This is a genomic window from Cupriavidus taiwanensis LMG 19424, assembly GCF_000069785.1.
Lineage (GTDB): Bacteria > Pseudomonadota > Gammaproteobacteria > Burkholderiales > Burkholderiaceae > Cupriavidus > Cupriavidus taiwanensis.
Genome location: NC_010530.1, coordinates 180,001 through 235,532, shown reverse-complemented (window position 1 = coordinate 235,532; position 55,532 = coordinate 180,001). Strand labels below are relative to the sequence as shown.

The window sequence follows — 55,532 nt, the reverse complement described above, 5'->3', positions numbered from 1 at the left end:
CGTGGAGGGTGCTGACGGGTGGGATCATGGGAAGGACGAAGGCGGGGATGCAAGGACAGGCTCGTGCCTGTGATCGCAAATTCTTATCGCTTTACCCAGGATGGTCAACCTGCAGCTATCACTGCGATGCCGTTGGCTGGCCCCGCTGCCATGCCCGCCCTATAGTGAATGGCGATGCGGCCGGTTCTCACGCCCTGCACATCGGGGCCGCATCCGTGACATCCATGGGAGGCCAGCGCCATGCATGGCGATGCCAACATCACCGAGGTGACGATCCCGGCCGCCGGCGTGATCTTGCAAGGCGTGCTCGCGCTGCCACCGGGCGCCGCGGCACTGGTGCTGTTCGCGCACGGCACCGGCAGTTCGCGCCATAGCCCGCGCAATCGCTACGTGGCAGCCGAACTCAATCGCTGCGGCATCGGAACCTTGCTGATGGATCTGCTGCTGCCCGACGAAGACCAGGTGCAGGCGATCCGCTTCGACGTTGCGTTACTGGCCGAGCGGCTTGCCCATGCCACCAGCTGGGTCACGCAGCAGGCCGGCATGCCAGCTCGGCTGGGCTACTTCGGTGCCAGCATTGGTGCCGCCGCATCGATTCGCGCCGCCAGCCTGTCGCCAATCCCGATCGGCGCCATCGTCTCGCGCGGCGGCAGGGTCGACCTGGCAGGCGCCGACGCCCTGGCCACCCTGCCGACACCGACCATGCTGATCGTGGGCGGGCTCGATGTCAGCGTGCTGGAACGGAACGAGTCGGCCTTCGCCCAGCTGGCATGTCCGAAGAAGCTGGTGATCGTCCCCGGCGCTTCCCATCTGTTCGAAGAGCCCGGCGCGCTGCAGTCGGTGGCCCGCCTGGCGGCGCAATGGTTCGAGCGCTATCTGTGCAAGGCATCGCCCTAAGCAACGTGTAAGCCCCCTGCGCCGCGGGTGTCGCCAACTGGCAAGTCAATGTCCTTGGATGACCATTTCGGGGCAGGCGGCGCGCACCCCGGCGATCAGGCCGGTGCGACTTTCCGCTTTCCCTTGCATGCCCCGGACTTTCCCCTTTGTGACAAGGGGCGAGCGACGCCGCAGGTACAATGTGCCGGTCCGCGGCATTGCCGAGCGGGCGCATCCACGCCAATTTCTCAAGGGACAGGTCACCACCCATGCGCGACACCAGCCGGGAATTCCTCCTCGGTCCGCTGCTTAAAGGCGTGTCGCGTTCGTTCTACCTGACGCTGCGCGTGCTGCCCGCGCGCATGCGGGATCCGGTGGGGCTGGCCTATCTGCTCGCACGCGCCGCGGACACCATTGCGGATACCGCGCTGATCGCACCGGAACGGCGGCTGGCATTGCTGTTGTCGCTACGCGAGCAGGTCAACGGCGTGAATGCCAGGGCGGCGTCAATGCCCGACTTCGCCGCGGAAGTGGCAAGCCGGCAGGAGCAGTCCGACGAACGCATCCTGCTCGAGTCGGTTGAACACGCGCTGGCGGCGCTGGCGCAACTGGAGCCGGCAGACCGCACCGCGGTGCGGCAGATCGTGTCGACGCTGACAGAAGGGATGGAGTTCGACCTGCGCACGTTCCCCGATGAACGCGCGGGGCACATCGTCTCTCTGCGCAAGGTGGAAGAGCTGGACCACTACACCTACCTGGTCGCAGGCTGCGTGGGCGAATTCTGGACCCGCATGGCCGCCGCCCACATGCAGGGCGCGATCGGCGACACCGAGACCATGCTGCGCCACGGGATTCGCTTTGGCAAAGCCCTGCAGATGACCAATGTGCTGCGCGACTGCGGCAAGGATTTGCGCATCGGCCGCTGTTACCTGCCGCAAACGATGCTGGAGCGGCACGGTCTGCACGCGCAGGACCTGCTGCGCCCGGACGCCTCCACGCGCGCGCGCCCGCTGATGTTCGAGCTGGTGCGCCACACGCTGGAACACTTCGACCAAGCGCTGGCCTATACGCTGGCCATCCCGGCGCGCTTCGTCAGGCTGCGGCTGGCCTGCCTGTGGCCGGTGCTGATCGGCATGGAGACGCTGAAGCGCCTGGTGCGCAATGAAGACTGGCTCGATCCCGCCAGGGCGTCGCGGCTGCCGCGCAGCGGGGTCTACCGGATCCTGGCGGGCTCGCTGCCGGCGGTGCTGTCGAACCGGCTGTTGCGCTTCTGGTTTGCACGGCTGAAGCGCGATATCGCCGCGATCACCGGCTGAGGCAGCACGGCTCGTGCCGCCTCGGCCAGACGACTTCGGACGACTTAGTCGGATTGGTATTTGGGCGAGCGCGGCCCATACAGCAGGCCGCCGGGCTGGCCCGCTGCCAGCAGACGGAAGCTGGTGCTGCCGGCAACGGTGTAGCTGGCGTCCATGGTGTGGTTCATCGCCTGCGTGATGGCCGCACTGATCAGCATGCCGATCAGCCCGCCGCCGCTGCTGGAGCTGTCGGTGGCCGCCACCGCGGTGCCGGACCACAGGACGTCGCCTTTCTTCAGGTCGACCAGCTTGGCGTTGGCCGCAACGCGCGTGACGCTGCTGAGGATCTGGTAGCGGGATCCGTACTCGGTCACGGTGATGTACAGCGCGGCGTCTGCCCCGAAGATCTCATGCAGCTTGGCCGGCGGCACGGCATGGATGTCGTCCGGCACCGTCAGGCCGTTCTGCCGGAAGGTTTCGTCGACCACGGCCACGGGGAACACGTAGTAGCCCGATTCCGCCAGCGGGAAGGTGGCTTGCGACAGCATGGCATAGGTGGCCTTGATGTCCGGCGACGTATTCTGCGGCGGCAACACCACGATCGAGCGCGGCCGGCTGGACTTGAACGCGGAGTAATCCACCTGCTTGGTCGGCACGGCGCAGCCGGCGAACAGCATGGCCATGGCCACGCCCGCGACATAGGTAAGGAGCCGGCGCATCATTGGGCGCTCCTTGCGGTGGTGGCGGTGGTGGTGGTGGCGGTGGTGGTGGCGGTACCACTATCCTTGCCGGCGGCGGCGCCGGTCTTGATCTCGGTGCGGGTATCGCTCTTGACGTTCCTCAGCAGGAAATCCATATAAGGCGCCGACTCCGGAAACAGCGTCTTTTCGGTCTGGAATTCCTTGATCATCTGGTCGCCCTTGCCGGTGTTCAGGTACAGCAAGCCAAGCTGGGCGTGATAGCCCGGCGGCACCGACCCGCTCTGCGCCTGGATCTTCTGCAGGCCGCTTTCCAGCGCGGTAATCTGCGCTTCCCTGGATTCTCCCTTGAAATACTCGTACACCTGCGTTTGATAGCCCTCCCACTGGTACATGGGCTTGGGCGCCGCGCAGCCGGCAAGCAGGAGGCTGCCGGCGGCCGACAATAATGCTGCGCGATGCAGCATGACCGTGTTCATCATTGTTGTTCTCGTTGCGTTGGAATTGGCGCCGCGACCGTGCGCTTATTGCTGGGCCGGCTTCCAGGCGCCCGTCTCGATGGCGCTGACCAGGTTGTTCACGGCCTCGCGCATGGCCAGGTCCATGACCTTGCCGTTGAGCGTCGAGTCGTAGCTGGCCGTGCCGCCAAAACCGATCACCTCGCGGTTCGACAGCTTGTATTCGCCCGCGCCTTGCGTGGCATAGACGACTTCCGAGGTGTTGATGTTGACGATGTTGAGATTGACCTTGGCATACGCCACCTGCTCGCGGCCACGGCCGAGGATGCCGAACAACTGCACGTCGCCCACTTCCTTGCGGCCGAACTCGGTGATATCGCCGGTGACCACGTAGTCGGCGCCCTTGAGGCGTTGCGCCTGGTTCTTGATCGCTGCCTCGCGCTTGATCTCTTCCAGGTTCTCGCGCTCCAGCACATTGAAGCGGTTGGTCTGCTGCAGATGGGTCACCAGGCTGGTCTTGGCCTGCCCGCTCAGGCGGTCGATGCCGTCCGAGAACACGCCGCGCATGTAGTTGGAACGGTTGTCGAACTTGCCGACGGCAATCGGCGTGCGCACGCCGTTATACGGCCGGCTGGCGCTTTCCACCTTCTGCACCGGCAAGGCGGTCGAGGTTTCGGTGGCGCAGCCTGCCAGCAGCAGCGCGGCGGCTGCCGCGCCGAGCAGGCAGCACGATTTCATGGTTTTCACTTGATTTCTCCCTGTTGTGATTGAGCGGATGCCATTGGCGCACGCGCACCATGGCGGCCCGCGGCGCGCCATGCTACACCGAGTCCTGCCAGGGAAAGTCAATATGGATCAAGAGCTGGCGCGGCGGGGCGCACGGATCGCCGTTCTGTCTTACGGCAGGCTTTGGCAAATCCTTAGCCCGCCTGCCTACACCACAATCCGCGTGCGCATGATCTCCGCTTTCAGCCACGCGCCCACCACACCGGTGTTGGCCTCGGCATTCCACAGCAGATCCAGGCCCGCGGTCCACTCCGTGAACGGATAAGCCGCCAGCCGCAACTCGACCAGCTCGCCCGACGCCAGTTCAGCAGCGATCAGTCGTCGCGGCACCATCGACCAGCCGATGCCCTGGCGCAGCAGGTCGATCAGCGCCACCTGGCTCTGCAGGTGCCACCGCTTCGGGCACTTGAGGTATTCGCTGGTCTGCAGATGCGCCACCTGGGTGGGGCTGGAGCATATGTTCTATGCCACGCCGCAGGCATGGCGCCGTTGCACCGAGATCAGCCAGCGCCACCAGGTCGGTTTCCATACGCACAGCAATGAAAGCCGCTTCGATGTGGAAGAGACGCTGCGGCGGCACGGCATGCGCCCGGTGCAGGCGTTGCAGGAGTTCGGCTTGCTGGACGCACCGCGGGTCTTGCTGGCGCATGGCGTGTGGCTGGACGATGACGAGATCGGGATCCTGGCCCGGCGCGGCGCCGGCGTGGCGCACAATCCGGTCAGCAACATGAAGCTGGCCAGCGGCGCCGCGCCGGTGGAACGGATGCGCGCCGCCGGCATTGCCGTCGGCCTGGGCACCGATGGCGAGAAGGAGAACAACAACCTCGACATGTTCGAGGAGATGAAGACCGCGTCGCTGCTGGCCAAGCTGTCAACGCTGGATGCTTCCGCGCTTGATGCGTGGTCGGTGTGCCGCATGGCCACCATCGACGGCGCGCGCGCCCTGGGGCTGGACCGCGATACCGGCTCGCTCGAAGCCGGCAAGCAGGCAGACCTGATCGCCGTGCGCACCGACACGCCGCGCATGACGCCGCTGCTGGGCGGCGCAACAGGCAACCTTCATCACAACCTGGTGCACGCGGTGCAGGGCGGCGATGTCGACCTGACCATGGTTGCCGGGCGCGTGGTGGTCGACGGGGGAATGCTGCTGTCCGGCGAGCTTGACGACGCGATCCGCGCCGTGAACCTTGCCGTCCCCGACCTGTTCGAGCGGCGCGCCCGCTGGCTTCAAGACCATCCGACGGTCGATGCGCTGAAGGCCTGACCAAAGAAAACTGCCCCCACGCCGCAGGCCTGGGGGCATTCACTGGCGGCGCCTCGCGTCGCACGCGAGGCGCCGTCGCTACAGCGGGCACGACTCAATCCACCGTCGCCCCCGAAGCCTTCACCACCTTCGCCCACTTTGCCGTTTCCGACTTCATGAACGCGGCCAGCTGGGCCGGCTTTTCCGGGTTGGGCTCGGCGCCCTGGTCGGCCATCTGCTTCTTCACGTCGGGCATGGCCAGGATCTTCACCACCTCGGCATTGAGGCGGTCGACGATGGCCTGCGGCGTGCCGCCGGTGGCGTACAGCGCGAACCACGAGGTCGCTTCATAGCCCGGCACGCCAGATTCCGCCACGGTCGGCACGTTGGGCAGCGCCGGCGAGCGCTTGGCCGAGGTCACGGCCAGCGCGCGCAGCTTGCCCGCCTTCACGTGCGGGTACGACGACGGCATGTTGTCGAACATCAGGCCGATCTGGTTGCCCAACAGGTCGTTCACGGCGGGGGCGCTGCCCTTGTACGGAATGTGCTGGATGTGCAGGCCGGTCATCGAGTTGAACAGTTCGCCCGACAGGTGCATCGAGGAGCCGCTGCCCGACGAGCCGTACGACAGCTTGTCCGGGTTGGCCTTGACGTAGGCGATCAGTTCCTTGATGTTGTTGACCGGCACCTTCGGGTTGGCGACCACCAGGTTCGGCACCATCGCCACGCGGGTGATCGGGGCGAAGTCCTTGACCGGGTCGTACGGCAGCTTGGAGTACAGCGACTGGTTGATCGCGTGCGTGCCGATGGTGCCCATGAACAGCGTGTAGCCGTCGCCCGGGGCCTTGGCGGCCAGCGAGGCGCCGATGTTGCCGCCCGCGCCCGGACGGTTGTCGATCACCACCGGCTGGCCGAGCGCCTTGCCCAGCTGCAGGCCGACGATGCGGGCCAGGATGTCGGTGGTGCCGCCGGCCGAGAACGGCACGATCAGCGTGATCGGCTTGGTCGGGTAGCCGCCCTGCGCGTGGGCCGCGCCGGCAAAGCCGGCGATGGCGGTGGCCAGTGCCACGCCGGCGGCAAGCAGGCGGCGGCGCGTGGTGGAGGTCTGGGAATCTTGTCTCATCGGTAATGCTCCGGTGCTATGTCGTTCCGGCGGTGATGGGTACCGCGGGAGGTTGTGCTGAATGGCGTGATTGCCGTTCCCGAACGGAAGGCACGCACACGCGCGCTTCCGGTGGGCGGCCCGTTTGCGGGCCGCCATGCGTGACGCTTGGTTAACGTCTCTTCTTGTTGAATGCTTGAGTCGCGCGGGCCTGCCGGTGTTTAGACCGGCGCAACGCCCAGCGTGGTGCCGCCGCACACGTACATCACCTGGCCGGTGACGAAGCCGTTGTCGGGCGACAGGAAGAACAGCGCGGCGCGCGCGACGTCTTCCGGGGTGCCCATGCGCTTGACGGTGATGCTGGCAAGGATGCGCCTGGTCTGCTCAGCGCCTTCCGGATTGCTCTTGCGGAACAGCTCGGTGGCGATCGGCCCCGGGGCTACCGCGTTGACGGTGATGCCGTCGCCGCCCAGTTCCATCGCCAGCGTGCGGGTCATGCCGATCAGGCCGGCCTTAGTGGCCGAGTACACCACGCGCTCGGGCTTGCCCAGCGCGGCGCGCGAGGCCATGTTGACGATGCGGCCGAAGCCTGCGGCGCGCATCGCCGGCAGGCAGGCTTGCAGCAACAGCAGCGGGGCTTGCAGGTGCAGGCCGGTCACGTAGTCCAGGTCGGCAACGGTGGCGGTATCGGCGGTGCCGGGGCGGGTGGCGCCGGCATTGTTCACCAGGCGCGTGACCGCGAAGCGCGACGTTACCTGTTCCGCCGCGGCGCGGGTCGCCTCGGCGTCGGTCAGGTCCGCCTGGAAGAAGGTCATGTTGGGATGGGACCACGCCGGCGCGGCGTAGTCGACATTGACGACCTGGGTCACGCCATCCGCCAGCAGCATTTCGCAGATGGCGCGGCCGATGCCGGCACTGCCGCCGGTGACGAGGGTGGCTACGGGGAGGGACATCTTTGGGACTCACTCAATAAAAACTACCGCTGTCCTGCTCCCTCTCCCGCTTGCGGGAGAGGGTTCGGGAGAGGGCGGGAGCCGCCACGGAGTGCAGGCTTGTCGTGCTTGACCTGCGCCTGCCCTCTCCCCGCCCCTCTCCCGCAAGCGGGAGAGGGGAGACAACACTCAGCAATTCACAACCGCCGCGCTCAGACGCGCTCGATCACCATCGCAATACCCTGGCCCACGCCGATGCACATCGTGCACAGCGCGAAGCGGCCGCCGGTGCGGTGCAGCTGGTACATCGCGGTGGTCACCAGGCGCGCGCCGCTCATGCCGAGCGGGTGGCCCAGCGCGATCGCGCCCCCGTTGGGGTTGACGCGCTTGTCGTCGTCGGCGATGCCCAGTTCACGCAGCACGGCCAGGCCTTGCGCGGCAAACGCTTCGTTCAGTTCGATCACGTCGATCTGGTCCAGCGTCATGCCCAGTTGCTTCATCAGCTTCTGCGTGGCCGGTGCCGGGCCGATGCCCATCACGCGCGGCGCCACGCCGGCGGTGGCCATGCCGACGATGCGCGCGCGCGGGGTCAGGCCATGTTGCTTGATGCCGGCTTCGCTCGCCAGCAGGATGGCGCAGGCGCCGTCGTTCACGCCCGAGGCATTGCCCGCGGTGACGGTGCCGTCAGGGCGGACCACGCCGCGCAGCTTGGCCAGCGCTTCCATGCTGGTGGCACGCGGGTGCTCGTCGCGCTCGACCACGATGGGGTCGCCCTTCTTCTGCGCAATCGTGACCGCGGTGATTTCCTGGGCCAGCGTGCCGTCGGCCTGTGCGCGCGAGGCCTTTTCCTGGCTGCGCAGCGCCATCAGGTCCTGGTCTTCGCGGCTGATCTTGTAGTCGGTGGCGACGTTCTCGGCGGTCTCGGGCATCGAGTCCACGCCGTAGGCGGCGCGCATCGCCGGGTTGATGAAGCGCCAGCCGATGGTGGTGTCGAAGATTTGCGCATCGCGCGAGAACGCGCTGGTGGCCTTGCCCATCACGAACGGGGCGCGGCTCATGCTTTCCACGCCACCGGCGATCATCAGGTTGGCTTCGCCAGCCTTGATCGCGCGCGCGGCGGTGCCGGTGGCGTCCATGCCGGAGCCGCACAGGCGGTTGATGGTGGCGCCCGGCACGTCCTGCGGCAGGCCCGCCAGCAGCGACGACATGCGCGCCACGTTGCGGTTGTCTTCGCCGGCCTGGTTGGCGTTGCCGTAGATCACGTCGTCGATGGCCTTCCAGTCGACGTTGGCGTTACGGGCCATCAGCGCCTTCAGCGGCACCGCGCCGAGGTCGTCCGCGCGCACCGCGGACAGGCTGCCGCCGTAGCGGCCGATGGGGGTGCGGATGGCGTCGCAGATAAAGGCTTCGGTCATGGTGCGTCTCTCTCTCGTTGTGATGGATATCGATGCGGGCGCTCAGGCCTGCTTCAGGGGCACGCCGGTCAGGCGCTGCAGTTCGTCAAAGCCAAGGCCTTCCACCAGGTCGCGCGCGACCAGGCCGTCGGCCGTCACGTCGATGGTGGCAAGGTCAGTGTAGATGCGCGTCACGCAGCCGATGCCGGTCAGCGGATAGGTGCATTGCGGCACGATCTTGCTTTCGCCCTGCTTGGTCAGGTGCTCCATCATCACGAACACCTGCTTGGCGCCGATCGCCAGGTCCATCGCGCCGCCCACAGCGGGAATGGCGCCCGGTGCGCCGGTGTGCCAGTTGGCCAGGTCGCCCTGCTGCGACACCTGGAACGCGCCCAGCACGCAGAAGTCGAGATGGCCGCCGCGCATCATCGCGAATGAATCGGCGTGGTGGAAGTACGAGCCGCCCGGCTTGATCGTCACCGGCTGCTTGCCGGCATTGATCAGGTCGCCGTCCTCTTCACCGGCGGCGGGCGCGGGGCCCATGCCGAGCAGGCCGTTCTCGCTGTGCAGCAGGATTTCCTTGTCGGCCGGCAGGTGGTTGCCGACCAGGGTGGGCAGGCCGATGCCGAGGTTGACCACGGCACCGTCGGGAATGTCTTTGGCCACGCGGGCGGCCATCTGATCGCGGGTCAGGCGTTGCATGCTGTTTCTCCTGTATTCGCGCTCAGGCGACCTTGACGACACGCTTGACGAACAGGCCCGGCGTGACGATGTGCTCGGGGTCCATCTCGCCCAGCTCGACCACGTGGCTGACTTGCACGATGGCGCATTTGGCGGCCATCGCCATGATCGGGCCGAAGTTGCGCGCGGTCTTGCGGTAGGTCAGGTTGCCCCAGCGGTCGGCGGTATCGGCCTTGATCAGCGCGAAGTCGGCGTGGATCGGGGTTTCGAACACATAGCCCTGGCCGTCGATGATGCGCGTTTCCTTGCCTTCGGCCAGCGGCGTGCCATACGCGGTGCGGGTGAAGAAGCCGCCGATGCCGGCGCCGGCTGCGCGGATGCGCTCGGCCAGGTTGCCCTGCGGCACCAGTTCCAGCTCGATCTCGCCGGCGTGGTAGAGCGAATCGAACACGTAGGAATCCGCCTGGCGCGGGAACGAGCAGATGATCTTGCGCACGCGCCTGGCCTTGAGCAGCGCGGCCAGCCCGGTATCGCCGTTGCCGGCGTTGTTGTTGACGATGGTGAGGTCGCGCGCGCCTTGCGCGATCAGCGCGTCGATCAGTTCCGCGGGCATGCCTGCCAGGCCGAAGCCGCCGGTCAGGATGGTGGCGCCGTCGTGGATGCCGGCAACCGCCGCTTCCACCGAGTCGTATAGCTTGTTGATCACTTGCGTTCCAGGTCGGAAGATCCGCCAGGCTTACCGGAGCGGGCCGCAAGCCGCGGCGCATGAAAGACGGTCTCCGGTAGTCCTGCCGGAAGGATGTTCGTTGCGGCGGGCGGCTTGGGCTGCCCGGTGAACGAGTCCAGCAGTCTGCGCGTGCTCTGCTTTGGTCGAGGTGGAACCAGGCACTCGTCAATCGAACCTCGGTGTCCCGAAATGTTCGATATACGAACTTGAATTCGCAGAATGAACAGATTACACCTGGCCGTCGACGACGGTCAAGCCGACCGCGCGGTCGGCCAACCAGTTTGTGCGATCAGCGCGCAAGGTGATGCAGACACCCCCTTTGTAGGACACAGCCGACATCACAATCGGCCCGCACGGGATAGGGCGCGAGGCCGGGCGGGCCTATCGTTGAATCAGGAACAAAGGCAGTGCCGGCACAGCAGCCACCGGACCACCCGGCTGAGCAGGCCCCGCCTGGCAACATACAAGAACGAGGAACCGTCACCATGGCCACCGCCAATCTCCCGTTTTCTTCCACGCCCCATGCAGCAGCGCTCGCCCGCATCTTGCATGTCACCCGCAATGCCTGGGCAATGGACCTGCACCCGATGCCCGCCGTAATGGCGCCTGCCGCAACCGGCGCCCTCACGCAGTCTCCCACGCCGGCGCTTTCGCGGCGCGCGCGCCTGGCCCGTGCGGCCGCCCGCGCTTTCGAAGCGCAGGTGATGGCGATTCGCTGCCGCCAGGCCGTCGTCGCCTGAACTCTCGCTTCACCGCGCCTCCTGCCCTTCCCGTCTAGGCCGCGGCCGGCATCCCGCTCAACACCACGCGGCTGCCGCCCGAGCCGGGCCGCACTTCCAGCCGCACGTCGATGCGTTCGCGCAGCTCTGTCACGTGCGAGATGATGCCGACCAGCCGCCCGGCCTGCTGCAGGTCCAGCAGCGTGCGCAGGGCGAAGTCCAGGCTTTCGGGATCGAGCGTGCCAAAGCCTTCGTCGACGAACAGGGTGTCAAGCTGGATGCCGCCCGCGCGCGACTGCACCACGTCGGCCAGGCCCAGCGCCAGCGACAGCGAGGCCAGGAAGCCTTCCCCGCCTGACAGCGTGTTGGCCGGCCGCGCCGCGCCGGTATCGTGGTCGAACACTTCGATATCGAGCCCGCCGGCGCTGCGCTGGTCGGCCTGCTCGCGCACGCGCTGCAGCACATAGCGGCCGCGGCTCATCGCCAGCAGGCGCGCGGAAGCGGCTTCCAGCACCTCGTCGAGCAGGGTGGCCAGCACGAAGCGCTGGAACGTCATGCGGCGCGGGTTGTTGCCGTTGGCCACTTCGGCCAGCCGGCCCAGCACGGCAAAGCGGGCTTCGATGTCGCGGCCTTCGCGGTCCAGTTGCTGCAACCGCTGCTGGCATTGCAGCAGCGCGTCGCGGGAACGGCCGCGCTCGGCCTGCTGCCGCACCAGGTCCTCCACCGTCGCCGCCGAAGCCGCCAGCGCCGCGCGCAGCCCGTCCAGGTCGGGCGCATCGAGCGCTTGCGCGGCAGCTTCCGCGCGTTCGCGCCGGTCGGCCGCGGCAGCCAGTTGGCTGTCGAACGTGCGCAGCGTGGCGTCCAGCGCTTGCATGGCGTCATCGTCCAGGCAGGCGTCGGCATGCGCGCGGGCATCGGCAAAGCCATGCTGCGCGAGCGCGTGCGCCAATGCCGCGTCGGCGCTGGCCAGGCGTTCAGCGACCTGCGCCTGAGACTGCCGTGCCGACACCAGCGCGGCCTGCGCACCGGCAGCTTCCGCAGCGGCCTGCCGCTCGGCCGCCTGGGCCGTTGCCAGCGCCTGCTCAAGTCCGGCCAGCGCGGCCTGGGCCTGGCGCAGTGCCTCGCCCAATGCCACCGGATCGCGCGAATCGTCGGGCACCTGCGCGCTCTCGGCCTGCCATTCGCCGCGGCAATGGGCCAGTGCCTGCGCCGCGGCATCGGCCGCGGCAACGGCATTGCGGTGCCCGGCTTCGGCGCTGTCGCGCGCCGCGCGCGAGGCCGCGATCGCCGCCTCGCGTTGCGCGAGGCTGGCCGATTCCTGCCGCTGCTGCGCCAGCGCCGCTTGCCGCGTTGCGATGTCAGCGCTGACACCGGCGGCCGCGGCCTCGCTGGCATCGCCCAGTGCCGCGGCCAGCTCTTCCAGCCGCTCGCGTGCCTGGGCGATCGCCAGTTGCGCGGCCTGGTGCTGGCCGGCACAGCGCACCGCTTCGGCTTCCGCTTCCAGCAGGGCCTGGCGCGCGGCCTCCAGCGCCAGGTCCGACAGCGGCTGCGCTATGTGCCGCGCCGGCTCGGGATGCGCGGTGCTGCCGCAGACCGGGCAGGCATCGCCCGACGCCAGCGTTTGCGCCAGGCGCGCGGCCTGCCCGGCGCGCCACGCGGCTTCGGCTTCGGCCAGCGCGGTGCGGCAGCGGTCGCGCTGTTGCCGCGCATGCTGTTCGGCTTGAGCGTAGCCCGCGGCCTGCATGTTCGCGGCGTCCAGCGAACGCGCCGCTTGTCGATATCGTTCGAATTGCCGCGCGCGTTCCTGCAGCGCGGCCAACTGCAAGGCGCTGGCCTGTGCCTGTGCCGCGGCAAGCTGCGCCTGTCCCAGTGCCGATTCAGCGGTCACGGCGGCAGTACGGCAGGCCTCAAGCCGCGCCGCTGCGCGATCGCGCGCGGTGGCAGCGGCGGCCTGCCTGGCTTCGGCCTCATGCAGGGCGCGCTGCAACGCGCCCAGCCGCTGTGCGCGCGGCAGCATCGCTTCCAGTTGCGCAACGCGGCGCTGCGCCGCCTGGCGTGCGTCGGCCTGCTGCACCTGCGCCTGCAAGGCTGCGGCGGCCTCCATGGCCCGCTGCCCGGCGCGCGCCGCGTGCCCGGTCGCCTGCGCCAATGCCGCGGCGCCGGCGGCGTGATCGCGCTGCGCGGCCTGTGCGGCCTGCACCGCCGGCATCACGCGCGCGGCGCGCTGCGCTGCCTGCAAGCGGCCACGCTGGTCGTCCATGGCGGCCTGCCGTGCCAGCAGCGCGGCATGGGCGGCCTGCGCCTGCTGGCGCTCCTGCAAGCGCGCCGCCACCTGTTCGCCGGCCGCGAGCGCGGCCTGCGCGGCGGCCTGCGCGGCGCGAGCACCCTGCTCCTGGCCTTGCAGCGCCTGCAGCGCGGCGTGCATGGTCGCGATGCCGTCGGCCAACGCTGGGGCCGATTCCACCCCGGCCTGCCGCAGGGCTTCTTCGCGCTGGATGGCGATGCGCTCGGCGCCGCGCCGGATGCTGGCGGCCTCGGTCTTCAGCAGCTCTTCCACGCGGCGGTACAGCTCGGTGCGGAACAGCCGTTCCAGGATGGCTTGCCGCGCCTGCGAACTGGCGGTCAGCAGCTCGCGAAAGCGCCCCTGCGGCAGCACGATGACCTGGCGGAACTGCGCGCTGTCGAAGCCCAGCAACTCGCGCACGGCATCGGTGACCTTGCCCGGCTGGCTGGCCTTGCTGACCCAGCCATTGCCGTCGTGCAGGTCCAGTTGCGCCCTGGCCGGCTCCGTCACCCAGCCCTCTCCGCGCTGCTTGGGGCGCTCCTGCACAGGCGAGCGCACCACGCGCCAGCGCTGCGCGCCCAGGCTAAAGGTCAGCGTCACCTCGGTGCGCAAGCCCGCTGCCGCATTGGCGCTGCGCATGGCTTGCGCGCTGCGCTCGCCGCCGGAGGTGTCGCCGTACAGCGCAAAGCAGATGGCATCGAGCAGCGTGGTCTTGCCCGCGCCGGTGGGGCCATGGATCAGCACGAAGGCTTGCTCGCCCAGCCGCGTGAAATCGATCGCCTCGGTCGCGGCAAAGGGACCGAACGCCTGCAGCGTCAGATGCAGCGGTCTCATGCCGACTCCCGCTCCGCCGCGGCGATACCGGCCAGCACCTGGTCCAGCGCGGCACGCTGGTCGGGGTCCAGCTCGGCATCGGCCACTTCGCGGAAGAAACTGGCGAACAGCTCGCCCGTGCCCAGCTGCCGCAGCTTGCGTCCGGCCTCCGACGCCACGCCGCTGCGCGCCAGCACCGTGCGCTCGATTGCCAGCGCGTTGGGATAGACCCGGCGCAACCGGGCCATCGGGTCCAGCAGCGCGCCGGTATCGGTGAGACGCGCGTGGATGTAGTCCTCGCGCCGCGCATCGTCGGCACCGGCAGCCAGCAATTGCGCCAGCTCGCCTTCGACCACGCGCACGTCGCGCAGCGGCTGCAGCGTCAGCGGCGTGATGGCGACGGTCCCGTCCGCATCCAGTTCGATGCGCGATACCGACTTCTGGTGCGCGCATTCCGACAGCGAGTATTTCAGCAGCGAGCCGGCGTAGTGGATGCGTCCGCCGCCCAGCGTCTGCGGCCGGTGCAGGTGGCCGAGCGCAACCAGGTCGAAGCCGGCGAACAGTTCCGCGGCCACGGCGCCGCTGCCGCCCACGGACAGCGGCCGCTCCGATTCGCTGGCGGCGCCGCCCACCACGAAGGCATGGCCCACCACCACCGCGCGCACGCCTGGCGGATGCACCGCGCGGATGGCCTCGAGCTGCGCGCGCAAGGCCGCTTCATGCGACGGCATCTCGGTGCCGATCGCATCGCGCACCACGGCTGGCTCGGCATACGGCAGCGCATAGACGCGGACTTCGCCGTGCGCATCATGCAGGCGCACGCAACTGGCCGCGGGCAGCGTGCGGCCAGCCACGTGCAGCCCCTGCGCGCGCATCAGCCGCGCGCCAAATTCCAGCCGCTGCGCGCTGTCGTGATTGCCCGCGATCATCACCACCGGCACGCCGGCATCGACCACGATGCGGCCCAGCACATCGTCGAGCAGGGCCACCGCCTCGGGCGGCGGCACGGCGCGGTCATAGACGTCGCCGGCGATCAGCACCGCATCCGGGCGCTCGTTGCGGACCAGTGCGACAAACTGGTCGAGGAGATGGGCCTGGTCTTCCAGCAGGCTGCGCGCATGGAAGAGGCGGCCGAGATGCCAGTCGGCAGTGTGAAGGAAACGCAATCCGGGGTCCGTTGGAGAATCGGCGAAACCCGCATCATAATGCGTCGCAGCCCGCCCCCCGTTCAGCACCGGTTCAGGCGGGCCCGCGCATCATGGTTGCAGTCGCCCCTCGATCCACATCCACGGAGAACGCACATGCAACGCATCCTGACCACCACCGCCCTCGCCGCCGCGCTGGGCCTGAGCGCAGCCGGCGCCAGCGCCCAGTACACCGGGCCTTCCACCGTGCCCGTCATGACCGTCAAGGCGCTGCAGGCCGATGGCAAGGACGACCAGCAGGCCGTGCTGCGCGGCAAGATCGTCAGCAGCGTCGGCGACGAGCGCTACCTGTTCTCGGACGGCACCGGCCAGATCAAGGTAAAGATCAAGGCCAGGACCTGGCCCGCGCAGAAGCCGGTGGATGCGCAGACCACGGTGGAACTGGTCGGCGAATACGACAAGGAACTGATCGGCGAATCGCACTTCGACGTGAAGGAGATCCGCCTGCCCTGATGCAGGCAGCGCTCAGACCGGCTCGGCCTCGCTGTCGGCGATCTGGTACTTGCGCATCTTTTCCCACAGCACCTTGCGGCTGATGCCCAGGCTGGCCGCCGTGTCCTGCCGGCGCCAGCCGTTGGCGTCGAGCGCGGCCAGGATGCGGCGGCGTTCTTCCATGTCGCCGCGCAGGTCGGCGCGCTCGCCGCCATCGAACGCGCCCGGATGCAGCGCGCGGAACAGCGGCCGGATCCGCTCCTCGTCCCAGTGTCCGGTCTGCTGCACGGTGATGCCGACGCGCTCGGCCAGGTTGCGCAGCTCGCGCACGTTGCCGGTGAAGTAGGCGGTGCCGACCGCGCCCTTGAGCCAGTCCGGCATCGGCGGCAAGGCGTCATAGCCGGAGGCGCCCAGCATATGGCGCAGGAACGACTGCAGCAGCGCCACCTTGTCGGCCGGGCCGCGCTCTTCCAGGCTGGGGATGCGCATCTCGATCACCGCCAGGCGGAAGAACAGGTCGGCGCGGAAGCGGCCCTGCCGCACCGCGTCGCGCAGGTCCTTGTTGGTCGCCGCGACCAGCCGGAAATCCAGCTTGACCGCCAGCGTCGAGCCCAGCCGCGTGATCACGTTCTCTTCGAGCACGCGCAGCAGCTTGACCTGCTGGAACAGCGGCAGGTCGCCGATCTCGTCGAGAAACAGCGTGCCGCCGTTGGCCTGCTCGAAATATCCGCGATGCGCGAACGATGCCCCGGTAAACGCGCCCTTGGCATGGCCGAAGAACTGCGACTCGAACAGCCCGTCGGGAATCGCGCCGCAGTTGACCGCGACGAACGGGCCCTTGCCATAAGTGCTGTTGCGCTCATGGAACAGGCGCGCAATGCGCTCCTTGCCCGCGCCGGTCTCGCCGTACAGCATCACGTTGCTGCCGAAGTCGGCAAAGGTCTCCACGTGCTGCAGCAGCTGGCGCATCGCCGGGGAACCGGCCACCAGGTCGGCCTCGCGCTCACCGGTCGTCTCGGTGGCGAGCAACTGCGGCAGCAGCTTGCCGATCTGGCTGCGCAGGTCGGCGCCGGTAAAGTCATCGGCGAGGATGTGCGCGTACTCCGGCGGGAAGCGTCCCGGGTCGGTCTCGCGTCCCGGTCCGGCCACCCAGATCACCGGCATGCCGTGCGCGGCCTCCCAGTCCAGCGAGAAGCGCGCGGCGCCGATCACCGACACGCTGATCACCGCGATGCACGGCTTCAGGCGCGGCTCGGCGGGCAAGGCCTCGAGCGCGCCGGCGCGAATCACGTCCACGCCCAGCGGCGCCAGGAAACGCGTGACGCGGTCGGCAATCTCGTACTTGCCTTCCCACACGTAGACTTCAAGGTTTTCGTAGGCCCAGCGGTCTGTCTTCATTCTGTTTCTGCCATCAGGCGGTTTGGCGCGATCATGGCTCAGTACACCAGTTCAGCGTTGTTGCAATCGATGCTGTGGAGCCAGAGGTCGGCGGTGCCGAGCTGGATGCCAAGGCTGTTGAGCAGCGGCGGAACCAGCCCATCGAGCGTTGCCCCCAGCGGCGCCAGCACCGGGCCCAGATCCAGGGGCAAGCTGAGAACCCCCAGCAATTTCGTCCGTACCTTCAGCGACAGCGCCTGCGAAAACAATCCGCCGAACGGATCCGCCATACCCACTTGCACATGCCCACCGGGTGCCAGGGTAATTTCCTGGCCAGCCGTGTTGCCGTAGCGCGGGACGTCGGTGGCAACGACCTCCGCGATGTCCAGCAGCCCGAGCTTGGCCTCGCCGAGCACCACCTCGCCGCCGGTGCAGCCGTCAGTCAGGCACGCCGTGGCCAGCCCGCTCTTCACCTGCATCGTGGCCCGACGGTCCGCGGGATTGGCCGCGCATTGCAGCCGGGTAAGATCGGCCGTGGCGTTGGCCACATCAAGAAACAGCGGCACGTTCAGATTGGCGTCGATAACCGGCTTCAGGATGTCGGCCTTGATCTGGAGCGCCAGCGTCAGCCTCACCTGCGCGGAGGTGGCGCTGGTCTGCCAGGTATCGGGCTTGCTGGAAAGCTGCCGTGCCGGACCGGCTGCCGTGACCGGCGGCTCGATCACGCGCAGGTTGGCGCTAATGCCGCCCAGGCCAAACGGTAGCTTCGGTATGTTCAGCGGCAACGCGACCGCGGTGTCGCCGCGCGCGACCTGCGCGCCCGCGAGCAGCAACTGCGCGACATTCAGACCAACCTCCACCGCCGACGATGCCGCAGGTGCCATCAGGCCCAGGTCAAGCAGCCTTGCCAGCGACACCGTCGCAGCCGCACCGCTCGCGCCCAGCGCGGTCGGCGGGCTACCCAGCATGGTGGTAAGCAACGTGTCCCGCCCGGCCGCGCCGAGCACCAGCGCATAGAAATCGCGCAGGTTCAGCGACGCACTCAGCAGTTGATCCACGGTCCCCACGTCCGCTTCAAGCCGCAACTGGTCCAGCGTGACCGTGGTATTGACCAGTCCCTGCCAGTCCGCCAACGACAGGTTCACCGCATTGCCCAGCAGCACACTCAGCATGCTGTTGGCGGTCGAGACGTCCAGCAAGCCAGTGCCGAGCGAAAACGCCGCGACCGGCGGGCTGCCGCTCGCAATCGATTCGGCAAACAGCTGCCTGCCGCTGCCGCCGCTGAATACGAACAGGATCGGCACCGTCTGCGTGGCCTGGACGCGCACGGCATTGGGCGAGACCGTGGCCGCGTTGTACACGGCGCTGAAATGCCGCGGGCCGGCCGTCGCCGGATCCCATACGCCGACACACGCCGTCATCGCATCGGCCCCGCCACCGGCAGCCTCCGCACAGCCCATGGCAATGCCCGACGGATAGCCGTTCTTCGCGCCGATATTGCTGACCGTTCCCAGCACCGCGGCATTGAGGTTGGCTGGACTATCCGCCCGCTTGAGCTGCTGCGCCGCCGACATCGCCGCCAGGTCCACCATGTTCTGCAGTTGCCGCTGGCGCATGAACACATGGCCGACGTCGATCGACACCAGCGCGGCGATCGCGACGGTGGCGATCAGCACCGCCGCCATCACGCTGACGGCGCCGCGCGTGTTGCGACGGGTGCGGGGCACCGGCGGCTGGCGCAGGCTCATTTTCCGCCCAGCATCTGCCCGGCCGAACCGGCGCGCGTGGTACTGGCGTTGGCCTGGCCGGTGTAGAACTCGGGCAGCGCGAAGCGGAAGCTGTTCAGGTAGCGCTCATAGCCCAGCGCCGCCTGCTCGCCGTGCATCGGCAGCATCGGCCCGGCCTGCGTGCCTTCGCGCTGGATCGCCAGGATCGCACGCGTGTCGGCGCCGATCTCGCGCTGCGCAGGCCGCGCCGGCGGCATGCCGGCGGCCGCTTCGGTCATCGCGGCATCGCCCTGCGCGTGTGCCAGCGGGGCCAGCGCGGCCAGCGCCCCCAGGCAGAGCGCCACGCATGCGGCGCGCTTTTGGATGGGAACGAGAAGATTGGCTGTCATGGTGTGGCGCCGGCTTGCGCGGCGATGGCGATTGGCTTGGCCACGACCGCCACGGCGGCGGGCGCGGATGTAGGCTTCGGCTGGCCCGGGCGTGCCGCGGGGCGGTCGCGCGCGGCGGCGGCGCGGGCAATGCGGTCGGCTTCCTTGCGGATTGCGCTGCGGGTGGGCTCGGGCAGCGCAGCCTTCTGCATCATGGCATTGGCCTGGGCGCGCTTGCCATCGGCCATCAGCCATACCACGGCATTGCTGATCACGCGCGGATTGCGCGCGTCCAGCTCAAGCGCCTGCATCACCGGCACGCGTGCGTCCTGCAGCGCGCCGGCGCGCATCAGCGCATAGCCCAGGTCGCTGGCAATGCGCGCGTTGACCGGGTCCAGCGCGGCGGCGGCGCGCAATTCCGTAACTGCGCGCACAAAGTCATCCTGGCGCCCGGCCAGCAGGCCAAGGCCGTGGTGCGCATGGGCGGCCTCGGTGCCCTTCGCGGCGGCGGCCAGCGCCTGGTAGGCCTCGATGGCGGCCTGGTCCTGTCCGGTTTCGCGCAGCGCATCGGCGCGCATCACCTGGATCTCGGGGCCGGCGCCGAAGCGCTGCACATAGACCTCGATATGCGCAAGCGAGGCAAAGTAGAGCCCGTCCTGCTGCATCTTGCGGATCAGGCCCAGGTAGACCGCCTGCTCGCTGTATTCCGCGCGCGCGGTCTTGTCGCGCAGCCTGGCCAGTTCCACCTGGGCCTCGGCCTGATCGTGCATGGCCGTGGCGGCGTTGTTGCCCGCGGCGCAGCCGGACAGCACGGCCATCAGTACACACGCCGCCGCGGCCGGGCGCGCCATGAAACCCTTCATCGCGTTCCTCCCATGTTTGCCAGCATGCGGATCACCCCGAGAAAGCCGGGGCCCGCGGTCAGGATCAGCAGCACCGGCAACAGGCTGACCACCATCACCGCGGTCATCTTGACCGTGAGGCGGCCGATCTCGTCCTTCATGCGCGACTTGCGCGCCTCCTGCATGCGCAGCCCGAACTGGCGCAGCGGCTCCTGCACCGCGCCGCCATGCTTGTCGACCTGCGTCAGCAGCGTGATCAGGCTCTTCAGGTCTTCGCTGTCGAACAGCCGGCCGATGCGCAGCAGCGTCTGCTCGCGCGAGCGGCCCGACGCGAACTGCTGGTTGGCGCGGGCCAGTTCCGGCCCCAGCACGCGCAGCATGCTGCCGAACTCGGCCACGATCACTTGCAGGCTCTGGTCGATCGACAAACCCACGCCCTGCAGCAGCCGCAGCATGTCGATCAGCACCGGCAGCTCGTCGTCGACCCTGCGCAGGCGTTCGGCGGCGCGCCGCCGCAGGTACCACTTGGGCGCCAGGTAGGCCACGGCGAAGGTGCCGAAGCCCCAGGCCACCACGGCGAACCCGCTTGCGCCGAGATGCCACAGCATCGCCAGCGCCGACAAGGCCATCGGCAGGCCCAGCCGCAGCACGCCGAACACCACGCGCGCCTGCAGCCCATACCAGCCGCATTGCTCCAGCAGCTGCTGGTCTTCCGGCGTCACCACCGCGCGACCCAGCCGCGATTCCAGCCAGTGGGCATCGAAGCGCTCGCCCACGCGCGCCCCCAGCTGGGCGCCAAGGCCGGTAGCCACGCCATGCGGTGCGCCAGTGGTCGCGGCGTTCGCCGCGGGGCGCGCGCCCGCGGCACCGTGCCCGGCGGGCATGCCCGCCGCACGCGGCGTGGCAGCGGGCGCGGCCTGGGCAGCCTGGGCGGCTTCCGCGGTGCGCTGCTGGCGCGCCAGCGCGGCATCGATGGTGCGGGCCGAGAGCCGGCGCTGGCGCCAGTCGCGCAGCAGCGGCAAGGCCAGCACGCCGACGCCGCAGGCGGCGACCAGCAGGCTCAGCGAGATCAGCGTCAGGCGGTCCATGGTGACAATGTCATCTTCAGATCGACTTGGCCAGCCGGTACAGCATCAGCGCGCCGGCGACCTCCAGCGCCGCGGCCGACAGCAGCATGGTCTTGCCGGTGGGGTCCTTCCACATCATCAGGATGTAGCCGGCGTTCAGCGTGAACAGGCCGCCTGCCACCACCAGCGGCAGCAGGCCCAGCACCCACGCCGACAGCCGGGTCTCGGCCGACAGCGCCATCAGCTCGCGCTGCGCCTGCTCGCGGTCGCGCATGAAGGTCGCCGTGCGCTCCATCACCACGTCGGCGCGCCCGCCGTAGCGCACCGACAGGCGTAGCACCGAAGCCACCAGCACCAGTTCCTCGACCTTGTAGGCGCGCCCCACCTGCAGCACCGCCTGGTCCAGCTCCTTGCCGGCGCGCTGCAGGTGCACCGCCTGTACCAGGCACTGGCGCAGCGGCGCCTCGGTATTGGCGATGGAATTCTGGAACGCCGCCGGCACGCTGCTGCCGATGGTCATCAGCCGCACCACGCCATCGAGGAAGCCGGGCAGCTGCGACAGCAGCTTCTTGTGCAGCCGGCGCACGCGGTGCCAGGCCGCGCACGCCGTCACCGCGAGCGCGACGACGAGCGCCGACACCGCGCCCAGCCATTGCCCCGCGACCGCGCCGGCCAGCGTGCACAACACCAGCGGAGACAGCCACAGCAACGCGGTGCGTCGCGTGGGCGCCAGGTCGGCGCGGCGCAGGAAATCGTCCAAGCGCCGGCGCAGGTCGCGCGCCGGCAGCTGCAGCGACGGGTCGGGCGCCTGCGTGTAGCGCATCCGCACCTGCTCGGTCTGCGCCTGCAGGAAAGCCTGCTGCTGTTCGCGGCGCGCGCGCGACTGCGCGCCGGCGAGCAGCAGCAGCCCCAGGCCGGTGATGACCAGGGCAAGCGCGGCGAGCAGCAGCGTGGCGCTAGACATCGAAGCGGTCGTCCAGCATAAAGCCCGGCCCGCGCATGCGCGCCAGCTTGGGCGAGTGCGGCAGCAGGCCCAGCGACAGCCAGCGGTCGGTCTCGGTGCCGTCGGGGTTCACGAACGGCTCGTGCCGGTAGAGCTCCTGGGTCGAGATGATGTTGTCGCCCAGGCCGGTGACCTCGGTGATCGACACGATGCGACGCTTGCCGTTGGACAGCCGCGCGATCTGCACGATGAAGTCGATGGCATTGGCGATCTGGCGCCGCAGGCTCATCTCGCTGCCCTGGAAGCCGGCGAAGCCGGCCAGCATCTCCAGCCGGTACAGGCATTCGCGCGGGCTGCTGGCGTGGATGGTGCCCATCGAGCCGTCGTGGCCGGTGCTCATGGCCTGCAGCATCTCCAGCACCTCGCCGCCGCGCACTTCGCCGACGATGATGCGGTCCGGACGCATGCGCAGGCTGTTGCGCAGCAGGTCGCGGATCGACACCACGCCGGTGCCCTCGAAGCCGCCGGGCCGGCTTTCCAGCCGCACCACGTGCGGGTGGTTGAGCGCCAGCTCGGCGGTATCTTCGATGGTGATGACGCGCTCCGTCGGCGGCACGAAGGTGGCCAGCGCATTGAGCAGCGAGGTCTTGCCGGAGCTGGTGCCGCCGCTCACCAGGATATTGCAGCGCGCCTGCACCGCGGCCTGCAGCAGGTCACAGATTTCGGGGCTCATGGTGCCCAGCGCCTGCAGGTCGGCGGGCGTCATCGGGTCCTTGCGGAACTTGCGGATCGACACCACCGGGCCTTCCAGCGCCAGCGGCGGGATCACCACGTTGATGCGGCCGCCGTCGGGCAGGCGCGCGTCGACCATGGGGTTGGACTCGTCCAGGCGCCGGCCGATCGGCGCCAGGATGCGGCGCACGATGCGCAGCAGGTGGCCGCTGTCGGCAAAGCGCACCGGGATGCGCTCGAGCACGCCATGGCGCGACACATACACGTCCAGGTGACCGTTGACCAGGATGTCTTCGACCGCGGGATCGTTGAGCAAGTCCTCGATCGGGCCGAAGCCGGCCAGCTCCTTGGTCAGCGCCTCGGCGATCTGGCGCAGCTCGGCCTCGTTGATGGGGATGCGCCGCAGCCGCGTAAAGCTCTCCAGCTCCAGGTCGACAAAGCGCTGGATCGCGGTGCGCGACCAGCGGCCGAACTCGGCGCCCAGCTCTTCGATGCGCGTCAGCAGGTGCTCGTGCGCGGCTTCCTTGATGTTGTGGAACTCCTGCGACACCGGGAACGGCGCGGGGGCGTTGTCGGAGAATTCGATCGCTTGGGTCATGTCAGCTTCCAGTGCGTGCCGTGCGCGCGCCGCGCGCTACCAGCGCTGCGCGCAGCGCCCCGGGCAGTTTGTCCTTGATCCGCGCCAGCAGCGTGGTGTCCCTGGCCGCGGCGGTGCGGTAGCCCAGCCGTTCCAGCAACTCGGCCAGCGCGCGCACATAGGGGCAGTGCGGATCGTCGTCGGCCAGCACCGCGCCGCGGTTCATCGCCAGCACCAGCGCCTCGCGGCTGTCCGGCAGCGTCGCCACCGACTCTACGCCGACGCGCCGCGCGATCTGCGCGGCATCCACGCCCAGGCGCGCATCGAAGCGCGACACCAGCAGGTGCAGGTCGTCGCGCTCCACTTCGCGCGCGCGCAGTTCGTGCACCAGCTCCGCCGCGGAGACGATCGCGCCCACGCTCTGGTCCGCCACCAGCACCACGCTATCGGCCGCCTTGACGATCTGCGCGGTAAATTCAGCGTTGCCGAAGCCGCCCAGGTCGACGATCTGCAGGTCGAAGAACGCGCGCAGGCGCTCGAGCAGGCCGATCGCATCGGCATACGAGATGTCGCGCAGCTCGCTCAGCGCCGCAGGCAGCGGCAGCACGCACACGCCGTTGGCATGGCGCGTCAGCGCGGTCTGCACGAAGACCTGGTCGAAGCGGCGCAGGTTGCGCACCGCCTCGACAAAATGAAAGCCGGGGCTCAGGTTCAGGTAGAGCGCGCCGTCGCGCGCCGGCAGTCCCAGGTCGGTCAGCAGCACTTCGGCGCGGGCATCGGTCTTGGCATGGCGCGGCAGGTGTCGGCGCGCCGCCGCGGCCAGGTTGACCGCCAGGCTGGTCACGCCCACCCCCGCGCGCGCGCCCAGCAGCGCCACGATCTTGCCCTGGCGCGCCGCCTCGGCAGGGCGCACCTGTTCGCCCGGCACGGCCAGGCGCTTGACCACGGCCTCGGCCTCGGACGGCGCATCGCGCAGGTCGATAAAGTCCTTTACGCCCGCGCGCAGGGCGGCCAGCATCACGCCAGGCTCGGCGGCCTGCCCCACGGCCACCAGCGGCAGGCCGGGGAAAAGCCGCTGCAGCTGCTCGGCCAGGCGCGCCGACGGTCCCGCGAGCTCCGCCGAGAAATGCAGGAACACCAGGCCCGGGCGCAGTTCGGAGACGCGCTCGATAAAGCCTTCCTGGGCGCCGCCATCGGCCACCAGCGTGCCGTGCGCGCCGATGACCCGGCCCAGCCAGTCCCGGACTTCGCCCTGCGTTGCGTGCAACAGAAAATAGTCCATCTCTCCGCCTCAAAGCTGTTGGCCATGCCAGCCGGCATGGCCGGCGGCTATTTCGAGAAACCCGGCAAGGTCGGGTCCGCGTATTCACCCAACATGTACCAGCCCCACACATTGGGGCTGGCGCTGGTCCGGCCGTCGGCGCCGACGGCCTGCGCCGCCGGCGAATTCTTCGCCATCGGCTTCACCAGGCGCGGCGTGACCACGATCATCAGTTCGCGGTCTTCCTGGTGGAAGTTCAGGTTCTTGAAGAACGCGCCGATCACCGGCAGGTCGCCCAGCACCGGCACCTTGTTGACGTTGCTGACGGTGTTGCGGCTGACCAGCCCGCCGATCACGAAGCTTTCGCCATCGCCCAGCTCCACCGTGGTGTCGGCGCGCCGCGTGACGATGGCAGGCACCACCGCGCCGTTGATCGAGATGCCGCGCGACGGGTCCAGGTCGCTGGCCTCGGGCGCCACCTTCAGCGCAATGCGATCGGCCGACAGCACCGTGGGCGACACCGTCAGCCCGATGCCGAACGGCTTGAACTGGATTGTGGTGGTGCCCAGCGCCTGCGGCACCGGGATCGGGATCTCGCCGCCGGCGAGAAAGCTGGCGCTCTGCCCCGACAGCGCCACCAGGCTGGGCTCGGCCAGCACGCGCGCCAGGCCGTTGGCCTCCAGCAAACTGATGTTGGCGAAGATGCCGTGCGTGAGCGACGCCGCCACCAGGTTGAAGGCATTGCTCATCGGCGACGCGATATCGGCGCTGAAGCTGCCGGGCGCGCCGCCGCTGCCTGGCGTGAAGGTGAACTTGTTCAGCGTCGACGGCGAGAATGTGCCGAAGGCAAAGCCCGAGTTGTTGCGGAAGAAGTTGATGCCGACTTCCTTGAGCACGGTCTTGCTGATCTCCACCACCTTGACGTCGACCTGCACGGTGCCGCTCAGCGGCACGGTGGAGCGGTCCACCACCAGGCCTGGCTTGCCGTCGGTCTTGCCGGCCGTGGCCGCACGCGCCGCGGCTTGCGCGCGCGCGGCGCCATAAGCGTCGGGCGACTGGCCGGTAATGGTGACGCCGGCCGCCGAATAGCCCAGCTGCGCGCCGTTGGCATCGGGCGCGATGGCATCGACCTGCACGCTGTAGTTCTGCGGCTCGGCGCCGCCGCGCGTCCACACCATCACGTCGGTCACGCCGGGCTGTTTGGCCACCAGCAGCACGCTGGGCGCGCCGCGGGTGCGCAGGATCAGCGCATCGGCGACTGCGGGGTTGCCCACGGCGACGCGCTCCACCGGCTGCGCGCTGCGCAGTTCCTTCTGCGCGCCGGCCATCAGGCGCAATTGCCGCGCCGTGGCGGCGTCCTGCGCCTGCGCGCGCGGCGCCAGCGCGCACCATGCGGTGGTGGCGATCATGGCGGCAAGCGTGAGCTGCAGCAGCCGGCGGCGCAGCGTCACGGCATGGGCGGAGGTCTTCTGGATTGGCATGCGATGGGCGCCCACGTTCTTATTCGATGTCGCGCTTGCCGGCGCGGATCACTTCCACGCCGGCGCGTTCCCTGACTTGTGCCGGTGCCGGCGGCGCGGCAACCTGCAGCGGCCGCGGCGCCGGCGCTGCCGCCGGTGCGCGCGCAGCCGGCGCGCCGTTGCCGGCGGCCAGCCCGGACAACAGCACGCCGGCAGTGGCCTTGTCGGGGGCGGCGCGCGGCGCGTCGGCAGGAACACCGGCGCGCGCGGCCAGCGCCGGCGGCGGCTCGGCAAACATGCCGTCGCTCGGCATGGCTTCGTCCTGCGGATTGCGCAGCGCCAGCATCAGCCGCCCGGAGTGCTGCGCCATCGCCAGCCGGCTGACCTGTTCCAGCGGCACAGACAGCACCGCGGTCTTGGCCCCCTCCTGCCGTGCCATCATCTGTTCCGGCTTGACCGCCTGCGGGCGGTTGACCGAGGCCACGCCGTAGGCCAGCACGCGCAGGCGCGACAGCAGCATGCGCGCCTGGCTGTCCGGAATTTCCTGCTGGTCGCGCCGCAGCACCAGGAACACATCGACATAGTCGCCCGGCTGCACCTGGTTGCCGACGCCGATGACTTCATCGACCGACACCGCCACGGCGCGCTCGCCTTCCGGCACTTGCGCGGCCAGGCCGGACAGCAGCTGGCTTTCCAACACCGGCACGTTGGCGCCCAGCGCCACCAGCGGCACCTGTCCGGTCACGCGCGCCACGTCGCGGTAGGCGCCGGCGGGATCGATCGGCAGCATCTCCACCTTGAGCGCCTCGGCATCGAGCGGCTTGCCGGCCTCGGCCGGGCGCGTGGTGACCACCACCGCATGCATCGGCCTGGCGCCGGCGGAAGCTGCGGGCTGGGCCGGCTGGCGTCCCACCTGCCACGCCAGCAGCGCGAGCAACACGGCAAGGCCCAGCAGCACGATGGCCAGTAATCGGATCTGCTTGCTGGTCATGCGGAAATCCTTGGTTCGGGCATGGGGCGATTCGTCATGCGCATCAGATGTCGGGAGAGAGCTGGACCATGGCCGAGCCCGACAGCGCGACCGGCAGCGGCACCATCGGCACCGCGGGCATGATGTTGGTGGTGGTCAGGGTCAGCGTGACCTGTACGCAGACGTCGGCCGAGCCAGCCGCGCATGGCACGGCCGCGGCGACGCCAGCGGCGGGAATCAGGTCACGGATGGATGCGGGCAAGGTGCCGCGCGCCATTGCGGCGGCGGCATTGACACGTGCCTGCTGCGTGGCCGCAAGGCTGGTGCCGGCGACCCCTGCGGGATAGCGCAGCGCGGCGCGCGCGCCTTCCTCGGCGGCCAGCGTCAGCACCTGCTGCAGCGCCAGCATCACGCCGTAATAGACAATGCCGATCACGATGGTGATCAGCACCGGCGCCACGATCGCAAATTCGATCGCGGCGCTGCCGGCGTCCTGGCGGCGCCGGCTGATCCTCCTGTTGACCCTTGCGTGCAGCAACATCTGAAACCCCGGTCTCTTGGTGTTCCGCCGCGCCGACCGGCGGCGCGGCCTGCCGGCCTCAAGCCATTGCGGCTATCGGCCCGCAGCCATCCAGGCCAGCACCCCCACGGCCAGGTACGCCGCATACGGGATGCCGCGCGCCAGCGAAAACTGCGCCGTTAAAAGGGATGGGGCCTGTGAATGCAAAGCGTGATCGGCGGCCGGCGTGCGGCGCGCCAGTGCCAGCGCCAGCAGCGCGTGCACCAGCCCGAGCAGGCTGCCGACGACCCATGCCACCACCAGCCCTTGCGGACCGGTGAACAACCCCGCCACCGTCAGGAACTTGACATCGCCCGCGGCCATGCGCCCGAGGGCGTAGACCGGCAAGGTGACGGCAAGACCCAGCCCCGCGCCGGTCAGGCGCGCGGCCAGCGGCGGTTCCGTAGCCTGTCCGGCGATCAGTGCCAGCCCGAGGGCCAGTACGGCGATCGCCAGCAGGAGGTTAGGAACCCGCCGGTAAGCGAAGTCTGTGTAGAGAGTCGCCGCGCAGAGGAGCGCGGCAATCACGGCGGTCTTCTCTTTCGACCAGTTACTTAAACCAGCCCGAAATTTTGACCGATAGTCGTTCGTAACTCAGGTTGAGTTCGTCACCAAGCTTGCCGGCGCCGACAGTAAGCCCAAGGGCAATGAGTCCGACGATCAACCCATATTCAATAGCCGTCGCCCCGCGCTCATCCTTAATAAAGCGTGCAATGAGTCGTTTCATGATTTGACACTCCCGAGTGATCTGATGCCGCGATCACGCTTCCCCCGTTCGATTATCACGGTGCTCTGTGGCCCGCTCTTTTATCGACTTTTCACGCTTGCTGCGCTTTTTTTATAAGACATGAAATGTCTCAACCATACCCCTCCCTCGGGTGATAGTAATGACCCGAAGGGGTTAAAGCACGCGTTTGAAACGCGCCGGCTCGCAGCTTGTTAAAGAACAGGCGGGCCGGCGCAAACCGGCCCGCAGCCTGGCCATGCCGGCATTTCAGCCGCGTGGCCAGGCGGAATAAAAAGATGCGCTGCGACGGGGTGATGAGCGACAGCGCACCGTGAAAACACCTATGCGGGTTGATACATTTCAGTGGAGCAGTCCGCCCAGGATCGGCAGTTGCGGCTTGCTGTCGCCACCGCCCGAGCCGCCGCCAGCGCTGCCGCCGACACCGCTCTTGATGCCGCCGACCAGACCCGTGACCGGCGCCAGCAGCGCACCGACCGGGCCCAACGCACCGCCGCCACCGGCACCGCCATCGCCGCTGCCGGGCTTGACCAGCGGCAGGCTGCCAAGCAGCCCGCCGAGCGCATTGCCGCCGTGGCCGCCATCGCCGCCCTGGCCGTTGCCGGCGCCGGCCAGCGGCAGGTTGTTCAACAAGCCGCCCAGCGGGTTGCCGCCGGCCTGGCCGTTGCCGTTGACCAGCACGCCGACCGCGGCAACGGTCTTGCCGGCCTCGGTCACCACGCCGCCAAGCGGTGAGACCACCGGGGCCTGCGTATTGCTGAGCATGCTGCCGCCCGTGGCCACCGTATTGCCGACCTTGTAGAGCAGACCGTCGACGGGAGCGCCCAGGCGCGTGGTCGCGCCCAGCGTCTGCGTGCCGTCGGTGACCTTGCTGGTCAGCGGCACGATGACCTTGCTGAGCGAGTTGGTGACCTGCGCGACCGCGCCGTCGGACAGCACCGTCTGCAGCTTGTCGCCGCCGCCCTGCACCGCCGTACCAACCTTGGCGACGAGGCCGCCCACCGGCGTGGTCAGCGGTGCCAGCGGCGCCAGCTTCTCGGTGCCCAGGCCCTTCACCAGCTCGCCGCCGCTGACCACGGCATCGCCCACTTCGCGCACGACGTTGCCGGTGCTGGACACGGTCACGCCGACCGGGTTGTCGACCGAGCCCATCTGACCGAGCCCGTCGCGCACGCCGGCGCCGAGTGCGCCGACCGCTTCGCCGGCGTTGACTACCACGCCGCCCGCGCCCTTGCGTGCGTCCGAGGGCAGCAGCGGCAGCGGCGCGTCCTGGATCGATTTGCCGATCTCGCTGACCGCATTGCCGGCCGACACCACGGTGTTGCCCGCGCTTTCGGTGACCTTGCCGGTCGGCGTGGTCTGCGCGGCGGCCGGCGGCGGCGGCGTGACCGGCGTATCGGCGCCGCCGCCGCTGGGCTGCGGATTGGCGCCGCTGCCGCCGCCGCTCGACGAGCAGCCCGACATCAGCAAGGCAAGGGCGGCCATGCCGGCCGCGGCCAGCGAGGTCATGGAAAGCGGTGCGGGATGCTTGGTCTTCATTGTCCTTCTCCTGTCTGGTTGGCCACGGCGCTGCCGGGCCGACTGTTCTTGTGAACCGCATGGAATGCCGACGTGCTCCCCCGGTGTCCCGCTTTGTGCCACCTGCCGTCCATCCCCATCAGCCATGGCAGCACGGTGGCACGCGAGATCGTCGGCGCGTCGGGAGAGCAAATGGCAAGGCGCGTGCCAGCGCGGCAAGGTGGACCGGCGCACAGACCCGAGGGCCGCTTGCATGCCTTGTGCGGCGCGGCTTGCAGGGTGGAACGGGGTAGCAGCGAAGCCTGCGTACACAGCCTCGTGGCAGGGGCTGGACGTGTTACGTGCTACGTAACGTGTTCCGGACGAGCGGGAACACCCAACGGCAGCGCAGAGGGCGCGCGAAAGCAGGTTGCGCGCGCCCTCGCCGGCGCTGTTTTGTTCCCCGCGCACGACACACGTTACGTAACGCGTAACGCGCCACGTGCTGCCCGCCCACATGCCGCCCGGTCTCGCGGCGCTTGCCACGAACACCGCGCAAACCGCATGCCGCAAGGCCTGGCGGGTGCCATACCCGACTTCGGCGGGGTCTGTGCGCCAGCGCGCCAAAGGGCTGGCATACCGATTGCGCCATCACCGTCACCGCCGCACGCAGCAGACAAACGCGTTGCGCGGCCGAGCGATTGAAACGACGGGAATGAAGGAACAGATCATGCGCAAACAACAACTCGCTGTAACGGCACTCCTTGCAACCCTGCTGGCCCTGGGCGGCTGCGCCAGCGGCAGCGGATCGACGTCGATGGGCACCAGCGATACCGCTGGCACGAATGGCGGTACCAATGGCGGCACGAATGGCGCCACGAATGGCGGCAACAACGGTGGCACCGGCGGCACGGGTGGCGGCACCGGCGGGACTGGTGGCGGCACCGACCTGGCCGGTGGCGGTACCGGGGGCACAGGCGGCACCGGTGGGGGCAGCGGCGGCACCGGTGGCGGCAATGGTGGCAGCAACGGCGGCAATACCGGCGGTGGCGAGACGCCCACCGCGCTGACCCCGACCGCGACCGTGATCAACAACGCCGGCACTGTGCTGGGCAATACGGGCAGCACCGTCAGCGATCTCGGCAACCAGCTTGGCAACGCCAACCTGCCGCTGGTGCCGGGCCAGACCCAAAGCGGGCTGGGCGGCGTGGTGGCGTCGACCGGCGATGCCGTCGGCGCGCTGGCCACGGGCCTGCAATCCGGCCTGGGCAGCATGCCCAATTCGACCAACCCGGTAGGCACCACCGTTGCCAGCACCGGCAACGTGGTGACCGAACTGGGCAAGGCGGTGACCAGCGCCGGCACGGCGGTGAGCGGCCTGGGCACTGGCCAGCTGGCCCCGCTGGCGCCGCTGACTTCGCCGCTGGGCGCGGTGGTCGGCACGCTGGGCAATACCGTGAGCAACACGGGCGGGACGCTGACTTCGGTGTTGTCGAGCGGTGCGGTCGAGCAGGTGACCATCACCTCCAGCAAGCTGATCGTCCCGATCACCTCGCAGCTGACCAGCACCACGCAGACATTGGGCGCGGCCACCGGCCTGGGCGCCCCGACCAGCAGCCTGCTCGCAACCGTGGGCGGCGCCCTGGCCACGGCTGGCACCAGGCTGCAACAGACCAATACGCCAGGCGTCGCGGGCGTCGGCGGCGTGGTGAACGCCACCGGCACCACGGTGGCCTCGCTCGGTGGCGCGGTGAACGGCCCCGCCAGCGGCGGCGGGCTGGGCGCGCTCGGTTCGGTACTGGCACCGGTTACCACGCTGGCCGGGGGGCTGTCAGGGGGTGCAGGCGCCGGCGGCACGGGTTCGCCGCTGGCGCCTGTCACCGGCCTGGTCGGCAGCGTCACCGGAGGGCTGACTGCCGCCACCGCCAGCACGCCGCTGGCTCCGGTCACGTCGCTGGTCAGTGGCGCGGCAGGCGGCCTTGGCAGCGCCACGGGCGGAGCCGGCGGTTCGCCGCTGGCGCCGGTCACCAGCCTCGTCAGCACCGTCACCGGCGGCCTGACCTCCGCCACGGCCAGCACGCCGCTGGCCCCGGTCACCGGCGCGGTGAGCGGCGTGGTGAATGGGGTGGTCGGGGGGGTCGTCGGCGGTGCGGTCGGCAGCGTTGGCGGCGCGACCGCCGGCACCGGCTCCACCAGCCCACTGGCCCCCGTCACCAATGTCGTCTCCGCCGTGACCGGCGGCGCGACCACCGCGGGCAGCACCAGCACCAAGGGCGCGACCACCGGCCCCGTCGGTGGCCTGGTCGGCGGCTTGCTCGGCGGCCTGACCGGCGCGCTCGGCCAGAAGTAATCCTGCCTTGGCCGCTGCCCCGGCGATCGCGTGATCACGCGGTCGCGGGCAGCGGTGCTCACCTGATTCAACGTAGCGGCCACGCGCTGGACCGGCAGTATCGGCCAGCAGGCGCCCGGGGGTAGCGGCAATCCCCACGCCGGTGGCACGCGACGTCAATAGCCGCAGTGTTTCTTACAGGGGTTTTGCCATGCGTGCACGTCTTCGCGTTGCCGCGCTGCTGGTCGGCGTCGGCGCGTTCCATCACGGCCTGGTCCAGGCCGATCCGCGCAGCCCGGTCCAGGGCGATCCAACCCAGACGCTTCCCAAGATTGCACCGGCCCGGCCCGACAGCCGCGTGACCGTGCAGGTCGAGCGGCCGCAGCCCGCCATGCAGGACCTGCTCAACGCGCGCCTGACGCCGCGGCGCTTTCGCATCGAGGGCGCGAAGACGCTGCCGTTCGAGGAAGTGGCGGCGCAGTTCCAGCCGCTCGCCAACCGCGAGATCACGGTGGCGCAGCTGCTGGAAGCCGCCAATGCGGTGACGCAGATGTACAAGGCGCGCGGCTACCCGCTGTCGTTCGCCTTCGTGCCGGCGCAGGACTTTGCCAACGGCGATGTGCTTGTCACGGTGGTGGAAGGCTACGTCGCCAAGGTAACCGTGACCGGCAAGGCGGGCCCGGCCGAGCGCCGCCTGCGCGCCATCGCCGAGAAGCTGCAGCAGGACCGCCCGCTGCGCCAGGACCGCTTCGAGCACTACGTCAACGCGCTGGCGCTGCAGCCCGGGCTGCAGGTGGCGGCCACGGTGCAGCCGCCGACCACGACTGACGGCGCCTGCGAAATGGTGCTCGACGTCAAGCGCAAGCCCTTCACCTTCGGCACCGGCATCGAATACATGTCGCCGGGCCTGCGCGCCATCGCCACGGCCACCACCAACAGCCTGACGCCGCTGGGCGAGCAGATCTCGGTGTCGGCGCTGTTCCCCAAGGGCCGGGACAGCGAGGAGTACTACGCCGCCAGCTATGCGCAGCCGATCGGCACCGAAGGCATGGTCGCGCGGCTCAATGCCTCGCACTACCGCGGCGTGCCGCAGAACGCGACGCTGGCGCCGATCGGCTTCAACCCGCGCTATGTCAACGACACCAAGCGCATCGGCGGCACCCTGAGCTATCCGCTGCTGCTGTCCAACGCGCATACGCTCACGCTGACCGGCGGCGTCTACGGCGCCGACCAGTTCGAGCGCTATACCCATACCGCCACCGGCACCCGCGTCACGCTCGGCACCAATGTGCGCGTGGCCACCGCGGAACTGACTTACGTGCAACGCGGCGAAGGCGTCAGCCGCAACGCCACGCTGGGCCTGTACAAGAGCTTCGACGCGCTCGGCGCGAGCCGCGAGAACAACAGCAACGACCTGAGCTTCTTGCGCACGCGGCTGCTGCTGTCGCAATCGAAGGACCTGCCCGCGGGCTTTGGCCTGACCGTGGCCGCCGCCGGCCAGTACAGCGGCGACCGGCTGGCTTCGGGCGAGCAGATCAGCTTTGGCGGACGCTTCTTCGGCCTGGGCTACCCCGCCGGCGACGTCGCGGGCGACAAGGGATGGGGCGCGTCGGCGGAAATCAGCCGGCTGTTCCTGCCGGACCTGACCTATATGCGCACGATCCAGCCCTATGTGTCCGCCGACGTGGCGCGCGTGTATTCGAACAGCGTGTCGCTGTCGCACCGCAGCCTGTCCTCGGTCGCCCTGGGCGCGCGCTTCTCGGACCGGCGCTTCTACACGCTGGACCTGTCCGTGGCGCAGCCCGTCGGCGACAAGCCGACCAACGCCAGCCGCCGTTCGCCGCGCATCAATATGACCTACTCCTACCAGTTCGACTGAGCCCTGGTTTCCTGAAGGTTCCCTGCCCGGCCGGCGGCAGTTCAGCGCCGGCCGGATTTTTTTTACCAGGCTTCGGGCATGCCGAACGCTTCCCCGGTGCCTCGATATCGAAACACTCCAAGAACCTGGCCGGCGGCGCAGCGCGGCGCGGCGAGGACTCAGGTCACGCGGAAACCGACCTTCAACGTGACCTGGTAGTGCGCGATCTTGCCATTCTGGATATGGCCGCGCGTTTCCACCACTTCGAACCAGTCGATGTTCTTGATGGTCTCGCCGGCCTTGGCGATGGCGCTCTGGATGGCCTGGTCGCAGCCGTCGGGCGAAGAGCCGACGATCTCGACCAGCTTGTAGGTGTGGTTGGTCATGGCCTCTCCTTGGCGGCCGCCGCCGCAGGGGTTGCCTCCATCATAGGCGCCGGCCGCGGATAGCCCCAAGGCCGCCGCCGGAACGCCGTGCATGCCACAGATCCTGTTACACAATCCCGCTTTGCCAGTGGCGTATGCGGCTGCTACGCTGCGTTCCCGCCCCCGGACAGGTGCGGCGCGCGGCGCGCGCACGCTGTCCTTCACCGACGCCAAGATCCGCCGTGACTTATCGCTTCATTCGCCGGGCCGTGCTGGGCCTGGGCCTGGCCGCCGCTGTGTCGGCCTTCACTTCGTTCAGCCCCTTCGCGCTGCTGGCGCATGCCCGTTCGGCATCGACCTTCGACCAGGTGTCCGAGACCATCGCCGACAGCATCAGCGAGACCTTCAACGAAGCCATCGCCAACCACTTCCCGTCGCGCGCCGGCAAGCCCGCGCAACCGGCCCAGCCGCCCGATGCCAGGCCACTGCCCAGCAAGCCCTTTGCCGATGGCAGCGGCTACACCCTGTGCTTCGTGCCGGATGGCGCGAGCTGCCAGGCGCTGCTGATCAATGCCATCCGCAGCACGCGGCAGCGCCTGCTGATCCAGGCCTATTCGTTCACCAGCGCGCCGATTGCCGAGGCCGTGGCACAGGCGCACCGGCGCGGCGTCGACGTGCGCGTGATCCTGGACAAGAGCCAGCAGAGCGAGCGCTATACCAGCGCCACCTTCCTCAGGCACGCCGGCGTGCCGGTGGTGATCGACAACAAGCCCGCGATCGCCCATAACAAGGTGATGGTGTTCGACGACCAGGCGGTCTTCACCGGATCGTTCAACTTCACCAAGTCGGCGCAGGAGCGCAACGCCGAGAACGGCATGCTGATCCGCGGCGACGCGGCGGTGGTCAAGGCCTATACCGACAACTGGCACAAGCGCTACCGGCAGTCGCGCCCCTACTGAAGCCAGTTCGACGCGCCCCCCGTCTGCACGAAGCGGCGGGCGGTGGCACACTGGCGGGCTGACATGGCCGCATGGCACCGCGGCCGCCGCCCGTTTCGCTTGCCAGTCTTTACCGGAGAACCCCTTCCCATGACAGCCATTCCCGACAGCCAGTGGATCCGCGTCGACACCGACGCGGGCAGCTTCGATGCCTATTTGAGCCTGCCGCCGGCGGGCGTGCAGCCCGGCGCGCCAGGCATCGTGCTGCTGCAGGAGATCTTTGGCGTGAACGAGCATATCCGCGCGGTGGCCGACCAGTACGCTGCCGACGGCTATGCGGTGCTGGCGCCGGACGTGTTCTGGCGCCAGGCACCGCGCGTGCAGCTGGGCTACGAGGGCGACGACATGGCCCGCGCCATGGCCTTGCGCAAGGGCGTGGACGTGGCGGCCGCGCTCGACGATATCGGGGCCACGGTGCGGGTGCTGCGCCAGCATACCGGTGCCGGCAAGGTGGCCGCGGTGGGCTACTGCTTCGGCGGGCTGCTGTCGTACCTGAGCGCGGCGCGCGGACTGGTCGATGCCGCCGTGCCCTTCTACGGCGGCGGCATCCAGAACCAGCTGCAGGAAGCCGCGAACATCCGCGTGCCGGTGCAGTTCCACTACGGCGCGCTCGACGCGCATATCCCGCCCGACGCCGTGCAGGCCGTGCGCGACGCCATGGCCGGCAAACCCGGCAGCGAGATCCATGTCTACCCGCAGGCCGACCACGGCTTCAACTGCTGGGCGCGCGGCTCCTACCACCAGCCCAGCGCCGCGCTGGCGCACGGGCGCGCGCTGGTGTTCCTGTCGGCATCGCTGTAGTCCACACGAAAGGGCTGCCGGCAGGAACTCCGCCGCCTATGTGCTGTGGCTGCCTGCGTGCGCAGCGGCCTGATTTTTAACACCAGCTGCGCGAGGATGTGCGCAGCGGTCCGGTACGGACTTCTCAGTACGGCACGGCAACGCCGTTCTCGACCTTGACGCGGGCACCGACGCGCATCTGGTAGGCATCAGACTGCGTCAGCGTCAGGTAGGCGTTGTCGCTGGTGCGCACGCGCACCCGGTAGGCCGGGGCACTGGTGCCGGTGCGCTTCTCGACCTCGTTGCCGGCCACCGCGCCCGCCACGGCACCGCCGATCGTCGCCACGGTATTGCCGCGGCCGCCGCCCACCTGGTGGCCCAGCAGCCCGCCGACGATGCCGCCAACCACGGCGCCCGCGCCGCTGGTCGAGGGCGGCTGGCCCGGTACCACCTCGATACCCTCGACCCAGCCGTAGCGCACGCCGTAAGACTGGTTGCCGTAGCCGTTGCCGTAGCTGCCGTCCTGATACGACGGCTGCGGATACGGCTGCTGCGGATACGAAGACTGCGGGTAGTCCTGCTGCGGATAGCCTGACTGCGGATAACCCTGTTGCGGATAACCGGAGGCCTGCGGATAGCCCTGCTGCGCCGGGTAGCCACTGATGGTGGTGCCGCTGCCATAGCCCATGCTGCCGTAGCCGTTGTTGCCGTAGCCGTTGTTGCCATAGCTGCCGCCATAGCCCCCGCCATACCCTGCACCATAGCCGTTGTCGTAGCCATACGGCGTGGCGCACCCGGCCAGCGCACCGGCGCCAAGCACCGCAAGCACAACCGAACGAAGGGGGATGGACATGTCAGGACTCCTGCGCGCTGCGCGTATTGGGAATGCGCGCGAGTCTAGGGCCGCGGGCGGCCGGCGGGTGTCACCGGAGCTTGTGATTGGTAACCGCCTGTAACGGCAGGCGGAGCCGCCGCGGCGGTGCTTAGCCGCGCTCCGCGCCATCGTCGTTGAACTGCGTGATGCGGGCCACGCGGAATGCGCCGCGCAGCGATTCCAGCTCGGTCCGGTGGAGCATGGCCAGCCGGTTCAGGTAGCGCTCGCCCTTGGCGGTCAGGTGCACCTGCACCACGCGGCGGTCTTCGGGATTGAGCCGCCGCTTGACCAGCCCGGCGGCCTCGCTGCGATTGACCAGTGCCACCACGCCATGCTGCTTGGCTTGCAGGCGCTCGGCCAGTTCGCCGATCGAGGCCCAGTCCTTGTCGGCACAGCCGCGGATATGCAGCAGCAGCAGGTATTGCTGCACCGTCAGCCCCTCCTCGCGGGCCGCGTCTTCGGAGAACCGCAGGAAGCGGCGCAACTGGTAGCGGAAGTCGGACAGTGCCTCGAAGTCGGCCTTGCTGAGCGGGGCGGGTTGCGGCGACGCGGCGGACTTGCTGGGCATGGGCGGCAAAAAACGCGAAAGGGAGAGAAGGCGCGGCAATCCGCGCGCGCCCCGTGCGGGGCGCTCGCAATTATAGGGGCCGCCCGGCACACCGCCAGCCACGGCCGTGCGGCTTGGGACGGCGCATGCCGGTTTGCGCCGAGCGCGCCCCCGGCTATGGCAGAATCTGTGCGGTTGCAGACACCTTCACCCGTCACCGGAAAACGCACCGATGTTCTCGGAAATCGCCCTCTTCCTGCTGGATACCGTCTTCACCCTGTTCGGCATGGCGCTGCTGCTGCGCGTCTGGATGCAGCTGACGCGGCTGCCAACGCGCAACCCGGTGTCGCAGGGCGTGTTCCAGATTACCGACTGGCTGGTGCGGCCGCTGCGCCGGATCATCCCCGGCGTAGGCGGCATCGACTGGGCCACGATCCTGGCCGCATGGCTGACCGCGGTGGTATTCCTGGCACTGGTCGCACTGACCAGCGGCATCGACCTGCTGGGCTTCGTGCCCGCCATGCTGCTGACCGCCGTGCTCTACGTGCTGAAGTGGGCCATCAGCCTGGTCATGTGGGTCACGCTGCTGATGGCGATCCTGTCGTGGGTCAACCCGCACTCGCCCATCACCCCGGCCATCGACCACCTGACCGCGCCGGTGCTGCGCCCGATCCAGCGCGTGGTGCCACGCCTGGGCGGCTTCGATATCTCGCCGCTGGTGCTGTTCGTGATTGCGCAGATCCTGCTGATGGTCATTGCCCGGCTGGGCGCGGGCATCATCGGCCTGCATTGAAGCCGGAACCGGCGCGGGACCCTGCGCCCGCCGGCGACCTCAACCCGCCGTGCGGGCTTCTCCCGGCGCCAGCCCGTCCGCGGCGGCATCCAGCCCGGCGTCCCGCGCCGTCTCCGCCTCCCCCTCGGGCGGCAGCTCCGACACCATCATCGATTCGATCGCTTCCATGAAGGCGCGCACCTTGCGCGGCTGCAGGCGCCGGTCCGGCAGCAGCGCGAACACGCGCAGCGGTGGCAGCGGATAGTCGGGCAGCACGCGCACCAGCCGGCCCTGCGCGACCTCGGCCTCGCAATAAATCACCGACAGCCTCGCGATGCCCAGTCCGGCCAGCGCGCCCTGCAGGCGCAGTTCGGCGTTGTGGGTCTGCATGCGCGGGCGGATCGGCACCGATACGGTCTGGCCGTCGCGGGTGAATTCCCAGACAGTGTCGCCGGGCGTGGTCAGCGTCGGCATATTGGCCAGGTCTTCCGGGCGCAGTTGCGCCGGCAGGCTGGCCGCGAGCGCGGGCGCGGCGAACAGGCCGCGTTCGACGTGGTAGATGCGGCGGGCCACGGTGCCGGAGTCTGGCAGGTCGGCGTCGACGATGACAAAGGCCACGTCATAGCCGTCGCGGATGGGGTCGACCAGGCCCTGCGTGATTTCCACCGCCACATCCAGCGCGGGGTGTGCCGCCAGCGTGCGGCAGATCACGCCGCCCAGCTGCTGCGCGCCGAATTCATAGGGAGTCGCGATGCGCAGCACGCCCTGCACGCGTTCCTCGCGCGCCAGCGTTTCCTGGCGAATCTCGCGCAGCCGCGCAAACAGCGGCGCGACATCGCGATAGACCGCCTTGCCCGCATCGGTAAGGCGCATGCGGCGCGTGGTGCGCTCCAGCAGCTTGGCGCCGATGGCCGTTTCCAGCCGCGCCACGGCGGCCGACACGCGCGACTTGGGGCAGTCGAGCTGCTCCGCCGCGGCCGTGAACGTGCCCTGCTCGACCACGCAGCAGAACGCCTCCCAGTCATTCCATTGGATTGTTTCGTTCACCGGACAATGTTTCCCTGACAACCTGTAGTTCTCGACGGTGGGCCTACATTATGCTTGAGCGATGCAACAAAGGTCTGTCCCAGCCGGACCGGACGCCCTGGCCCCCGCAGTTCCGGCAACTCCCGCCCCCACCCCAACCACGCCCGCGCGCCCCCGCATGCAGCTTGCCAGTCACCCGGAAATGGGCCACTGGCGTCTCTCATTGTTCGGTTTGACGCTGGGTCTGGTGACCGGCATCGACTTCTCTTCCACGCTGATGATGGGCGTGGCCAGCCAGCATATCCAGGGCGGCGTCGGGGCGGCTCCCGAAGACTACCTGTACGCGATCTCCGCCTACGCCGCCACCGCGGTGCTGATGAACATGGTGCTGGACCAGCTCGCGCGCCGCATCACGTACAAGCGCTTCACCATGGCGTCGCTGCTGGTGTTCATCGCGGGCTCGCTGATCTGCGCGGAGTTTGCCAGCCCGGCCGGGCTGATCACCGGCAAGGCGGTGCAGGGACTGGGCGCGGGCGGCCTGTTCGCGGCCTCGCGCATCCTGGTCCAGCTGGTGTCGACGCCGGCCGAGCGCGGCCCGCTGATGCTGCGCTTCGGCGGCGGCGCGTTCTCGATGCTGGCGATCACGCCGTGGCTAACCAGCATCTTCCTGGACGATATCGGCTGGCGCGCGGTGTTTCTGTTCCAGGCCGGCATTGCGCTGCCAGTGCTGCTGTCGGTGGCGCTGACCTACCCGGCACCGGCGCCGCGCGATTCGCATCCGCCGGTGTCGACGCTGGACTGGCCCGCCGCCATCGCCGCCGCACTGGGCGCGCTGGTGTTCCTGCATACGCTGCAGGAAATGCGCTACACGCGCTTCTTCAGCTCGCTGGAGATGCCGCTGGCCGCGCTGTGCGGGGTGGCGCTGTTTGCCTTCAGCGGCTGGCGGCTGTACCGCCATCCGGACCCGTGGATCGACTTCTCCCGCCTGGCCGGGCGCCAGTACCTGTATGGGCTGGGCTTCTATACGCTGTACTACCTGCTGTCGTCGGCGTGGTCGTTCCTGCTGCCGACGCTGACGCAGACCGGGCTGGGGCTGACCTTTCGCACCACCTGCATGCTGCTGTCGACCAGCGGCACGGTGTCGGCCATTGGCGCTATCGTGATCACGCTGGGCATGGCGCTGGTGTTCCGCAAGCGGCGCGTGATCGCGATCGGATTTATCGTCTACGCCTGCGCGGCGCTGCTGCTGTCGACCCAGCTGATGCCGGGCGCGCCGGACTACGCGCTGGTGCCGGTGGTGCTGCTCGAAGGGCTGACGCCGGTGCTGCTGATGGTGCAGGTGGCGTCGATGACCTACCTGGACGTGCCGGTCGAGGACTTCTCGCACGCCTACCAGTTCAAGAACGTGTGCAAGCAGATCGCCTCGGCGATGGGCACCGGCCTCGCCAGCGTCTTCATGCAGGACGGCCTGGCGCAGCACCGCACCCACCTGGTCGAGCACATCACCCGCTTCAACCCGGTGCTGCAGATGCCCGATGCGCTTTCCGCGGCGGGACTGGCCAAGCTCTCGCAGGAAGTCGACCGGCAGGCGACGCTGCTCGCCGGCATGGACCTGCTGCATGGCTTTGCCGCGCTGTGCGTGGCGGGGGCGGTGTTCGTGCTGGTGCAGCGCAGCTTCCGCTGAGGCCCCGGTATTGGCCGCCGCGGGCTGTCCGGGCCCGGTACTGGCGCAATCCCGGCATTTCCTCTACCCTTTCGGCCTTTCCGTGCCAATCCGGCGAACCGCGCCGGGCTACGCAGATGGCCAGTCCCACCGATTCCCGCCAGACCCCGCCGCCAGCATCGCCGACCGCCGACAGCGCCGCCACGCCCGAAAAGCCGAGCGACAGCTATGTGCAGTCCTTTGCACGCGGGCTGTCGGTGATCCGGGCCTTCAACGCACAGCACCCGGCCCAGACCCTGACCGAAATCGCCCAGGCCAGCGGCCTGACGCGCGCCGGCGCGCGCCGCATCCTGCTGACGCTGGTGGGGCTGGGCTATGTGCAGGCCGACGGGCGCCTGTTCCGGCTCACGCCCAAGATCCTGGACCTGGGGTTCGCCTACCTGACCTCGATGCCGTTCTGGAACCTGGCCGAGCCGATCATGGAGTCGCTGTCGCAGCAGGTCCATGAAAGCTGCTCGATCTCGGTGCTGGACGGCACCGAGATCGTCTATGTGCTGCGCGTGCCGGCGCGCAAGATCATGACCATCAACCTGTCGATCGGCAGCCGCCTGCCGGCGTACTGCTCGTCGATGGGACGGGTGCTGCTGGCCGGGCTGAGCGAGGCCGAGCTGGATAGCGTGCTGCGCGCCACCGACCTGCGCGCGCGCACCGGACGCACCGTGACCGACGTGGACGCGCTCAAGGCCATCGTCGCCGATATCCGCCAGCGCGGCTGGGCCCTGAACGACCAGGAGCTGGAGGAAGGACTGGTGTCGCTGGCCGCGCCGATCCGCAACCGCGCCGGCCACACCATCGCCGCCATCAACATCAGCGGCCAGGCCAACCGCACCAGCGCGCAGGAGATGCTGGAGCGCTTCCTGCCGCCGCTGCTCGAAGCCTCGGAGAAGATTTCCGGGCTGGTCGGGCTGCGCACCTGAGCGCGGGCCGCGCGGCTCAGGCCGCGGGCAGCTCCACGCTGCCGAACTCGGCCGAGCGCGTGCCGTCCAGCGGCCGGTTGCTGGCGCCGAAATACGCGAACGCCACCGACAGCTTGACCGCGTTGGACGCATTGCGGCCGGCCGCATGGAACAGCCGGCTGTCGAAGCAGAGCACATCGCCACGATGCAGCGCCAGCGGCTGCGCCGCGTCCAGCAGCGGCTGGCTGGCGGGGTGGGCTTCGATCAGGAATTCGGCCGGGTCCAGCTGGCCGGGCTCCAGCTTCGCCTGGTGCGAACCCGGGATGACGCGCAGCACGCCATTGCGCTCGTCCTCGTCGCCCAGCGCCAGCCACACCGTCACCAGTTCCGGCCGCGCAAACGACCAGTAGCGGGTATCGCGGTGCCAGCCGGTCTGGCTGCCGTAGTGGGGATGCTTGGTCATCACGCAGTTGTGATGCGCCAGCGTGATGCGGGCGGGCTCGCCGAGCAAGGCCTGCACCACGGCCACCAGCTTCGGGTCGCTGGCCCAGCGGCGAAACACCGCGTCGCGCCCGTAGGCCTGTCGCAGGCGCCTGACCGTGCTGCCGCCGGCGGCATCGCGCGTGGCCGGGGCGCCGGGATAGCCGAGGTCGGCCTCGAACTCCACCGGCGGCACCGCCCCGGCGAGATGCTGGCGCGTCACCGCTTCCAGCGCCGCGCACGTCGGCTCGTCGGCGAAGCCGCGCAGGATCACGAAACCGTTGGCATGGAACGCCTGCGCCAGGCGCAGCAGCGCGCCGGCATCGGCAGACAGGGTGGAAGCGGGCAGGTCGGCGCAGGGATCCAGCGAGGTCATTGCAGCAGGCGCGGCGCAAGGCCGCGCAAAGAGGCGGAAAGAAGAACAGGGCCGCGGTGGCCCGACAGGCTCATGATGCCAGAACCAGCGCCATCTGGCGCAGGCGCCGCATCCGCATCCTGTGGGCCCTGCGGGCGCCCGGCCGCCTGCGTACGGCAACAGACGGTCGCGCATGGCGTGCGCGCCGCTACAATGCGCTGGTCTTTGCCCGATAATTGCTGCACCAACCGCGTCTTTTTCAGGCTCTGCGCCGAGGTCCAACGTGACTGCACGCCCCCGCATCGTCGCTTCGCTGGCCGAGGCCCAGGCCCAGCTGGGCCGCATTGTCGTTGGCAAGCCCCAGCAGTTGCGGCTGGCGCTGGCCTGCATGCTGGCACGCGGCCACCTGCTGCTGGAAGACGTGCCGGGCGTGGGCAAGACCACGCTGGCGCATGCGCTGGCGCGTACGCTGGGTCTGCACTACCAGCGCGTGCAGTTCACCAGCGACCTGTTGCCGGCCGACCTGATCGGGGTCTCGGTATTCGTCCGCGACGCCGGCGAATTCCGCTTCCACCGCGGCCCCGTGTTCGCGCAGGTAGTGCTGGCCGACGAGATCAACCGCGCCCCGCCCAAGACCCAGAGTGCGCTGCTCGAGGCAATGGCCGAGGGGCAGGTGACCCATGACGGCGCCACGCATGCGCTGCCGTCGCCGTTTTTTGTCATCGCCACGCAGAATCCGCTGGAGCAGATCGGCACCCATGCGCTGCCCGAATCCCAGCTGGACCGCTTCACCATGCGGCTGTCGCTGGGCTACCCCGACCCCGCCTTCGAGCGCGTGCTGTACCTGGGTGGCGCCAGCGCGGCGGAGTTGCCGCCGGTGATGGATGGCGGCCAGGTGCTGGCGCTGCAGGAAGCGGCCGCACAGGTGTACGCCAGCCCGGCGCTGGTCGACTACGTGCTGGCGCTGGTGCAGGCCACGCGCAGCCACGGCGGCTTTGCCGCGGGGCTGTCGCCGCGCGCCGGGCTGGCGCTGCTGGCCTGCGCGCGGGCCTGGGCACTGCTGGCCCAGCGTGACCTGGTGCTGCCCGAGGACGTGCAGGCAGTCTTCATGGCGGTGGCGGCGCACCGCGTGTTGCCGGCCGGGGCCGGCGGCCACGCCGCCGTCGACGGCCAGCTGGCCGCGCTGCTGGCCGGCGTGGCGATTCCCTGAGCGCCATGGCGGCGCGCAAGGGCGTGCTCGGCGGCACGCCTCGCCTTCCACGGCGCCGCGCCGCAAGCCGGCGCCCTGGTGGCGGTGCGGGCGGCGCGGGCGGCGTGGTGGTGCTGGACCGCCGCCATCTCTATATCCTGCCCACGCGCGGCGGGGTCGGCTTTGCGGTGGTGCTGGCCGCGATGCTGATGACCTCGCTGAACTACAACATCAGCCTCGGCTTTGCGCTGACCTTCATGCTCGCCGGCATCGGCATGTCATGCATGTGGCTGGCCTACCGCAACCTGCTCGATCTCGCCGTCGCTGCGGGGCCGGTGGCGGCGGTCCATGCCGGGCAGGACGCGGTGTTCCACGTGCGGGTCGACAGCCGCGGCGGCGACGCGCGCATCGGCATCGAGGCGCGCCTGGCCGCCATGCCGGAGATCGCTGCCGCGACGCTGACCCTCGATGCCAATGCCAGCGGCATGCTGGCACTGCACGTGCCGGCGCCACGCCGGGGCCGCCTGGCACTGCCGCGCGTGACGATCGCCAGCCGCTTTCCGTTCGGCCTGTTCCATGTCTGGAGCCATGCGGACCTGGAGCTGTCGACGCTGGTCTTCCCGGCGCCCGAGCCCGGCGCCCCGCCGCCGCCGCCCGTGCACCGCCCCGACGATGGCGACGGCGCGCAGGCCGCCGCCAGCACGTCGAGCAGCGAAGACGGCATCGACCAGCTGCGCCGCTACCGCAGCGGCGACCCGCTGCACCGCATCGCGTGGAAACACAGCGCGCGCACCGGACGCTGGCTCAGCCGCGCCGGCGATCCGCCGCGCCAGCCGGCGCGCTGGCTGGACTGGCACGCGCTGCCCGCCGGCATGGAGGCCGAGGCGCGGCTGTCGCGCCTGTGCGCGTGGCTGCTGGCCGCCGGCGACGAGGCCGAGATCGGCCTGCGGCTGCCCGGCATCGAACTGCCGCCGGCGCGCGGCGCCAGCCACCGGCGCGCCTGCCTCGAGGCGCTGGCCTTGTGGCCGCAACGTCCCGGCACCGACCGCGCCGCGGCACACGTATGAAGACCGCACCCCGGCCGCTGCGGCACGAAGACCATGGCCTGCTGCTCGGCCAGCTGGCGCTGGTGCTGGCGCCGCAGGCGCGCACGCTGCCGGTGGCGGTCAGCCTGCTGCTGGTGCTGTTGCTGGCGTGGCGCTGGCTGCTGTGGCGGCGGCGGGCACCGCTGCCGTCGCGCTGGATGCTCGGCACGACGGCGATGCTGGTGCTGGTAGTGGCGTGCGCGCTGGTGTGGCAGGACGGGGGCGGCATCGGGCGCGAGCTGGCGGTGGCGTTGCTGGGCGCCTTCGTCATCCTCAAGCTGCTGGAATGCCGCGCGCTGTCGGACGCGACCCTGGTCACGCAGCTGTCGTTCTACCTGCTGCTGACGCTTTACCTGTCCGACCAGCCGTTCTGGCTGGCGCTGTACAGCCTGGCCATCGGCGCCTGGGTGCTGCGCAACTGGCTGTTGCTGCATCACCCCGAGGCACGCAGCCGGCTGGCGATCTGGCCGCTGCTGGGCCGCATGGCGTTGCTGGGCTTGCCGTGGGCGCTGGCGCTGTTCGTGCTGTTCCCGCGCCTGGAGCACCCGCTGTGGCAGCTGCCCCAGTCGGCGCCGAGCGGCACCACCGGCATCAGCGACACCATGCGCCCGGGCAGTGTCGGGCAGCTGATCCGTTCGCCCGAGGTCGCCCTGCGCGCCGAAATTGCCGGCCCGCCGCTGCCGCCGGCCGCGCTCTACTGGCGCGCGCTGGTGCTGTGGGAATACGACGGCATCACCTGGCACCCGGCGCGGCTGCGGCGCCAGCAACTGGCGCCGGCGGCGGGCGCCGGCGGCACGGCGGGCCTCGACATCACCATCACGCTGGAGCCCAGCCGGCAGCGCTGGCTGTTCGTGCTCGACCGCGGCCAGGCGCTGTCCGCCGGCGCCGATGCCGCGATCACGCCGGACGGCGAGTTCATGGTGCGTCGGGCCGTGGACCAGCGCATCCGCTATCGCACGCACTCTACGCTGTCACCGCCGGCGGAAACGCTGTCGCCGGCCACGCTGCGGCTGGCGCTGAGCCTGCCGCCCGGCAACCCGCGCGCCCGCGCGCTGGCCGCGCAATGGGCACAGCGCCATGCCGATCCCGCGGCACGCGTGCAGGCTGCGCTGCGGCTGTTCGCGGCCGCGCCCTTCGCTTATACGCCGACGCCGCCGCCGCTGGGGGCCGAACAGGTCGACAGCTTTGTGTTCGACACCCGGCGCGGTTTCTGCGAGCACTACGCCAGCAGCTTCGTCTTCCTGATGCGCGCCGCCAGCGTGCCGGCGCGCGTGGTCACGGGCTACCAGGGCGGCGAGTACAACCCCATGGCCGGCCACTACGTGGTGCGCCAGTCCGATGCCCACGCATGGGCCGAGGTCTGGCTGGATGGCCGCGGCTGGATGCGTGTGGACCCGACCAGCGCGGTAGCGCCCAGCCGCATCGAGCAGGGCCTGGATGCGGTGGTCGGCAACGAAGCCGCTGACTGGCGACCGTCGCGGCAACCGGCGTGGCTCAAGGATTTGCGCTGGGCCTACGAGGGCATGGTCTACACCTGGCAACGCTGGGTGCTGCAGTACGACCATGCGCGGCAGCAGCGGCTGCTGCAGGCGCTCGGCACCAGCGCCGGTGCCGGGCCGTTGCTGGCGGTCGTGCTCGGCGTGCTGTGCCTGCTGGCGCTGGTGCCCCTGTGGCGGCGGCGCGCACCGGCGGACCCGGTCGGCGCGGCCTATGCCCGCTTCTGCGCCGTGCTGGCCCGCCACGGCTGCACGCGCGCCCCCGCCGAAGGCCCGCAGGACTTTGCCGCGCGGGCCAGCGCCCAGCTGCCGGCGGCCGACCAGGCGATCGCCGCCGTCAGCGCCGCCTATGTCAGCCTGCGCTATGGCGACCTGACGGCCGACACGCATGCGCAAGCGCTGGCCTCGATGCACGCCGGCATCCGCCGGGTCGCGGCGGCATTGCGGCGGTAACCGGATGGCGGCATCCGCGCGGTTAGCTACAAATGATATAATTACATTCGTAACTATATCGATTGTTATCAATTCGCCGCCCCGCCATGTCATTCGAGCAACGCATCGACCGCTTTTGCGCCAGCCACCCTGAAGCCCCGCGCGACCTGATCCTGGCCTCGCGGCTGCTGCTGCGCACCGCACGCCTGCTGCGCGGCCATATCGACCAGGCCCTGGCGCCCTTTGAATTGGATATGAGCCAGTACCTGGTGTTGAGCATGCTGGCCGCCGACGAGGGTGAACCCAGCATGCCGTCCGAACTGGGCGCCACGCTCGATGCCACCCGCACCCAGATGACACGGCTGCTGGATGGCCTGGAAACGCGCGGGCTGCTGCGCCGGCGCGCGTCGGCCAGCGACCGGCGCAGCCTGGAGTTGAGCCTGACGCCGGCCGGCCGCCGCCTGCTCGAGCGCGCCGCCCCGGCGGTGCACGGCGCCTATGGCGCGGCCTGGGCGCCCCTCGGCGCAAGCGGCCTGGCCAGTGCCACCCGCACGCTCAGCGTGCTGCACCAGACGCTGGAGACGCTGCAGCCATGACTTCGGGATCGGCCTGGCGGCCGCTGTGGCGATTGCGCGCAGGCATGCGGTGGCTGCGCTGGCTGAGCCGCCCGCAGCGCCAGACCCTGCTGATGCTGCTGCTGGCGCTGGCCACGGGCGTGGAGTTCCTCGAGAACATCATGTTCGTGTTTGCTTCCAGCCATATCGTCGGCGGCCTGGATGCCGATCCGCGCAGCTTCGCGCTGGTGCAGGCCGCCTACGCCGTCGGCAGCATGCTGATGATTCTGAAGCAGCAATGGCTGTCGCGCCGGTTCGGCTACCGCCATTACCTGACCGGGGCGCTGCTGCTGTTCATGGCCGGCACCGGCGTGGCCGCAACCAGCCATGCGCTGCCGCAGATGGTGGTGGCGCGCTTCATCCAGGGCCTCGGCGGCGGTGCCTTGTTCACCAGTTGCCGCATCCTGGTCAACGTGCTGTTCGGGCCGGCGGAGCGGGCGCGCGCCACGCGCATCTTCATGATCGGCATTTTCACGGCCTCGGCGCTGGCGCCCGCCTTCGCCGCCGAACTGATCGAGCACGGGGTCTGGCAAGACGTGTTCTATGGCGTGCTGCCGTTCGCCGCGCTGGCGACGCTGGGCGCTTGGCTGCTGCTGCCGGATGCCGAGCCGCGCGCCGGCGCCGACGGCCCTGCACTGGGACCGCTGCTGCTGTTCGGTGCCGCCATCGTGACCTTGCAGGCGGCGCTGACCGAAGCGCGCTTCGACGTGTTCTCGCATCCGCTGCGCCTGGCCCTCGTTGCCGTGGCCGGGCTGGTGCTGCTGTCGCTGTTCCTGTGGCACCAGTGGCACCACCACGCGCCGGTGCTGCACCTGCGCGCGCTGCGCCAGCCGGTGTACCTGACCGGCCTGGCGATGTACTTCGTGTACTACATGGTCAGCAACCTGAGCGGCTACCTGTTCCCGATCTATGCCGAACAGGCGCTGAAGATTCCGCTGGCCACCACCGGCTGGCTCAATACCTTCGCCGCGCTGGTCAGCCTGGCCGGCATCTTCGTCTACCTGCGGGTCGCGCCGCGCCTCGCGCGCAAGAAGCCGCTGATGGTCGCCGGCCTGGTGCTGATGGCGGCCACGGCATGGTGGTTTTCGCGGATGCCGCCCGACGCCGGGCCGCCGGCGCTGGCGTGGGGACTCGTCGGCAAGGGCCTGTTCGGCGTGCTGGTGATCATTCCCATCGCCGGGCTGACGTTCCGCGCGCTCAGCCCGGATGCGTTTGCCCACGGCTACCGCAGCAAGAACCTGATGCGGCAGATTGCCAGCTCCTTTGCCTCCGCGCTGGGCGCCGTGCTGCTGCAGAACCGCCAGTTCGCGGTGCACGACAGCCTGCTGCACGCGGTCGGCCAGCGGCCGGCCGAGGCAGAACACTGGCTGGCCGGGATGCAGTCGGCGCTGGCGGCGCGCGGCTTCGATGCGGCGCAGGCACATCAGGGCGCGCTGACGCAACTGAGCGCGCTGCTCACGCAGCAGGCCACCTTGGTCGCCTGCGAGGATATCTATCGATTGATTGCCGCACTGGCGCTCGGCGCGGCCGCGTACATGCTGTTGCAGCGGCGGCTTGCCTGAGCGCTGCGCGCCTCGCGACACTGGGCTGGCAACAACTGCGCCGGCTGCGGGCTACGCCTGGGACTGCGGGGGACGACAGGGAAGGTCAGGGAGAAGCGAAGGCACCGCGCGCAAAGCGTGGGCGCGGACGGGTCGCAGTGCCGGCGGGCGCGGCACCGGCGAAGATCCTGCTCAGAACAGCGACAGCTGGCGCATGCCGAAACCGATGGTCTCTTCCACGCGCGCGCGGGCATGGGCCAGCGAGCCTTCCGCGCCGGAGTAGTTGCCGGCGGCCCAGTGGTAGACCACGGGCAGCTCGCCGCGCTCGGACAGGCGCACTTCGCCGAGCTTGTCGCCACGCTCGTTGCGGTAGAAGTGCGAACGGTAGCCGCGCTCCCAGTGCGGAGCGACCTCTTTCTTGCGCCGCCGGGGCTTCGGCGCGGAGCCGGTGGCAGACGTCGTGGACGTCAGTCGCCGCGCTCTATCGGTACCCGGCATCGGGGCACGGGTGAAATCCAACTGCATAGACTTCCTCTTTGTCGATTCAGCAGAACCAGGGCCGGCGGGGGCTGCCGCCGCATGCTTCGTGCATCGCAGTCGAGATGATACCTGCTGGCGCGCTTTCTGTAAGTAGTTCGTTGCGCTGAATCCCGCCTCCGGTAAGGCTTAGCGGGCCGTATACCGGCACGTATACCCGCCTGTTTACGTGTCGGTATACGTGCGGGTATACGGCCCGCGAAGGCGTCGAAGCCTTGCTGGTTAACGGCTTGCGGGCACGCAGGGGTGCCCGCGAGGATCAACCCAGATCGAGCGGAATGAAGATGCGCGCATCATCGCGCTGCACCAGCAACGCTACCTGCTTGCCCGACTTGCCCACCAGCGTGCGCAGTTGATCGACCGATGCGATGGGCGTGCCGTTGAGCGACAGGATCACGTCGCCGGGCTGGATGCCCACGCGCGCGGCGGGGCCGGTCACGTCCTCGACCACCAGGCCGCCTTCGATCCCGCTTTCGCGCTTCTCCGCCGGCGACAGCGGGCGCACGGCCAGCCCCAGACGGCCATTGGCCTCCTTGCCGCCCGCTTTCTGCGCCACCGCCTGGTCCCGCGCGCTGCCGACCGTCACCGACAACGTCATCGGCTGTCCCTTGCGGATGATCTTCAGCGAGCTCTGCGTGCCGGGCTTGATGTCGGCCACGTGCTCGGGCAAGTCGCCCGAATGGTCGATCACGTCATTGTTCAGCTGCACGATGACGTCGCCCGGCTTCAGTCCCGCGCGCGCCGCCGGGCTGTCCGGCTCGACCGAGTTGACCAGCGCACCGGTCGGCTTGGGCAGGCCGAACGACTGCGCCAGCGCCTGGTTGACCTCCTGCACGCTGATGCCGAGGCGCCCGCGCGTGACCTTGCCGTGCGCCACGAGCTGCTGCTGCACCTTGGTTGCCACGTCGATCGGGATCGCAAACGAGAGGCCCTGGTAGCCGCCGGTCTGGCTGTAGATCTGCGAGTTGATGCCGACCACCTCGCCGCGCTGGTTGAACAGCGGACCGCCCGAGTTGCCAGGATTGACGGCCACGTCGGTCTGGATGAACGGCACGTAGGTATCGTCAGGCAGCGAGCGCGACTTGGCGCTGACGATGCCTGCGGTCACCGTGTTCTCGAAGCCGTAAGGCGAGCCGATCGCCAGCACCGGCTCGCCCACGCGCACCTGCGACGGGTCGCCCAGGCGCACAGTAGGCAAATCCCTGGCATCGATGCGGATCACCGCCACATCGGTCTGCGGGTCGGTCCCCAGCACCTTGGCCTTGAACTCGCGGCGGTCGGTCAGTTTGACTGTCACTTCCTGCGCGCCGTCGACGACGTGCGCATTGGTCAGGATCAGGCCATCGGGGCTGACGATAAAGCCCGAGCCCTGCCCGCGCACCAGTTGCTGCGCGCCGCCTTGCGGCCCCTGGAACTGCGGGCCGAAGCGCTTGAAGAACTGGAACAGCGGATCGTCCGGATCGATGCCGGGCGGCATCTGTACCGCGGTGCGCTGGGCGCGCGCGGTCACGCTGATATTGACCACGGCGGGTCCGTACTGCGCGACGATGCCGGAGAAGTCCATCGGCCTGGCAACGGCAGCCGCCGGCTGGGCGGCCGCCACGACGGGAGCGGGAGCCGCATAACCCGGGGTGATGACTTCTCGCTGCAGATAGGCATAGCCGCCGCCGAGCGCGGCCAGCGCTGCGATACCAACGGCGGTGCGAGCAATGGTCTGGCGCATCATAGGTGTTCCTTTCCTTTTAGCATCTGGCGTCGGCACGATGCGACGCAACACCGTCATGCTAGCGACCAAGACTTAAAACAGACTTAAGGCTTGCGGTCCCACGCCCCCGCTACGCGCCCACCGACCAGGCGCCCGAAAATTTATCTTGCACACAATCTAATTGCGTCTAATATATCGCTATGGAACGCGACAACGGCCCCCACACCGACTGGCTTTTGCTGGACCACCAACTATGCTTTGCGCTGTATTCGAGCTCGTTGGCGATGACCAAGCTGTACAAGCCACTATTAAGTGAGCTTGGACTTACTTATCCGCAGTATCTGGTCATGTTGGTCTTGTGGGAGACGGAAACGTTGTCGGTCTCGGAACTCGGCAACCGCCTGGCGCTGGATTCGGGCACCCTGACGCCGCTGCTGAAGCGGCTGGCCGTGTCGGGTCTGGTGACCCGCACGCGCGACGCGGCTGACGAGCGCAGGGTCCTGGTCAGCCTGACTGACGCCGGCCGTGCGCTGCGCCGGCGCGCCGAGGGGATTCCTGAACAGATGTTATGTGCCACGCAATGCCCGGTCGAAGAGATCCAGGCGCTGACGCGGCGCTTGCATGCACTGCGGTCGACGCTCGAACAAGCGCGGACCGATTCCAGCTTGCCGGACTGACGGCAGGCATTAATGATGGCGCCCCTGGGGGCAACCAAACCGGAGCCTTAGATGAAACTCGAGAAAGTCGTATATACCGCCCATGCCACCGCCACCGGCGGCCGCGATGGCCGTGCCACCACGTCCGACGGCCAGCTCGACGCCAAGCTCGCCGTGCCCAAGGAGATGGGGGGTGCGGGTAACGGTCTGAATCCCGAGCAATTGTTCGCAGCCGGATATTCGGCATGCTTCCTCGGTGCGATGCGCTATGTCGCCAGCCAGCAGAAGATCAACGTGCCCGCCGACGCATCGATCCAGGGCGCAGTCGGCATCGGTCCCATCCCGCAGGGCTTCGGTATCCAGGTCGAACTGAAGATTTCCTTGCCGGGCTTCGAGCGTGAAGCCGCCGAGAAGCTGATCGAGCAGGCGCATCAGGTGTGCCCGTATTCGAACGCGACCCGCGGCAATATCGACGTTACGCTGACCCTGGTCTGAAGCGGCAAGCCAGAGTGAAACGGCCCGCATCGCAAGCGCGATGCGGGCCGTTTTTTCTTCACTTCACACAGTCTGGTGCTGCGCGTCGAGGGCCGGAAGCTGAGCGCAAAATGATCGCTTCTGCGCCGAACTCATGCGTTTGATTTCGATTTCCGCCTTCAACGCTTCCGACTTGGTGGCGAAGCGCATCTGACCGAGCACGCGCAGCGGCTTGCGTGAGCGCGTATATTTGGCGCCCTTTCCGGACTGGTGTTCGGCAAACCGGCGGGCCACGTCCGTGGTGATTCCGGTATAAATGGAATCGCCGGTGCATTCGAGGAGATAGAGATACCAGGCGCAGTCAGCGGACATGTGCGGAAATGAAAAGCTGCGGCAATGGTATTACGGCGCCAAGGGCGCTGGCGAGCGCCAAAAACAAAACCCCTCGCAGCACACGCTGTCGAGGGGTTTTGCACAATAAGAGCCTGGCGATGACCTACTTTCACACGGGTAATCCGCACTATCATCGGCGCGGAGTCGTTTCACGGACCTGTTCGGGATGGGAAGGGGTGGTTCCAACTCGCTATGGTCACCAGGCATGAGGGGTTGTGACGCTGGGGTTGAGGCCAGCGTCACGAATCGGGATGTAGTGTTGGTTGTGTGTGTATCGAGGCACAAGGCGATCGACTCACCAGGTGAAACACACTGGTTATAGGATCAAGCCTTACGGGCAATTAGTACTGGTTAGCTTAACGCATTACTGCGCTTCCACACCCAGCCTATCAACGTCCTGGTCTCGAACGACCCTTCAAGGAGGTCAAGCCTCCAGGGAATCCTCATCTTCAGGCGAGTTTCCCGCTTAGATGCTTTCAGCGGTTATCTCTTCCGTACATAGCTACCCTGCGATGCCTCTGGCGAGACAACAGGTACACCAGCGGTACGTCCACTCCGGTCCTCTCGTACTAGGAGCAGCCCCCGTCAAGATTCCAACGCCCACGGCAGATAGGGACCAAACTGTCTCACGACGTTTTAAACCCAGCTCACGTACCTCTTTAAATGGCGAACAGCCATACCCTTGGGACCGGCTACAGCCCCAGGATGAGATGAGCCGACATCGAGGTGCCAAACACCGCCGTCGATATGAACTCTTGGGCGGTATCAGCCTGTTATCCCCAGAGTACCTTTTATCCGTTGAGCGATGGCCCTTCCATTCAGAACCACCGGATCACTATGTCCTGCTTTCGCACCTGCTCGACTTGTCGGTCTCGCAGTTAAGCACGCTTTTGCCATTGCACTTTAGGTACGATGTCCGACCGTACCAAGCGTACCTTCGAACTCCTCCGTTACACTTTGGGAGGAGACCGCCCCAGTCAAACTGCCTACCATGCACTGTCCCCGACCCGGATTCACGGGCCAAGGTTAGAACCTCAAACAAACCAGGGTGGTATTTCAAGGACGGCTCCACGTGAACTAGCGTCCACGCTTCAAAGCCTCCCACCTATCCTACACAGATCGGTTCAAAGTCCAATGCAAAGCTACAGTAAAGGTTCATGGGGTCTTTCCGTCTAGCCGCGGGGAGATTGCATCATCACAAACACTTCAACTTCGCTGAGTCTCGGGAGGAGACAGTGTGGCCATCGTTACGCCATTCGTGCAGGTCGGAACTTACCCGACAAGGAATTTCGCTACCTTAGGACCGTTATAGTTACGGCCGCCGTTTACCGGGACTTCAATCAAGAGCTTGCACCCCATCATTTAATCTTCCGGCACCGGGCAGGCGTCACACCCTATACGTCCACTTTCGTGTTTGCAGAGTGCTGTGTTTTTATTAAACAGTCGCAGCCACCATTTTATTGCAACCCCTTCACCCTTCTGGCGCAGGCCAGTCAAGCTACCAGGGCGTACCTTATCCCGAAGTTACGGTACCAATTTGCCGAGTTCCTTCTCCCGAGTTCTCTCAAGCGCCTTAGAATACTCATCTCGCCCACCTGTGTCGGTTTGCGGTACGGTCTCGTATGACTGAAGCTTAGAGGCTTTTCTTGGAACCACTTCCAATTGCTTCGCAGCACTAGGCCGCTCGCCCCATAGCCTTGAATTCCGCGCCCGGATTTGCCTGAGCGCCTTCTCCACTACAGGGACCGGGACTTCCAACACCCGGACAACCTTCCGCGATCCGTCCCCCCATCGCATCATACGACGGTGCAGGAATATTAACCTGCTTCCCATCAGCTACGCATCTCTGCCTCGCCTTAGGGGCCGACTCACCCTACGCCGATGAACGTTGCGTAGGAAACCTTGGGCTTACGGCGAGGGGGCCTTTCACCCCCTTTATCGCTACTCATGTCAGCATTCGCACTTCTGATACCTCCAGCATCCTTTACAAGACACCTTCACAGGCTTACAGAACGCTCTCCTACCACGCACTTGCGTGCGTCCGCAGCTTCGGTGACTGGCTTAGCCCCGTTACATCTTCCGCGCAGGACGACTCGATCAGTGAGCTATTACGCTTTCTTTAAAGGGTGGCTGCTTCTAAGCCAACCTCCTGACTGTTTTAGCCTTCCCACTTCGTTTCCCACTTAGCCAATCTTGGGGACCTTAGCTGGCGGTCTGGGTTGTTTCCCTCTTGACACCGGACGTTAGCACCCGATGTCTGTCTCCCGTGATTGCACTCTTCGGTATTCGGAGTTTGCTATGGCGGGGTAATCAGCAATAGACCCCCCAACCATGACAGTGCTCTACCCCCGAAGGTGAGACACGAGGCACTACCTAAATAGTTTTCGGAGAGAACCAGCTATTTCCAGATTTGTTTAGCCTTTCACCCCTATCCACAGCTCATCCCCTAACTTTTCAACGTTAGTGGGTTCGGTCCTCCAGTACGTGTTACCGCACCTTCAACCTGGCCATGGATAGATCATCTGGTTTCGGGTCTACACCCAGCGACTCAACGCCCTGTTCGGACTCGCTTTCGCTACGCCTTCCCTAACCGGTTAAGCTTGCCACTGAATGTAAGTCGCTGACCCATTATACAAA

53 protein-coding genes and 2 rRNA genes (2 of these 55 only partly in view) are annotated in these 55,532 nt (G+C 68.5%); 19 read left to right on the top strand and 36 right to left on the bottom strand.

Features of this window, described 5'->3' with window-relative positions:
• A protein-coding gene (locus RALTA_RS16835; protein WP_012355073.1) for a LysR family transcriptional regulator crosses the window boundary here: on the bottom strand, window positions 1-28 show its 5' end (the start). It extends 899 nt beyond the left edge of the window; only the first 28 of its 927 coding nucleotides appear in the window; the start codon lies at window positions 26-28; the stop codon falls past the left edge of the window.
• 212 nt (window positions 29-240) lie between these two features.
• Between RALTA_RS16835 and RALTA_RS16830 the strand changes: the two genes are divergently transcribed.
• A complete protein-coding gene (locus RALTA_RS16830; protein WP_012355072.1) occupies window positions 241-897 on the top strand; it encodes a dienelactone hydrolase family protein in 657 nt (218 codons plus the stop codon).
• A 248-nt stretch (window positions 898-1,145) separates the two neighbouring features.
• On the top strand, window positions 1,146-2,192 hold the full coding sequence (locus RALTA_RS16825; protein WP_012355071.1) for a phytoene/squalene synthase family protein: 1,047 nt from the start codon (window positions 1,146-1,148) through the stop codon (window positions 2,190-2,192).
• A gap of 44 nt (window positions 2,193-2,236) precedes the next feature.
• On the opposite strand, the gene RALTA_RS16820 is transcribed toward RALTA_RS16825, so the two are convergent.
• From RALTA_RS16820 to RALTA_RS16805, 4 genes are all read right to left on the bottom strand, one after another.
• Entirely contained in the window at window positions 2,237-2,893 is a 657-nt protein-coding gene (locus RALTA_RS16820) for a DUF799 domain-containing protein (RefSeq protein WP_012355070.1), read from the bottom strand.
• Window positions 2,890-3,351 carry a DUF4810 domain-containing protein gene (locus RALTA_RS16815; protein ID WP_012355069.1) on the bottom strand — a complete coding sequence of 154 codons (462 nt, stop codon included), beginning with the start codon at window positions 3,349-3,351 and terminating at the stop codon, window positions 2,890-2,892. The genes RALTA_RS16820 and RALTA_RS16815 overlap by 4 nt, the downstream gene beginning before the upstream one ends.
• Window positions 3,352-3,393: 42 nt before the next feature.
• On the bottom strand, window positions 3,394-4,065 hold the full coding sequence (locus RALTA_RS16810; protein WP_012355068.1) for a CsgG/HfaB family protein: 672 nt from the start codon (window positions 4,063-4,065) through the stop codon (window positions 3,394-3,396).
• Between the two features lie 195 nt (window positions 4,066-4,260).
• Window positions 4,261-4,551 (bottom strand): LysR substrate-binding domain-containing protein, encoded by a 291-nt coding sequence (locus tag RALTA_RS16805; RefSeq protein ID WP_012355067.1) that lies wholly within the window; start codon window positions 4,549-4,551, stop codon window positions 4,261-4,263.
• A 19-nt stretch (window positions 4,552-4,570) separates the two neighbouring features.
• Here RALTA_RS16805 and RALTA_RS16800 point away from each other — a divergent pair, with 19 nt between their 5' ends.
• Window positions 4,571-5,377, top strand: coding sequence for an amidohydrolase family protein (locus tag RALTA_RS16800; RefSeq protein ID WP_242405287.1), 807 nt, complete (start codon window positions 4,571-4,573; stop codon window positions 5,375-5,377).
• Window positions 5,378-5,471: 94 nt separating this feature from the next.
• Here the strand turns inward: RALTA_RS16800 and RALTA_RS16795 are convergent, their stop codons facing one another.
• From RALTA_RS16795 to RALTA_RS16775, 5 genes are all read right to left on the bottom strand, one after another.
• Complete coding sequence (locus tag RALTA_RS16795; protein ID WP_012355065.1) at window positions 5,472-6,479, bottom strand: Bug family tripartite tricarboxylate transporter substrate binding protein; 1,008 nt, start codon at window positions 6,477-6,479, stop codon at window positions 5,472-5,474.
• Window positions 6,480-6,679: 200 nt separating this feature from the next.
• Window positions 6,680-7,411, bottom strand: a complete 732-nt coding sequence (locus RALTA_RS16790; RefSeq protein WP_012355064.1) for an SDR family NAD(P)-dependent oxidoreductase — start codon at window positions 7,409-7,411, stop codon at window positions 6,680-6,682.
• 191 nt (window positions 7,412-7,602) lie between these two features.
• Window positions 7,603-8,805, bottom strand: coding sequence for a 3-oxoadipyl-CoA thiolase (gene pcaF / locus RALTA_RS16785; RefSeq protein ID WP_012355063.1), 1,203 nt, complete (start codon window positions 8,803-8,805; stop codon window positions 7,603-7,605).
• A gap of 42 nt (window positions 8,806-8,847) precedes the next feature.
• Window positions 8,848-9,486 carry a 3-oxoacid CoA-transferase subunit B gene (locus RALTA_RS16780; protein WP_012355062.1) on the bottom strand — a complete coding sequence of 213 codons (639 nt, stop codon included), beginning with the start codon at window positions 9,484-9,486 and terminating at the stop codon, window positions 8,848-8,850.
• Window positions 9,487-9,508: 22 nt separating this feature from the next.
• Window positions 9,509-10,171, bottom strand: a complete 663-nt coding sequence (locus RALTA_RS16775; protein ID WP_012355061.1) for a 3-oxoacid CoA-transferase subunit A — start codon at window positions 10,169-10,171, stop codon at window positions 9,509-9,511.
• Between the two features lie 506 nt (window positions 10,172-10,677).
• Between RALTA_RS16775 and RALTA_RS16770 the strand changes: the two genes are divergently transcribed.
• A complete protein-coding gene (locus RALTA_RS16770) occupies window positions 10,678-10,932 on the top strand; it encodes a hypothetical protein (protein WP_012355060.1) in 255 nt (84 codons plus the stop codon).
• A 34-nt stretch (window positions 10,933-10,966) separates the two neighbouring features.
• Here RALTA_RS16770 and RALTA_RS16765 read toward each other — a convergent pair whose 3' ends face one another.
• Window positions 10,967-14,029 carry an AAA family ATPase gene (locus tag RALTA_RS16765; RefSeq protein WP_012355059.1) on the bottom strand — a complete coding sequence of 1,021 codons (3,063 nt, stop codon included), beginning with the start codon at window positions 14,027-14,029 and terminating at the stop codon, window positions 10,967-10,969.
• Window positions 14,026-15,174 (bottom strand): exonuclease SbcCD subunit D, encoded by a 1,149-nt coding sequence (locus RALTA_RS16760; protein WP_012355058.1) that lies wholly within the window; start codon window positions 15,172-15,174, stop codon window positions 14,026-14,028. The genes RALTA_RS16765 and RALTA_RS16760 overlap by 4 nt, the downstream gene beginning before the upstream one ends.
• Before the next feature lie 135 nt (window positions 15,175-15,309).
• Between RALTA_RS16760 and RALTA_RS16755 the strand changes: the two genes are divergently transcribed.
• Window positions 15,310-15,666 (top strand): YgiW/YdeI family stress tolerance OB fold protein, encoded by a 357-nt coding sequence (locus RALTA_RS16755; protein WP_012355057.1) that lies wholly within the window; start codon window positions 15,310-15,312, stop codon window positions 15,664-15,666.
• Between the two features lie 12 nt (window positions 15,667-15,678).
• Here RALTA_RS16755 and RALTA_RS16750 read toward each other — a convergent pair whose 3' ends face one another.
• From RALTA_RS16750 to RALTA_RS16690, 14 genes are all read right to left on the bottom strand, one after another.
• A complete protein-coding gene (locus RALTA_RS16750) occupies window positions 15,679-17,043 on the bottom strand; it encodes a sigma 54-interacting transcriptional regulator (RefSeq protein WP_012355056.1) in 1,365 nt (454 codons plus the stop codon).
• Between the two features lie 38 nt (window positions 17,044-17,081).
• Window positions 17,082-18,770, bottom strand: coding sequence for a TadG family pilus assembly protein (locus RALTA_RS16745; protein ID WP_012355055.1), 1,689 nt, complete (start codon window positions 18,768-18,770; stop codon window positions 17,082-17,084).
• Window positions 18,767-19,138, bottom strand: coding sequence for a DUF3613 domain-containing protein (locus RALTA_RS16740; protein WP_012355054.1), 372 nt, complete (start codon window positions 19,136-19,138; stop codon window positions 18,767-18,769). Before RALTA_RS16740 ends, RALTA_RS16745 begins: the two co-directional genes overlap by 4 nt.
• On the bottom strand, window positions 19,135-19,980 hold the full coding sequence (locus tag RALTA_RS16735) for a tetratricopeptide repeat protein (protein WP_085960209.1): 846 nt from the start codon (window positions 19,978-19,980) through the stop codon (window positions 19,135-19,137). The genes RALTA_RS16740 and RALTA_RS16735 overlap by 4 nt, the downstream gene beginning before the upstream one ends.
• Window positions 19,977-21,047, bottom strand: coding sequence for a type II secretion system F family protein (locus tag RALTA_RS16730; RefSeq protein ID WP_012355052.1), 1,071 nt, complete (start codon window positions 21,045-21,047; stop codon window positions 19,977-19,979). Before RALTA_RS16730 ends, RALTA_RS16735 begins: the two co-directional genes overlap by 4 nt.
• 16 nt (window positions 21,048-21,063) lie before the next feature.
• Window positions 21,064-21,990 (bottom strand): type II secretion system F family protein, encoded by a 927-nt coding sequence (locus RALTA_RS16725; protein ID WP_012355051.1) that lies wholly within the window; start codon window positions 21,988-21,990, stop codon window positions 21,064-21,066.
• Window positions 21,983-23,299, bottom strand: a complete 1,317-nt coding sequence (locus RALTA_RS16720) for a CpaF family protein (RefSeq protein WP_012355050.1) — start codon at window positions 23,297-23,299, stop codon at window positions 21,983-21,985. The genes RALTA_RS16725 and RALTA_RS16720 overlap by 8 nt, the downstream gene beginning before the upstream one ends.
• Window position 23,300: 1 nt before the next feature.
• A complete protein-coding gene (locus tag RALTA_RS16715; protein ID WP_012355049.1) occupies window positions 23,301-24,560 on the bottom strand; it encodes an AAA family ATPase in 1,260 nt (419 codons plus the stop codon).
• 47 nt (window positions 24,561-24,607) lie between these two features.
• On the bottom strand, window positions 24,608-26,020 hold the full coding sequence (locus RALTA_RS16710; protein ID WP_041232426.1) for a type II and III secretion system protein family protein: 1,413 nt from the start codon (window positions 26,018-26,020) through the stop codon (window positions 24,608-24,610).
• Window positions 26,021-26,039: 19 nt separating this feature from the next.
• Window positions 26,040-26,990, bottom strand: a complete 951-nt coding sequence (gene cpaB / locus RALTA_RS16705; RefSeq protein ID WP_012355047.1) for a Flp pilus assembly protein CpaB — start codon at window positions 26,988-26,990, stop codon at window positions 26,040-26,042.
• 43 nt (window positions 26,991-27,033) lie between these two features.
• Window positions 27,034-27,510, bottom strand: coding sequence for a TadE/TadG family type IV pilus assembly protein (locus tag RALTA_RS16700; protein ID WP_012355046.1), 477 nt, complete (start codon window positions 27,508-27,510; stop codon window positions 27,034-27,036).
• A 72-nt stretch (window positions 27,511-27,582) separates the two neighbouring features.
• Window positions 27,583-28,056 (bottom strand): prepilin peptidase, encoded by a 474-nt coding sequence (locus RALTA_RS16695; RefSeq protein ID WP_012355045.1) that lies wholly within the window; start codon window positions 28,054-28,056, stop codon window positions 27,583-27,585.
• Window positions 28,057-28,078: 22 nt separating this feature from the next.
• Window positions 28,079-28,255 (bottom strand): Flp family type IVb pilin, encoded by a 177-nt coding sequence (locus RALTA_RS29110; protein WP_012355044.1) that lies wholly within the window; start codon window positions 28,253-28,255, stop codon window positions 28,079-28,081.
• Between the two features lie 360 nt (window positions 28,256-28,615).
• Complete coding sequence (locus tag RALTA_RS16690; RefSeq protein ID WP_041232425.1) at window positions 28,616-29,812, bottom strand: collagen-like triple helix repeat-containing protein; 1,197 nt, start codon at window positions 29,810-29,812, stop codon at window positions 28,616-28,618.
• Window positions 29,813-30,500: 688 nt separating this feature from the next.
• Between RALTA_RS16690 and RALTA_RS16685 the strand changes: the two genes are divergently transcribed.
• The gene (locus RALTA_RS16685) at window positions 30,501-32,120 is read left to right on the top strand and encodes a collagen-like triple helix repeat-containing protein (RefSeq protein ID WP_012355042.1); all 1,620 of its coding nucleotides are present in this window, start codon (window positions 30,501-30,503) and stop codon (window positions 32,118-32,120) included.
• Between the two features lie 190 nt (window positions 32,121-32,310).
• On the top strand, window positions 32,311-33,978 hold the full coding sequence (locus tag RALTA_RS16680; protein ID WP_012355041.1) for a ShlB/FhaC/HecB family hemolysin secretion/activation protein: 1,668 nt from the start codon (window positions 32,311-32,313) through the stop codon (window positions 33,976-33,978).
• 158 nt (window positions 33,979-34,136) lie between these two features.
• On the opposite strand, the gene RALTA_RS16675 is transcribed toward RALTA_RS16680, so the two are convergent.
• Entirely contained in the window at window positions 34,137-34,343 is a 207-nt protein-coding gene (locus RALTA_RS16675; RefSeq protein ID WP_018004776.1) for a dodecin, read from the bottom strand.
• 221 nt (window positions 34,344-34,564) lie between these two features.
• Here RALTA_RS16675 and RALTA_RS16670 point away from each other — a divergent pair, with 221 nt between their 5' ends.
• Together RALTA_RS16670 and RALTA_RS16665 are read left to right on the top strand one after the other, a co-directional pair.
• The gene (locus RALTA_RS16670; RefSeq protein ID WP_232347838.1) at window positions 34,565-35,281 is read left to right on the top strand and encodes a phospholipase D family nuclease; all 717 of its coding nucleotides are present in this window, start codon (window positions 34,565-34,567) and stop codon (window positions 35,279-35,281) included.
• Between the two features lie 129 nt (window positions 35,282-35,410).
• Entirely contained in the window at window positions 35,411-36,121 is a 711-nt protein-coding gene (locus tag RALTA_RS16665; protein WP_012355038.1) for a dienelactone hydrolase family protein, read from the top strand.
• Window positions 36,122-36,245: 124 nt separating this feature from the next.
• Here RALTA_RS16665 and RALTA_RS16660 read toward each other — a convergent pair whose 3' ends face one another.
• On the bottom strand, window positions 36,246-36,953 hold the full coding sequence (locus RALTA_RS16660) for a glycine zipper 2TM domain-containing protein (RefSeq protein ID WP_012355037.1): 708 nt from the start codon (window positions 36,951-36,953) through the stop codon (window positions 36,246-36,248).
• 130 nt (window positions 36,954-37,083) lie between these two features.
• Window positions 37,084-37,542: a MarR family winged helix-turn-helix transcriptional regulator gene (locus RALTA_RS16655; protein WP_012355036.1), complete on the bottom strand. Its 459-nt coding sequence runs from the start codon at window positions 37,540-37,542 to the stop codon at window positions 37,084-37,086.
• Window positions 37,543-37,753: 211 nt separating this feature from the next.
• On the opposite strand from RALTA_RS16655, the gene RALTA_RS16650 reads away from it, so the two are divergent.
• Window positions 37,754-38,314, top strand: a complete 561-nt coding sequence (locus tag RALTA_RS16650) for a YggT family protein (RefSeq protein WP_012355035.1) — start codon at window positions 37,754-37,756, stop codon at window positions 38,312-38,314.
• Window positions 38,315-38,353: 39 nt separating this feature from the next.
• Here the strand turns inward: RALTA_RS16650 and RALTA_RS16645 are convergent, their stop codons facing one another.
• The gene (locus RALTA_RS16645; RefSeq protein ID WP_041232424.1) at window positions 38,354-39,340 is read right to left on the bottom strand and encodes a LysR family transcriptional regulator; all 987 of its coding nucleotides are present in this window, start codon (window positions 39,338-39,340) and stop codon (window positions 38,354-38,356) included.
• A 61-nt stretch (window positions 39,341-39,401) separates the two neighbouring features.
• Here RALTA_RS16645 and RALTA_RS16640 point away from each other — a divergent pair, with 61 nt between their 5' ends.
• Entirely contained in the window at window positions 39,402-41,003 is a 1,602-nt protein-coding gene (locus RALTA_RS16640) for an MFS transporter (protein ID WP_041232423.1), read from the top strand.
• Window positions 41,004-41,119: 116 nt separating this feature from the next.
• A complete protein-coding gene (locus RALTA_RS16635; RefSeq protein WP_012355032.1) occupies window positions 41,120-41,959 on the top strand; it encodes an IclR family transcriptional regulator in 840 nt (279 codons plus the stop codon).
• A gap of 16 nt (window positions 41,960-41,975) precedes the next feature.
• On the opposite strand, the gene RALTA_RS16630 is transcribed toward RALTA_RS16635, so the two are convergent.
• Window positions 41,976-42,794: a phytanoyl-CoA dioxygenase family protein gene (locus RALTA_RS16630; protein WP_012355031.1), complete on the bottom strand. Its 819-nt coding sequence runs from the start codon at window positions 42,792-42,794 to the stop codon at window positions 41,976-41,978.
• Window positions 42,795-43,056: 262 nt separating this feature from the next.
• Here RALTA_RS16630 and RALTA_RS16625 point away from each other — a divergent pair, with 262 nt between their 5' ends.
• The 5 genes from RALTA_RS16625 to RALTA_RS16605 all read left to right on the top strand — a co-directional run bounded on the left by RALTA_RS16625 (window position 43,057) and on the right by RALTA_RS16605 (window position 49,151).
• Complete coding sequence (locus RALTA_RS16625; RefSeq protein WP_012355030.1) at window positions 43,057-43,983, top strand: AAA family ATPase; 927 nt, start codon at window positions 43,057-43,059, stop codon at window positions 43,981-43,983.
• A gap of 5 nt (window positions 43,984-43,988) precedes the next feature.
• Window positions 43,989-45,029 (top strand): DUF58 domain-containing protein, encoded by a 1,041-nt coding sequence (locus tag RALTA_RS16620; RefSeq protein ID WP_025582867.1) that lies wholly within the window; start codon window positions 43,989-43,991, stop codon window positions 45,027-45,029.
• Window positions 45,026-46,996 carry a transglutaminase TgpA family protein gene (locus tag RALTA_RS16615; protein WP_012355028.1) on the top strand — a complete coding sequence of 657 codons (1,971 nt, stop codon included), beginning with the start codon at window positions 45,026-45,028 and terminating at the stop codon, window positions 46,994-46,996. Before RALTA_RS16620 ends, RALTA_RS16615 begins: the two co-directional genes overlap by 4 nt.
• Window positions 46,997-47,082: 86 nt before the next feature.
• Entirely contained in the window at window positions 47,083-47,571 is a 489-nt protein-coding gene (locus RALTA_RS16610; protein WP_041232422.1) for a MarR family winged helix-turn-helix transcriptional regulator, read from the top strand.
• Complete coding sequence (locus tag RALTA_RS16605; RefSeq protein WP_012355026.1) at window positions 47,568-49,151, top strand: MFS transporter; 1,584 nt, start codon at window positions 47,568-47,570, stop codon at window positions 49,149-49,151. The genes RALTA_RS16610 and RALTA_RS16605 overlap by 4 nt, the downstream gene beginning before the upstream one ends.
• Window positions 49,152-49,322: 171 nt before the next feature.
• On the opposite strand, the gene RALTA_RS16600 is transcribed toward RALTA_RS16605, so the two are convergent.
• Window positions 49,323-49,655: a hypothetical protein gene (locus tag RALTA_RS16600; RefSeq protein ID WP_018004792.1), complete on the bottom strand. Its 333-nt coding sequence runs from the start codon at window positions 49,653-49,655 to the stop codon at window positions 49,323-49,325.
• Between the two features lie 271 nt (window positions 49,656-49,926).
• Entirely contained in the window at window positions 49,927-51,393 is a 1,467-nt protein-coding gene (locus RALTA_RS16595; protein WP_041232421.1) for a DegQ family serine endoprotease, read from the bottom strand.
• A gap of 179 nt (window positions 51,394-51,572) precedes the next feature.
• Here RALTA_RS16595 and RALTA_RS16590 point away from each other — a divergent pair, with 179 nt between their 5' ends.
• Together RALTA_RS16590 and RALTA_RS16585 are read left to right on the top strand one after the other, a co-directional pair.
• The gene (locus RALTA_RS16590; protein ID WP_012355023.1) at window positions 51,573-52,049 is read left to right on the top strand and encodes a MarR family winged helix-turn-helix transcriptional regulator; all 477 of its coding nucleotides are present in this window, start codon (window positions 51,573-51,575) and stop codon (window positions 52,047-52,049) included.
• Between the two features lie 51 nt (window positions 52,050-52,100).
• Entirely contained in the window at window positions 52,101-52,523 is a 423-nt protein-coding gene (locus RALTA_RS16585; RefSeq protein WP_012355022.1) for an organic hydroperoxide resistance protein, read from the top strand.
• A gap of 63 nt (window positions 52,524-52,586) precedes the next feature.
• Here RALTA_RS16585 and RALTA_RS16580 read toward each other — a convergent pair whose 3' ends face one another.
• From RALTA_RS16580 to RALTA_RS16570, 3 genes are all read right to left on the bottom strand, one after another.
• Complete coding sequence (locus RALTA_RS16580) at window positions 52,587-52,874, bottom strand: GIY-YIG nuclease family protein (RefSeq protein ID WP_041232420.1); 288 nt, start codon at window positions 52,872-52,874, stop codon at window positions 52,587-52,589.
• A 111-nt stretch (window positions 52,875-52,985) separates the two neighbouring features.
• Window positions 52,986-53,099, bottom strand: a 5S ribosomal RNA gene (rrf, locus tag RALTA_RS16575).
• A 116-nt stretch (window positions 53,100-53,215) separates the two neighbouring features.
• Window positions 53,216-55,532 (bottom strand): 23S ribosomal RNA (locus RALTA_RS16570) (it continues 562 nt past the right edge of the window).

Excerpts from the sequence above, each read along its gene's own strand:
- RALTA_RS16830 (WP_012355072.1), top strand. The coding sequence starts at position 241 with ATGCATGGCGATGCCAACATCACCGAGGTGACGATCCCGGCCGCCGGC.
- RALTA_RS16825 (WP_012355071.1), top strand. The coding sequence starts at position 1,146 with ATGCGCGACACCAGCCGGGAATTCCTCCTCGGTCCGCTGCTTAAAGGC.
- RALTA_RS16820 (WP_012355070.1), bottom strand. The coding sequence starts at position 2,893 with ATGATGCGCCGGCTCCTTACCTATGTCGCGGGCGTGGCCATGGCCATG.
- RALTA_RS16815 (WP_012355069.1), bottom strand. The coding sequence starts at position 3,351 with ATGATGAACACGGTCATGCTGCATCGCGCAGCATTATTGTCGGCCGCC.
- RALTA_RS16810 (WP_012355068.1), bottom strand. The coding sequence starts at position 4,065 with ATGAAATCGTGCTGCCTGCTCGGCGCGGCAGCCGCCGCGCTGCTGCTG.
- RALTA_RS16800 (WP_242405287.1), top strand. The coding sequence starts at position 4,571 with ATGTTCTATGCCACGCCGCAGGCATGGCGCCGTTGCACCGAGATCAGC.
- RALTA_RS16795 (WP_012355065.1), bottom strand. The coding sequence starts at position 6,479 with ATGAGACAAGATTCCCAGACCTCCACCACGCGCCGCCGCCTGCTTGCC.
- RALTA_RS16790 (WP_012355064.1), bottom strand. The coding sequence starts at position 7,411 with ATGTCCCTCCCCGTAGCCACCCTCGTCACCGGCGGCAGTGCCGGCATC.
- pcaF (WP_012355063.1), bottom strand. The coding sequence starts at position 8,805 with ATGACCGAAGCCTTTATCTGCGACGCCATCCGCACCCCCATCGGCCGC.
- RALTA_RS16780 (WP_012355062.1), bottom strand. The coding sequence starts at position 9,486 with ATGCAACGCCTGACCCGCGATCAGATGGCCGCCCGCGTGGCCAAAGAC.
- RALTA_RS16770 (WP_012355060.1), top strand. The coding sequence starts at position 10,678 with ATGGCCACCGCCAATCTCCCGTTTTCTTCCACGCCCCATGCAGCAGCG.
- RALTA_RS16765 (WP_012355059.1), bottom strand. The coding sequence starts at position 14,029 with ATGAGACCGCTGCATCTGACGCTGCAGGCGTTCGGTCCCTTTGCCGCG.
- RALTA_RS16755 (WP_012355057.1), top strand. The coding sequence starts at position 15,310 with ATGCAACGCATCCTGACCACCACCGCCCTCGCCGCCGCGCTGGGCCTG.
- RALTA_RS16750 (WP_012355056.1), bottom strand. The coding sequence starts at position 17,043 with ATGAAGACAGACCGCTGGGCCTACGAAAACCTTGAAGTCTACGTGTGG.
- RALTA_RS16745 (WP_012355055.1), bottom strand. The coding sequence starts at position 18,770 with ATGAGCCTGCGCCAGCCGCCGGTGCCCCGCACCCGTCGCAACACGCGC.
- RALTA_RS16740 (WP_012355054.1), bottom strand. The coding sequence starts at position 19,138 with ATGACAGCCAATCTTCTCGTTCCCATCCAAAAGCGCGCCGCATGCGTG.
- RALTA_RS16735 (WP_085960209.1), bottom strand. The coding sequence starts at position 19,980 with ATGAAGGGTTTCATGGCGCGCCCGGCCGCGGCGGCGTGTGTACTGATG.
- RALTA_RS16730 (WP_012355052.1), bottom strand. The coding sequence starts at position 21,047 with ATGGACCGCCTGACGCTGATCTCGCTGAGCCTGCTGGTCGCCGCCTGC.
- RALTA_RS16725 (WP_012355051.1), bottom strand. The coding sequence starts at position 21,990 with ATGTCTAGCGCCACGCTGCTGCTCGCCGCGCTTGCCCTGGTCATCACC.
- RALTA_RS16720 (WP_012355050.1), bottom strand. The coding sequence starts at position 23,299 with ATGACCCAAGCGATCGAATTCTCCGACAACGCCCCCGCGCCGTTCCCG.
- RALTA_RS16715 (WP_012355049.1), bottom strand. The coding sequence starts at position 24,560 with ATGGACTATTTTCTGTTGCACGCAACGCAGGGCGAAGTCCGGGACTGG.
- RALTA_RS16710 (WP_041232426.1), bottom strand. The coding sequence starts at position 26,020 with ATGCCAATCCAGAAGACCTCCGCCCATGCCGTGACGCTGCGCCGCCGG.
- cpaB (WP_012355047.1), bottom strand. The coding sequence starts at position 26,990 with ATGACCAGCAAGCAGATCCGATTACTGGCCATCGTGCTGCTGGGCCTT.
- RALTA_RS16700 (WP_012355046.1), bottom strand. The coding sequence starts at position 27,510 with ATGTTGCTGCACGCAAGGGTCAACAGGAGGATCAGCCGGCGCCGCCAG.
- RALTA_RS29110 (WP_012355044.1), bottom strand. The coding sequence starts at position 28,255 with ATGAAACGACTCATTGCACGCTTTATTAAGGATGAGCGCGGGGCGACG.
- RALTA_RS16690 (WP_041232425.1), bottom strand. The coding sequence starts at position 29,812 with ATGAAGACCAAGCATCCCGCACCGCTTTCCATGACCTCGCTGGCCGCG.
- RALTA_RS16685 (WP_012355042.1), top strand. The coding sequence starts at position 30,501 with ATGCGCAAACAACAACTCGCTGTAACGGCACTCCTTGCAACCCTGCTG.
- RALTA_RS16680 (WP_012355041.1), top strand. The coding sequence starts at position 32,311 with ATGCGTGCACGTCTTCGCGTTGCCGCGCTGCTGGTCGGCGTCGGCGCG.
- RALTA_RS16675 (WP_018004776.1), bottom strand. The coding sequence starts at position 34,343 with ATGACCAACCACACCTACAAGCTGGTCGAGATCGTCGGCTCTTCGCCC.
- RALTA_RS16665 (WP_012355038.1), top strand. The coding sequence starts at position 35,411 with ATGACAGCCATTCCCGACAGCCAGTGGATCCGCGTCGACACCGACGCG.
- RALTA_RS16660 (WP_012355037.1), bottom strand. The coding sequence starts at position 36,953 with ATGTCCATCCCCCTTCGTTCGGTTGTGCTTGCGGTGCTTGGCGCCGGT.
- RALTA_RS16655 (WP_012355036.1), bottom strand. The coding sequence starts at position 37,542 with ATGCCCAGCAAGTCCGCCGCGTCGCCGCAACCCGCCCCGCTCAGCAAG.
- RALTA_RS16650 (WP_012355035.1), top strand. The coding sequence starts at position 37,754 with ATGTTCTCGGAAATCGCCCTCTTCCTGCTGGATACCGTCTTCACCCTG.
- RALTA_RS16640 (WP_041232423.1), top strand. The coding sequence starts at position 39,402 with ATGCAACAAAGGTCTGTCCCAGCCGGACCGGACGCCCTGGCCCCCGCA.
- RALTA_RS16635 (WP_012355032.1), top strand. The coding sequence starts at position 41,120 with ATGGCCAGTCCCACCGATTCCCGCCAGACCCCGCCGCCAGCATCGCCG.
- RALTA_RS16630 (WP_012355031.1), bottom strand. The coding sequence starts at position 42,794 with ATGACCTCGCTGGATCCCTGCGCCGACCTGCCCGCTTCCACCCTGTCT.
- RALTA_RS16620 (WP_025582867.1), top strand. The coding sequence starts at position 43,989 with ATGGCGGCGCGCAAGGGCGTGCTCGGCGGCACGCCTCGCCTTCCACGG.
- RALTA_RS16615 (WP_012355028.1), top strand. The coding sequence starts at position 45,026 with ATGAAGACCGCACCCCGGCCGCTGCGGCACGAAGACCATGGCCTGCTG.
- RALTA_RS16610 (WP_041232422.1), top strand. The coding sequence starts at position 47,083 with ATGTCATTCGAGCAACGCATCGACCGCTTTTGCGCCAGCCACCCTGAA.
- RALTA_RS16605 (WP_012355026.1), top strand. The coding sequence starts at position 47,568 with ATGACTTCGGGATCGGCCTGGCGGCCGCTGTGGCGATTGCGCGCAGGC.
- RALTA_RS16600 (WP_018004792.1), bottom strand. The coding sequence starts at position 49,655 with ATGCAGTTGGATTTCACCCGTGCCCCGATGCCGGGTACCGATAGAGCG.
- RALTA_RS16595 (WP_041232421.1), bottom strand. The coding sequence starts at position 51,393 with ATGATGCGCCAGACCATTGCTCGCACCGCCGTTGGTATCGCAGCGCTG.
- RALTA_RS16590 (WP_012355023.1), top strand. The coding sequence starts at position 51,573 with ATGGAACGCGACAACGGCCCCCACACCGACTGGCTTTTGCTGGACCAC.
- RALTA_RS16585 (WP_012355022.1), top strand. The coding sequence starts at position 52,101 with ATGAAACTCGAGAAAGTCGTATATACCGCCCATGCCACCGCCACCGGC.
- RALTA_RS16580 (WP_041232420.1), bottom strand. The coding sequence starts at position 52,874 with ATGTCCGCTGACTGCGCCTGGTATCTCTATCTCCTCGAATGCACCGGC.